Here is a 51,611-nt window from a genome sequence, read left to right on the forward strand (position 1 = left end):
AGTAACTAGTAAGTACGAACTAAAACCAAGCTGAACAGAATAGACAGTGGTCATCGTAGGCTCAGATAGAGCGACACGGCTAACAATTATAAATAATGGAATTGAACATGATGAAACAGACAAAAATCAAAGCACTTGCTCTAGCGGGTGTGATGGCATTCGGCCTAGCAGCAACGACAACGGCACAAGCTCACCCACGTTGGATTTTGCCATCTCACTTTACTGTATCTAAAGAAGGTGGTGATTGGCTAACGTTCGATGTTACTGCGTCTCACGGTACGTTTGTTTTTGATAAGCCTGCTGGCAGCGAAAATGCTCATGTCATCATGCCAGATGGCCGCAGCGAGCGTCCTAACTTCGTTATTCGTGGCAAGCGTCGTTCAATCTTCGACTTCTATTTTGAAGAAGAAGGTACACACAAAGTGGCGATCAACAACCAGCCGTCTTACTACACGCAATACAAAGCGGGTCGCCGTGACACGGTGAAGTGGATTAAAGCAAACAAAGCTGAGCGTGACTCAGTTCTGCCTGAAAAATCACGTGACGTGGTAACGCAGATCAGCTTCACTCGTGCAGAAAGCTACATCACGGTAGGTAAGCCAACGGATTCAGTGTTCAAAATTGAAGGCAAGCTTCTAGAAATGAAGCCTGTGACACACCCTTCAGATATCGTTGAAGGCGAACCTGTGACATTCCAGTTCTTCTACAACGGTGATATCCAGAAAGACGTGAAAGCGGAGATTACTCGTGAAGGTACGCTTTACCGCAACCACCAAGAGCAGATTGATGTGGTGAGTGATGAGAACGGTGAAATCACGTTTACTCCAGACGTAGCAGGTCGTTACGTAATGAAAGCGAACTACAAAGGTGAGTTGATTGACAACCCACTGGCAGACAAAGCAAGCGCGAACGTTCACCTAACGTTCGAAGCGCTGCTTCAATAGTCTGTGATATCGGGGCTAGATCCCTGATTAAGAATCAAAAAAACTTAAGGGCTCATTTGAGCCCTTTATCGCTCAGTTTACTTCTGAGAATTTGCACTGTGGCTAGGGTACGAACCATGACAATAAAAACAAAACTTAACGCTTTAATGACTCCTTGCTTAGCATTGGGACTTGGTTTCGCTGCATTACCTGCGCAAGCACACTTTCCACTGATGAGCTGCTGGTTTGAAGGTAAGACTGTTGCTTGTGAAGCGGGTTATTCGGATGGCAGCAAAGCGATTGATTACGCAGTTGAGATGTACGATTACGAAGACAACTTGATTGCAAAAGAGATGACAGATAAACGTTCTATCGTTGAATTCCCACATCCTGACACTGAGTTCTACCTTGTGTTCGATTCAGGTCATGAGTTTCCAGTTGAAGTTGATGTTGTAGAGATCAGTGAAAAATGATGATTCAAAGCGTACGTGCTGATACGGGCGGCAGAGAGGGCAAATGGGTAGGACTGATCATTGTGTTCATCCTTTGCTTTGCAACTGTCGCAATCCCATTTCATCAGGCTGAATCCCACGTTAAAGCAGTGCTTGATCATCAAATTCTAGTGACTGATGTTGAACAAGAAAACTTGGCGATGCTATCAGAGCTGCGTTTAGCGCATGAAGAAATCCGTGACCTGCGCATGGACTCAGATGGTGAATGGCCGAGTGTTGCATCACTTAAAGATGAATGGGTTGCCCCGTTTATAGAAGATCAGAGTTGGAAGCGCAAAGGTTCTCATGCTTGGGTACTGGACGAGCGTGGTTATTACTTTTCTACTCCAAGTGAACAAGCTACGCCTACCGATCATGGTTTTGCGGATTCCTTTATTTTAAATGCGAACAGCGTTTCTCCTGAAATCTGGATCTTCTTGGGCGGTGTAGCGAAACAGCCCGCTACTTTTGACCAACACACGCTAGAGTCTACGGGTTGGAAAATGGTCGTGAACGAATCAGAAATTGAACAGCATCATGAAAGCGATGCTCACTAATAATAAGAGAATTACTATGCGAATTATGACTCTGTTCATGTCGTTATTAGCGGTGTTCATGGCACCCAATGCATTGGCAAAAGAATATAAGATCGACAGCAACAAGCTGACGATTGGTATCACGCTTCAACCTTACTACAGCTACGTAAAAGCAGTAGTAGGCGACAAAGTGAACATCCTTCCTTTGGTTGATGCCGGCTTTAATCCGCATAACTACTTGCCACAACCGAACGACTTGAAGAGATTGAGCCAGATGGACGCCATCGTGGTAAACGGTATTGGTCACGATGACTTCGCGCTTAAAGTGATTTCAGCCGCGCAACGTGATGACCTAGTCGTGATCGAAGCAAACAAAGAAGTGCCTCTACTTCCTGCTCTTGGTCAGTCTGTTGGTCAAGGTGCCGTTAACCCACATACCTTTGTTGGGCTTTCGACAACAATTCAAAAGGTTTACACCATCGCGAGTGAGGTCTCTAAGCTCGACCCTGACAACGCGGCTTTTTATCGTAAGAATGCACGTAAATACGCAAAGCAATTTCGCTTTATGAAGCGCGATGCGATGTTGTCATTAGGTGAGTTAGATACTTCAGGTATGAAGGTGGCGACCACGCACAATGCGTATGGCTACATCCTTCAAGAATTTGGTGTGGATGTTGCGGCGGTGATTGAGCCTGCACACGGTGTTGAACCAAGTGCGAGCCAGTTGCAAGAAACGATCGAAAAGATCCGCGCATCGGGCATTGACGTGTTGTTCTACGAGCTAAACATGCCAAACCGTTTTGTTGACACGATTGAAGCGGAAACGGGTGTTCAGCTTTACCGTTTCTCTCACATGACGCATGGCGAATATGAAGACGACAAAGTCGAAGTTGAGATGCAGAAGAATCTCGAGACATTAATCGAAGCAATGAAATTTGCGGCGGCGAACCAAGCTAAAAGCGGGAACGCATAATGTTAGGTCCATCGATTTCAATCAATCAACTCGGTCTGCAATATGACAACAACGTCATTCTTGACGATATCTCACTAGAACTTAAAGCGGGTGAGTGCCATGTAATCATGGGGCCAAACGGCGGTGGTAAAACCTCTCTGCTACGCTCTGTTCTTGGTTTGACGCCTTTCTCTGGGCAAATCAATATTCATTGGCCAGAAAAGCCAAGTATCGGTTATGTTCCACAAAAAGCGACCTTCGAATCGAGCTTGCCTTTGACGGTCATGGATTTCGTGTTGCTTAACCAAACTCGAATTCCGCTATTTTGGCGTCGTAAGTCTAAGCAATTGGATCTTGCACTCGCACAATTAGATCGCGTTGGTATGGCTACTCGTAGCGACCGCCGCATGGGACAGTTATCGGGTGGTGAGCAGCAACGCGTGCTGTTTGCCCAAGCGCTATTAGATAACCCAAGTCTACTGGTGTTGGATGAACCAACCACGGGTATGGACGAGCAGGGCGTTCGTTATCTTGAATCGTTAATTCGTGAATGTGTTAGTGAAGGTCGTACGATCCTTGCGGTACACCACGATGTCACGGCAGTGCGTCGACTCGAAGCGAACGTACATGTTGTGAATCGATTCTTGGTTGATAGTGGCCCACACGAACAAGTCTTACACCCAAGTAAAATCGAGAGCCTGTTCCAGCACTACAGCAGTGGCTCTGCGATGACTAAATCGAAGGAGGTTGCGTAATGGATTGGTTACGACAACTAGCCATTAGTGGCGTGGAAGCGGGCTGGTTATCAGACAGTTTCATGTATGCCTTCATGGTCAATGCTTTGGTTGCAGCGTTACTACTTGGTCCTCTGTTAGGTGGTCTGGGTACTTTGGTGATTGCCAAGCGTCTGGCTTTCTTCTCAGAAGCCGTCGGCCACGCAGCGTTAACCGGTATCGCTATTGGTGTTTTGCTTGGCGAGCCACCAGAAAACCCAATTATTGGTTTGTTTAGCTTCTGTATGATCTTCGCGCTGCTTCTTCACTTTGTAAGAAACAGAACCAATGTGCCATACGATACTTTAGTTGGCGTTTTCCTTGCTTTAGCACTGGCAGTGGGTGCGGCGTTACTGATGTATGTTGCTCGTAAGATCAATATCCACATGCTTGAGAACGTACTATTTGGTTCGATTTTGACGGTAACAGACCAAGACTTAGCGATTCTCGCAGGCAGCTGCGCGATCATTATTTTGCTCTTGATACCGACGTTCAACCGTATTCTTCTAACCTGTATCAGCCCTGATATTGCCAAGGTTCGTGGTTACAACACCAGCTTTTACGATTACTTGTTTGTCATGATGATCACCTTAGTGACAATTGCGGCCGTGAAGATCGTAGGTGCAGTTCTAGTGGGTGCGTTATTGTTGATTCCAGGTGCGACCGCTCGATTGTTAACTAAACGTATGGGGAGCTTTGTTCTCTTGTCGGCATTACTCGCAACCATCGCATGTTTGGTTGGAACCGTGTTGCCTATGGAACTCAAACTGCCAGTGCCATCGGGCGCTTCAATCATCATCGTTTCTGCAACGTTTTTCCTAGCAGCAACGCTATACCGAATTGTAAGAAAGGCGTAATCATGACTTGTTTAATGAATCGTATCGCTAGCTCAGTAAAAGCAACGGCTCAAGTGAGTGTACTTGGTAGTGTATTAATGGCTGGTTCTTTGATGTCACTGAACGTGAATGCAGAAGACATCCTAACCAGTACACCTGTGACTTATGCATTGGCGACAGAGCTAACCAAAGGCACGGACATTACGACCGAATATCTACCACCTAAGCGCTACGGTATTGACCGTCTGCCGAATTGGTTTGGTACCAAGGGTGCGAGTAAAGTGCTTCAATCGGGTGAAAAGGCGACCGTTGCGGTAACGTTGTCATCGATCTGGCAAGCCGACCCTACGTTTGTATACGCAAGACAAAGCAATATCCGTTTAGTTGAGGTTGATGCCGCTCAAGCGATTACACCGCGTGCACAAGGCGTTGCTGCGCTTACATTGTCGAATGGTGATGTGTCTAAATACGCATGGTTAAACCCGACCAACTTAACACGTATGGCGGCGATTGTGGCTGACGACTTTAAGTTGTTGTGGCCTGCGCAAGCTGAAACGATTGATAGCAACTTACAACGTGTGATGTTGGATGTTCGTGAACTGATCAACAAGCAGCAAGCAGTATTGCTCGACAATGACGTAGATTCAGTATTGTTGCTTTCAGAAAGCTTGGAAGATTTCGCCTCTGGCAGCCAACTGTTTGTTGAAGAACGCATGTTCAAAGCTGAACTGGAATGGACAGAGCAGGACAAAGCCAAGCTTAAAGAGATGTTTTCGGAAGATGATGCTCTATGGTTAGTTACAGCGAAAAAGCCAAGCAACTTGATTAAATCATTGGTACCGAATGAGCGTATCTTGGTAGTGGATTCTGTTGATCGTTGGGGCAGAGCGGGAATCAACGCAAAAGCACCGTTTGCCCGTTGGGAAGTGCAGCCATTCAAAGGCTAACCAGCGCGATTAAAAATGGTAGGATCAAAAAAGCAGCCCAATTTGAGGCTGCTTTTTTGTTCTTGTCTGTTGGCTCTGAAAAGAGTGTCAGACAAGAGGACTGCGAGTATAAACTTACTCTGCAGCTTTTGTCTCTTCAGCTTCAACAGTTGCTTCTACTGAACCTTCAGCTTGCTCTTGAGCTGCTTTCGCTTGTTCTTCAGCTTCCATTTTTGCACGGTCAGCTTTAGAGATGTAGCGAGGCTTGTTGCTACTATGCAGTTTAGAATTCGCCTGTTTCTGCTTCTTTTTTAGAATTTGATTGATTTTTTTCTTACGGTTCATTGCTGCATAGCCTTGTATTTAGTTTAGGCGGTGGAGGATAATCATTTTAGCTCTAGAACTCAATATTTACATGGTATTCAGCAAGGAAAATATCACTATGCAGGCCGTCGAGACCGAACGTTTACGATTAAGAATGATCACGCCTCAAGATGCGGCGTTTATTCAACGACTATACAGCTCAGAAGATTTCCTGCGTTACATTGGTGATAAGGAAATCAACGACACTGAAAAGGCTGTCGAGTACATTGAAAACAACACTCTTAAGATGCATGAAGAGAAGGGTGTCTGTTTGTTGATGGTTGAAATCAAAGAAACTTCAACGCCAATTGGTATCTGCGGATTAATAAAAAGAGACACCTTAGCGTCGCATGATATTGGCTACGGGTTTGCTCCTGAGTTTTATGGTCAAGGCTTTGCCCAAGAAGCCGCGGAGGCGATAATTGAACAAGCTAAGCAGAATGCTGATATCGATCATTTAGTTGCCATCACTACCTCTGATAACATTCGAAGTATCACACTACTGACTAAGTTAGGCTTTGTGTTCGAGCGAGTTGAAGATGTGATAAGCGAAAGCGTTAATCTCAACCTGTACGGTTTCTCATTAGGTAATTAAAACATGTTCCAACATAACAATATTCTACAAGGTGAGCTCGCAACGGAGTACAAAACCGTTATTGCGATGGTGCACATCTATTGCAAAGATCACCACGGTGAAGTTCGTCAGAATAACGCGTTATGTGAGGAGTGTGAGCAACTGTTGCGTTACGCCGAAACACGACTGGATAGATGTCCTTATGGCGAAGCAAAACCGACCTGTAATAAGTGTCCGATTCATTGCTATAAACCAGACCCGAAAGAGCAAATGCGATTGGTGATGCGCTATGCCGGGCCAAGAATGCTACTTAAGCATCCGATATTAGCGATTCGACATCTGATTCATGAGAAACGGAAAGTGCCTGAAAAGCCGTTGCCGAATGTGTCGAACCGCCATATCCGAATGAACAAGAAGTAAGTGGCGCTTTAAAGTAATTTCTAAAGAAATGCAAAAGGTCTGATTTCTCAGACCTTTTTTATGTAGATACGTTTTATCTAAGTTTGAATATAGCCAGGTAACTGAAACTTACGCCGCTTGAGGCTCTTCGTAGGTCACCGTTAGGTTGTTGATCCAGCGTCGGCTCAAGTAACGGTGTGAACAGATGGTCAATTTCACGACTTCTTCTACCAACATTAGACCATAGATGTATTTAAAGTCCCATCCAGCGACAAACGCGCCGTAAACACATACTGGAATGCCCACCATCCACATCGCGATGAAATCCATGCGAAGGCAGAACGCATTATCACCACCAGCACGAATAATACCGTTAATGATCACCATGTTGAGCATGCGAATCACGACCGCAAAGCACATGATCATCATCGCAGGTGAAGCAAGCGGGTATAAAGCGTCTTTGGTCAGGTTTAGCCATGACAGAACGTGCTCTTTACCCATAAACAATAGCAAGCCTACAACCGCACCAAAACCAACCACGGCTTTGATGAACGTCAGACCCATACTCATAGCGTCATCAAACTCATCACGACCGAGTGAGTGACCAAGCAACACGGAACACGCTACAGAAATACCAAAGAATATCGAGTAACACAGCGACTCAAAAGGCGCGAGCATAGAGAACACAGCAAGTTCCGTTGTGCCCATGTGACCGAAGATCATTTGGTATGCCATAGTACCCATTGCCCATAACACGGCATTCATCGTTAGTGGCAAAGCAATACGACGGTAAGACAACCATAATGACGGACGATGTGGTGAGCTAGGCGTGGTTAACAACCAATGTTTACGCATGCGCATGTAGCTATACATCAAGCCGACTTGAATTGCGCGAGCGAGTGTCGTCGCTAGTGCTGCACCTGCTACGCCCATAGCGGGAATACCAAAGGCACCTTTGATTAGAACGAAGTTAAGCGCAATGTTGAGTGCAATGGTCACCGCGCCTAATAGCAGCGGGGTTACGGTGTCACCTGATGAGCGCATGCTTGCTTCTACCACGACGACAATGTGAGTCAGCAGTAGAACGGGGAAGCCATACCATAGGTAAGTCGCGCCAAGTTCAATCACGGTTTGATCGCTGGTTTGCAACATCATTAAAAACTGAGAACCAAGAGTGATGATTGCAGTAACAGGCAACAGAACTTTTAAGCCAAACACCATCGCGATAGATGATACTGTTCGCGCGCTTTTTCGGTCATTCTTTCCCCAGTATTGAGCGACTAATGTTCCATTTGCTGAGGCCAACCCTGCCATAATCATAATAGCAACGAAGTGCCATTTTGATGCAATTCCCACAGCCGCAGCTGCTTCCATACCATAATCACTGACCATTAATACGTCAGCAAGGGCAAGAATAGCGACAAGCGCACTTTGCAAAGCAACAGGCAAACCAAGTTTAACGATACGAGGTAAGATGCTCTCTGGCTTGTTATTCATAGATGAGTTAGGGTTGATGTTAGTTGTCATAAGTTCTCCGATTTATGGCAGAACTATAGTGATTTGAGCGAAGTAACAACATGTTTAAAAAACAACAAAACCTGTGCAAATCCGTCATTGATTCAATGAGACCAAAATCAACTTGGCATGATGATGTTTTTCTCGCTGAACAGTGTAAAGAACGTTTTTTGACCGTTGAAGATATTCCAGAGATGAAAAGCTTTGGGGTCTATATGGGCGGCATGGCGAAGCTATATGATGGCTACTGGGTTGAGCGCGAATCCGTTAATGTTCATACGTTGATTTTCACTATGGAAGGTGGCGGGATTCTAACAACCGCAGCATCGGTCAAAGCGATTACGCCTTATACACTCGTGGTGCTTCCTGCTGAAACCCCATTTCGTTTTGAACTCGATCCTCAATATAATTATTGGAAAATGGCGTGGATGCTGACGCCTGACACCAAGCAATGGCAGCACATAGCAAGTTTAGGACAGGGGATTGTGCCTTTTGGAGAGTGTGAGCAGATCTGGTCATTAATGAACTTGGTTTACTTTGAGATAGGCGGTAGAGCCAGTTACCGTAAGTTACTCTTGAGTGAAATTATCCGAACATTGACGGGGTTTGAGCCTAAGTCGACCAGCACCACTGCACGTGTTCAAGCGCTCTATAACGAAATTGAAAGTAGTCTGCATCAGCCATGGACAGTGGCAGGGATGGCTGAAAGAGTGTTCATCAGTGAAGAGCAACTCAATAGAGTCACCAAGACGCTATTCAACCTCTCACCACGCAGTAAATTGATTCAATTACGCATGGACAAAGCCACCAGTCTACTGAAATATCAAGATTGGTCAGTTTCTATGATTGCTAATCGCTTAGGCTACAAAGATCCTTATAACTTTTCGCATCGTTTCAAAAAGCATTTCGGTTTGTCACCCAGTCAATATCGAAAGAGCCATCGACTTCTTGGTTAGCCTTGCACGATGAAATGAGAAGTGTGGGAGAAGAAGGTTACATATAGGCATGAGTTGAAAAGGGCCCTTCGCTTAGACATAAAGTCTGAACTCGGAGCCCTAATGACACGCATCTAGTGTCTGTCTATTTAAGCTTACTCGCCTGCAATCTGTAGGTGAGAGCGCTTTAGGCTAGCAATCAACATGTAGATCGTTGTAGCAAGTAGAGACGCGAACAGGTAAGTGAACAATCCTGCTTGTGAATCCATAAAGCTGTCTGCAACGATTGGTCCCGCAACAGAACCGATGCTGTAGCAAAGTAGCATGATTTGAGTTACTGATACCAAGTAGCTTGGATCTAAGTTACGGCAGCCCAAGTTAATAGCAATTGGGTAAAGCGCGAACGTTGCCATGCCTAGTACGAATAGGCTCATACCTAACACGTAGAAATCATGATTAATGGTTAATACGCCAATGCTTGCTACGCCAAGTAGGCAGAACAGAGCCATTAGTAAAACTTGACCTACATGGTGAGACAACCAAGTCACCATTGGCTGTACAGCCATACCACCCATAATAACCAAAGCCATCAAACCGCCAATGTCTTCGTGCGCAATATTACGTTGTTCTAGCTCGACAGGCATTAAACCGTAAATAGCACCCAGTGTAAGACCTGATACGATGCAGCCGATTAACGCACTGTGGCTCAACTTGCTGATCTGTTTTAGAGATAAAGACTGAGCATCATGGATCTGTGGTGGTGTCGCTTGTCCGTACATTAAGACAATGATCGCGCCAAATAGCAGAGTGAACATTGCAATAAAAGGTACACCGCCAGTAATACCTAGGTAACCAATACCTAACTGACCAACTGCAGAACCGCCGTACAGTGAACACATGTAAATCGCTAAGCGTTTTGGACGCTGTGATTCGTCACCGCTCATTAGCCATGATTCAACAATGACGAAAATACCTGCAACCGACACACCCGCAACAAAGCGCGCAATTAGCCACACTGCTTGGTGTGGGATTAATGGCAACACAAGGATCGTTGCGATAAACACGCTCAGTGCCATTACAAACGCGCCTTTGTGGCCGATACGTGCAATCGCACGCTCAATCAATAATGTACCAGCCAGTAGACCTGCATAGAATGCACTCGCTAACCAACTCGATAGATCTTTGTCTAAGCCATACTCAGACAGCATTAATGGTAATGAACTCATTAAGTAGCCTGAAGCGATCGCGTAAAAAGACAATGCAATAACAGGAACAGTTATGCGAGTTGTTGGTTGGATGTTGTCCAATGCAGGAGCCTCTGATAGTAAAAGAAACGATGAATTTTCCGCGACTATGGGGGAGAAACTGAATTGGGTAAAACAAATAAAAATGGTCGTTAAGATAAAAGAAATTTATCGACCAACTAAACTAAAATACGGTTGCGATATTTGGTGGTTTGGCGAGATTTTATGCGGGAAAAAAGTCGTTAAGCCGTTGTTCATTGGTGGTTTAATTTAGAAAAAGATTGCAGCGTGATTGTCTTTTTATGATTTGGATTGAGTGGGATTTTAAGTGTTAGACCGTTTCTTTACGGTATTGACGTGGCGAGTTACCACTCCACTTACGAAAGGCATGACGAAAGTTAGCGCTATCAGAAAAGCCAACTCGTTCAGATATCTCTTCAATACTCATTCGAGTTGAAGAAAGGTAGTGCCGGGAAAGGTGAAAACGCACATGATCCAGTATCTTCTGATAGCTCGTATCCGCGGCTTTTAGGTGGCGGCGTAGTGTTCGAGAAGACATGCCCAGTTCTGAAGAAATGGATTCTATCGAAGGGTAACATCCTGGCCTTTCAATCAGCATCTGAGAGACTTTCTCTTTGAGGCTAGTCGGAGCACTTACTTTTGCCAACATGTCATCACACGATTTTAAACACATCTGTAAAGTGATGGGGTTGGCGGTAGGAAGAGATGAATACAAGGTGGTTGCGTCGAACTCCCATTCAAGCCGGTCACTATTGAATTCAACCGGGCAGCGGAAAATCTCTGTGTATAGATCGCCGTATTCAGGTTTTGGATAGGGGAAGCGGATCACTTGAGAAGGAAAGGGCTGCTGTAAGACCTCTTCGCACAAACTGTGTATCGCTGCGAACCAGTATTCACAACAAAAGGGCAGTAAAGAATCGAGTTCGATAAGTTGCTCTGCGCGAAAGTAACCAATGTTGTCTTCTATAGACATGGTTTTCCTGAGGACAGGGCCAGCAAGTTGCAGATACTTAAACCCGATTAAAAAGGCATCGAGTAGTGTTTCGCTGCTAAACACCGCATAACCGAGCACGCCGAAATCGCTGAACCTCGCTTGTTGGCCAACTTTAAGCCCCAATCCGTCTTCGTTGGAATTCGCTAACGCCTTACTGAACACAGCAAGCTTTTGCGCCAAAGTGATGTGTGTATCGGGTGTGTTGAGTTGGAGAGCATCGATGTTACTTCCTTCGAGCAACTCTTCGATACTGAGAACAGGCGACAGGTAACGATGCAGCAACTGAAGATCCAGAATGCCGAATGCTTGCATGTCGGGTTCGTAAACTGCGGTGTATTCCATAAGCTGCCTCTTGTTGAATATCGATATCTTAACCGAACTTTTAACATTTACGCCTGTTGCTTGTTCTCACTTTCGCAAGCTTGTTCCAAATTTTGGTTTATGTGTGCAAGGTTTTATTGGGCTAGCGCAGGCTGTGTCCGAATATCACCGGTTTTTGTCTTTTTGAAACCTGTTCGAAATGTTATCGAAATGTTGTAATTTATTGGGCTGCACATTGGAGCGTTTCAAACATTTTGCTCAATAACGACTCTTATCTACATGACACACCAATGTGCAGGCTCGTGATGACAAGAAAGAGACTTATTACAACGATTAGAACGTCTACGGTGACCGTCACAAACAGGTCTAAGCCGCACAAGGAGATCATGGATGCACAATCTTGCTGTTAATTTGGAGCGTAGCGCTTCGCTTTTTCCAACTAAAGCCGCTCTGCGTATGGGATCGGATGAAATCAGTTTTTCTCAGTTAGAACAACTTTCTGGAAACGTGGCTGCTAACTTGAAAAGACTTGGGTTGCAGAACGGAGATAAGGTAGCGTTGTCATGCCCGAACGTGACTTACTTTCCGATAGCCTATTACGGGATTCTAAAAGCGGGTTGTGTAGTCGTGCCTTTGAACGTGCTATTCAAGGCCAGAGAGATCGCTTATCACCTTAATGACTCTAACGCGAAGGCCTATTTATGTTTTGACGGCAGTGAAGAGCTTCCAATTGGTCGCTATGGTTTACAAGGTTTTGAGCAGGCAAACCACTGTGAACACTTTGTCGAGATGCCTATCCCAACAAACACAGACACTACTTTAGAAAGTAATGAGGAGCATGAATCAATCGCTGATTGGTTGGCACAACCTTTTACTCCTTTTGAGTCTGTGGCTTGTCATGGCGATGATACCGCTGTGATCCTTTATACCTCTGGCACGACGGGTCAACCAAAAGGGGCTGAGCTTTCCCACACCAACATGCAAACCAATGCGATGTCGTCACAGTATCTAATGAGATTGGAGTACAGCGACACCACAATGGCTACACTGCCTTTATTCCATAGTTTCGGTCAGACGGTGATGATGAACGCGAGTGTGCTAACAGGGTCCACCATGGTGTTGATTCCTCGTTTTGAACCGTCATTGGTTATTGAACAGATCATTAGCCATAAAGTCAGCGTGTTTGCGGGTGTTCCTACTATGTATATCGCGCTATTAAAGGCGGGAGAAGAGTCTTCTGATAGTTTAGAAAACACAAGCAAACGCTCTGAACAGGTTAAACACAGCTTGAGGTTAGGTGTTTCTGGCGGTGCTTCTATGCCGCTTGAGGTTATACGACAGTTTGAATCTCGTTTTGAATTACCAGTCTTAGAAGGTTATGGGCTCTCGGAAACGGCGCCGGTTGCGACCTTTAATCATATTGATGGCGATCGTTTATCGGGTAGTGTCGGTCAGCCTTTATGTGGCCACCTCATCAAGATTACTGATATACAAGGCAACTCTGTCGCTATGGGTGAACTCGGCGAAGTCTGCATTAAAAGCCCAAGTGTGATGAAAGGCTATTATCAAAGGCCAGAGGCGACAGCTGAATCTATTCGTGATGGTTGGTTCTTAACGGGAGATATCGGTCGCGTCGATGAGCATGGCAATTTGTTCATTGTTGACCGTGTTAAAGACATGATTATTCGTGGTGGGTACAACGTTTATCCACGTGAAGTCGAAGAAGTGTTGATGTGTCACCCCGATGTCGAAATGGTCGCGGTGGTAGGCGAGCATCATGAACATTTAGGCGAGGAGATCCACGCGCATGTGGTTCTTCACGAACATACGCAATGTGATAGTGCCGCCTTGATAGCATGGTGTCGTGAGCAACTCGCCGACTACAAATACCCGCGTAAGGTATTCATTCGTAAAGCCTTACCCATGACAGCAACCGGAAAAATCTTGAAGCGTGAGTTACACCCACTAGAAATAGCGGAGATGGCAAATGGATAGTTATGATTTTATTATTGTTGGCGGTGGTTCAGCTGGGTGTGTGATCGCTTCTCGGCTGTCGGAAGATCCTGATGTGACGGTTTGCTTGTTAGAAGCGGGTGGTAAAGACACCAGCCCATTCATTCACACACCCGTTGGCGTGGTGGCGATGATGCCAACCAAACTCAATAATTGGGCATTCGAAACGGTTGAACAGCCGGGTTTGAACGGTCGTAAAGGCTATCAGCCTAGAGGTAAGACACTTGGCGGTTCTAGCTCTATCAATGCCATGATGTACGCTCGTGGACATCGCTATGACTACGATAGATGGGAAAGCTTGGGCAATGCTGGCTGGAACTATGAATCCTGTTTGCCTTACTTTAAGAAAGCAGAAAACAACGAAGTCCACCAAGATGAGTTCCATGGCCAAGGTGGTCCTCTTAATGTGGCCAATCTTAGATCGCCAAGCCCTATGTTGGAACGTTATTTAACGGCGTGTGAATCGATAGGTGTACCTCGCAATGAGGATATTAACGGCGCTGCTCAGTTTGGGGCGATGCCGACGCAGGTAACACAGCTGAATGGTGAACGATGCAGTGCTGCCAAGGCTTACTTAACGCCAAACCTTTCACGATCGAATCTCACGGTCGTGACTAAAGCCACCACACATAAGGTTTTGTTTGAATGCAAGAAGGCGATTGGTGTTGAATATGGTTCTAGCGGAAAGCGTTATCAGATACGATGCAACAAAGAAGTGATTCTTTCCGCTGGCGCGTTTGGTTCTCCCCAATTGCTGTTACTGTCTGGTGTCGGTGCTCAAACTGAACTAGAGACACATGGAATCGAACAGGTTCATGAATTACCTGGAGTGGGCAAGAACCTTCAAGATCATATCGACTTAGTACATTCGTATAAATGCAGTGAAAAGCGTGAAACTTTTGGTATCTCGCTGCAAATGGCCTCTGAAATGACCAAAGCCTTACCACTATGGCACAAAGAACGCCGCGGTAAAATGAGCAGTAATTTTGCAGAGGGAATAGGCTTTCTCTGTTCCGAAGATCATATCGCTGTACCGGATTTAGAGTTTGTATTTGTGGTCGCTGTTGTAGATGACCATGCTAGAAAAATTCATACCAGTCATGGCTTTACCTCTCATGTCACCTTATTGCGACCGAAGAGCTACGGCACCGTAACGCTAAATAGTAATGATCCCTATGATCCGCCTAAGATCGATCCTGCGTTTTTCAGTCATCCTGAAGACATGGAGATCATGATTAAGGGCTGGAAGAAGCAGTATCAAATGTTAGAGAGTTCCGCGTTTGATGATATCCGAGGCAATGCTTTCTACCCTGTGGACGCCAGTGATGACAAGGCTATCGAGCAAGATATTCGCAATCGTGCAGACACTCAGTATCACCCGATCGGGACCTGTAAAATGGGACCTAGTAGCGATTTTTTAGCTGTGGTAGATAAAGATCTCAAAGTTTATGGATTGGATAATTTGAGAGTCATTGATGCTTCTGTGATGCCGACACTGATTGGGGCAAACACCAATGCACCAACCATTATGATTGCTGAGAAAGTCGCAGATCAAATCAAACAGCAATACGGGTTTGGCAAGCAAGAATCTAATATTCAAGCGAAAGGCGAAGCTGTAGTTTTATTCAAGAAGTTAAGTGATAACCATAAATAAAACAGTAGGTTAGATAGTCTTGATTTGGTAAGACTCTCTAACCTATTTTTGTGTGCTTACTTAGAATTAAGTAATGCTAAATCAATAGCTTAACCAATAGTATTACTTAGTTAGTGCTTGATTAAGCCACTGATCAAATTGACCTTTTGGCAGTGCACCGTTAATCGTATCAACACGTTGACCGTTCTTGAACACCATCACCGTTGGGATGCTTCTGATTTGATACATAGCCGCCAGTTGCTGTTGAGCTTCGGTATCAATTTTAACAAATCGAACATCGCCAGCGCGCTCTTTAGCGACATCGCTGAACACAGGTGCGAAACCTACACATGGGTTGCACCATGTCGCCCAAAAATCGACAACGACAGGCTGTGAACTGTTCAAAATTGATTGGAAATTCAGTGACGTACCTTCGATTGGTGCACCGTCTAGAAGTGCGTTTTTGCACTTACCACAAGTAGGGCTTTCTGAAATTCTTTCTGAAGGAACTCGGTTTACGCCACCGCAAGAAGGGCAACGTGTGTTGAATGTAGACATAACTTTCTCTTTTTATTGCGTCTCCGTGCCTAACGCGATTTACGAATCATGTACGGAACGCTTATACTGTTTAAAACAAGAATAAGATACTCAAATAAAAACAAACAATAAACAGGTAAATGATGACAAAATTTTACGCTGAAATTACGGGCTGGGGAAAGTGTCTGCCACCAGCCGTGCTATCCAATGATGATTTAAGCACTTTCATTGATACGTCTGACGAGTGGATTCGTACTCGAACTGGTATCGAAAATCGTCGTATCAGTCATGTAAATACCTCTGAGCTAGCGACCGTTGCTGCTCAACATGCAATGGCGTGTGCTGGTTTAACAGCCGAAGATATCGATCTTGTGATCGTAGCGACGTGCAGTCCAGACTCTCTTATTCCAAATACCGCGTCTAAAGTTCAACAGAACTTAGGCATCAAGAGCGCAGCAGCTTTTGACCTTAATGCAGCGTGTACAGGCTTTATCTACGGTGTTGAAACAGCAACTCGATTGATTCAAGCGGGCAACTACCGCAATGCGATCGTTGTGGGTGCAGAGCGTCTTTCATTCTTCATCGACTGGACCAAGCGTGATACTGCGGTTCTATTCGGTGATGGCGCTGGCGCTGTGGTTTTATCGCGTACTGAAGAACAAGTGGGTTTACAAGAAGCTCAAATCGGTTGTGACGCAGAGGGCCGTGACATTCTAGCAGTACCAAAATTCGGTACGTCTATGGACCGCTTTGCTGCTGATAACGGTTACTGGGATTTTGATTTCGTTGGTAAAGAGATCTTCAAGCGTGCAGTGAAAGGAATGGGCGCTGCAGCACATACAGTATTGAGTCGCACTGGCATCTCAACTGAAAACATCGATGTTGTGATTCCGCACCAAGCGAACATCCGAATTATTCAAACTCTGTGTGATATGGCGGGCATTGAACGTGAGAAAGCGTTTGTGAACATTCAAAACTATGGCAACACGTCGGCTGCGACTGTGCCAATTGCATTGTGTGAATCGTTAGAGCAAGGCTTTGTTAAACCGAACTCAAACATCCTTGTGGCGGCATTCGGTGCCGGTTTAACTTGGGGGGCAGGCCATATTAAGTGGGGTAGCCGTGTTGAGCCGTTAGGTCAATCGGACGCTAAGCTTCCAGAAGCAGATAGCTCGGCATTAGAACTTCTAGAGAGAGCCATTTTACACTGTAAAACGCGTCCTAATTCTGAGAATGAGTAGCAGCATGGCGCAAGTTCGTTTTATGACAGAAGCCGACCTCGATGGAGCGGCTTTAGTTCACCAAGCTACTTTTGTTCGACAGCAAAACTCAAAAAATTGGTTACAATGTAACTTAAATGCTGCGCCACGCTTTCTTAACTTTGTTGCTGAAAGCGATGGCGAGATTGTCGGCTACATTATTTGGGTTCAAAAGAGTGGGTTTAGGCCTGAAGCTGTTTTGGAGCTAGAACAACTTGCTGTGTTACCGAGTGCTCAGGGGCAAGGATTGGGCAAAAAGCTGATTCTAGACTCTTTGCCTCAAGTGAAGCAGAAGCTATCAGAGCAGGGCTCGACACTAAAACATGTATTAGTGACCACCAGAGCAGATAACTTTGCACAAAAGCTCTATCAGTCGACATTGGGCGCTCAAGTCGAAATCACGATTTCAAACTTTTACTCAGCCGATGAAGTGCTTATGATAGCTCGCAATGTAGGTGAACGAATCTGATCGCTGAGTTCTTAGAACCATTATTATCAGCGGCATAACTCGATTAACGTTTTATTAGGGGCTTCTGTGGCCCTTTTGTTATTTCTTAGGAAGTATTTTGAAGAAAGTTTTAGCAATTGGCTACGTTTGGCCAGAACCGAATTCATCGGCGGCTGGCAGCCATATGATGTCTCTTTTACGTCTATTTAAGAGACAAGGTTGGTCAGTTGAATTTGCAACACCCGCTCAAGAAACCGAGCACATGATTGATCTCCCTGAAGAGGGCATCACAAGCCAATCTATACAGTTAAATTGCGATAGCTTTGACGATTACATTGAAGAGCTGCAGCCCGATGTTGTGATGTTTGACCGTTTTATGATGGAAGAACAGTTTGGTTGGCGTGTCGAGAAAGTATGCCCGAATGCCTTTAAGTTACTGGATACGGAAGACTTACAGTTTCTGCGTAATGCTCGACACGAAGCGGTTAAGAAAGAAACAGATCTGACCAAAGCACACTTGTACAGTGACTTGGCTAAACGTGAAATTGCCGCGATTTTGCGCTGTGATCTTTCGTTGATCATTTCAAGTTACGAGATGGAACTGCTTCAATCTGAGTTCAATATCGATCCCAAACTGCTTCATCATCTGCCGTTCATGGTTGATCTTAATACGCTTCCTGAAAGCACGAAAAGCTTTGAAGAACGTAAGCATTTCATGACGATAGGCAACTTTAGACACGCACCGAACTGGGATGCCGTACTTCAGTTACAGAAGATTTGGCCGAAGATTCGTAAGCAGTTGCCTGATAGTGAACTTCATATTTACGGATCTTATCCGCCGCCGAAAGCAACCGCTTTGCATAATCCAAAAACCGGTTTCCATATCAAAGGTTGGGCTAAAGATGCTCAAGAAGTGATGGAAGATGCACGTGTTTGTGTTGCGCCATTACGTTTTGGCGCTGGCATTAAAGGCAAGTTACTTGATGCGATGAAGCTGCAAACTCCGAATGTAACCAGCGAGATCGGCAGTGAAGGCATGCTACCGCAAGGTGAACTGCAATGGCCGGGCGCAGTGTCAGATGATATTGATGAGTTTGTTGAACAAGCTGTCGCTCTTTATAAAGATGAAAAGAAATGGCTTAAAGCTCAAAGCCAATGTCATTCAATTCTTGAAGCGCACTATGAACAGAATCAACTGGGCGACAAATTGATCGAGCGACTGACTGCGCTAGGTTCTGAGCTTGATGCGCATCGACTGAATAATTTCTTTGGTTCAATGCTTAAGCACCATAGTATGGCGAGCACTAAGTACATGTCGCAATGGATTGCTGAGAAGAACAAGGTCAAATAGCTGTTCTTTACCAAAGACAGAATAAATCTTAAGCCCTTAGGTTAACACCTAGGGGCTTTTTTCATGCAGGGCGCTTGTTAATTCCAGACTTACAAAATGACACATACTCGCAGTACATTAGCATTGACTAATTTATATTTATTAGTAAACTCTAATTTATAGGTTGTTATGAGTTTATGATGTTTGTGGATAGGAGAGGTTTGTGCTTAGTTTGATTCCTTGGGATGCTTTTTTCGGCGGCATGTTGTTAGGCGTGTCGGCCATTGTTTTAATGTTGGGGATTGGTCGAGTTGCTGGCATTAGTGGCATTGTCAGCCGATTATTGCCAACTGGCACCAGCAACAAAGAACGTAAAGATGCGGATACAGCAAACACCGAAAAACACTGGCGTATCGCCTTTGTTGTGGGAATGGTCGCAAGTGGTTGGCTATTAATTCCGACGGGCTACCAACTTCCGCAGTTAGAAGAGATGAATCTCGCTTTAGTGATTATTGCTGGCCTTCTGGTGGGCTTTGGTACTAAAACAGCGAACGGTTGTACTAGCGGGCATGGCATTGTCGGAATGGCTCGTTTATCTAAACGTTCTATTGTTGCGACCTGTGTATTTATGGGTGTGGCAATCGTAACCGTGTTTATCAAGAATCTGACTGGCTTGGGGGCATAATGAAAAACGCTTCATTTACTATCGTTATCGGTTTGGTCGCAGGTATTCTTTTTGGCTCTGGCATGATCATCTCAGGGATGGTTGATCCTGAGAAGGTACTCGGCTTCTTAGACATTACCGGTAACTGGGACATTAGTTTGGCATTCGTCATGGGTGGCGCGCTATTGGTCTTTGCACCGTTTTATCATCTGGTCATTAAAAAGCGCGCTAAAGCCATCAATGGCGAGCCGTTAGATAGCCGTAACAATCCGTTGATAGACAGAAAGCTGATTCTTGGATCTACAGCGTTTGGCTTAGGCTGGGGGATTGCAGGCTTTTGCCCAGGCCCTGCGGTAACCAGCCTAAGTGGCGGCAACCCGACGGTGTGGGGGTTTATGATAAGCATGCTGGTGGGAATGTGGCTGGCGGATCGTATGAACAAAACGTGTTAGTAGCAAGCTTATAGCTGATTACATTGGCTTTGACGTTATCCGTTCTGAGCTGACCAAGCATAGAGGTTGACTCGCTTTCAGCACGAAAGTCAGTCAGCCTCTTTCTATATTTACTGTTTCTATTATTTTCAGTTATCTACAATCTGCTGTTATCTAAAATCTACTATTTAATAGTCGTTGAAACTGGACAGTGGTCGCTGAGTTTGTAGTCCAGAACATCTTGTGTTTCAAATACCTTCTGCTTTGCAGGAGAAGCATTTAGCGACTCACTCACCACAATATGATCAATAACAGAGCGGAACTGATGTGTGCGATAATTGTTGCGGTTAGAGCGTACCTTACAATCTGCACGGGTCTTTCGTGTCGCTAACTGCGCATCAGTATATTGTGATAACTCTTTCCACATCCAATCTCGTGAGTAAGCGAGGTTATGGTTAAAGTCGCCAAGAATGGCGTAGTCTTCGTTATTGCGCTCTCTTTGCTTTATCCACTTGTTCAGTTGCTGAGCTTGCTCTTTTAAACGAGAGCAATCGCGGTTGGACTTATACGCTCCGCTACAACCTGCCTTTAAATGCACAGACAACATGTGAATGGGTTTAAAGTTTGTTTCTACAACGATATAGCTGGCAAACCTAAGTTTACTGTTGGATGTGGTTTCAAGCGGAAAGTCAGCGTAGTCGGTGAGGGCTACTCCTTTACGAACTGCAAATCCCGTGTATTGGTTCACTTCTTTAAATTGGCGGTTGCTGTTCTTAGATAGCGCCCGGTCAGACATCAATATCTTGTATTGATCACCAGCCACACGCTGAATGGCATTTACGTTATCGACTTCTTGAAACGCAACCACGTCTGCGTCTAAGGATTGAAAATAAGTTGCGAGTTTGTCGAAATCAGCTTGATCACGTTTGTCAGAAAACTTATTCACAGCCTCGTTGGTTGATAACCATTCGATATTCCAACTGGATATGGTCAAAGGTTCAGCAAATGTCTGGCTACTGAGTAAGCAGCCTAACATTATCCAGTTTTGAAGTCGTTTCATGCCAAATATCCCTAATTTTGTCTGCCAATATTGATGAGCCGTTATCCTACAACACTTACCAAAAATTCAACTCTTTTTAGGAGTTTTTTTATTGTTACATTGTTTCTTTTCGACTTGAGAACTAGCGTAATAATATTGAATTGATCTTAGTCAGCGTTCTCTTTTTATTGATCCAAATCAATACTCAAAGTTGGTGGTTCTCGTTAAATACGCCACAATATCTAGTGTTAGTTAAACGATAAATCGCTCTATATAGTGTGTTTGTGGATAAGTCTGTGAATACCTCAAGAGTAAGGAGAAGTGGTGAAATCAATCGTAATCAAGCGTGATGGCTCAAGAGCTCCATTCAGTAGAGATCGCATCCAAGCTGCAGTGGAAGCAGCATCAGACAAAGCCGATAAGGAAATTGCTATTTATGCACTGAATGTGGCATTAGCAGTTGAGTTGAAGCTCGAAGAGTACGATGAAGTTCATATCTCTGAAATTCAAACCATGGTCGAGAACGAGCTAATGCAGGGACCATACAAGTCTCTGGCTCGTGCCTACATTGAATATCGTCATGACCGCGACATCGCCCGTGAGAAGCAAAGCGCTTTAACTCGTGAGATCGAAGGTTTGATCGAAGAAAGCAACGTTGATCTAATCAATGAAAACGCGAACAAAGATGGCAAAGTAATCCCAACTCAGCGTGACCTGCTGGCGGGTATCGTGGCTAAACACTATGCGAAAACTCACATTTTGCCACGTGATATCGTACATGCTCACGAATGTGGTGATATTCACTACCACGATCTAGACTACGCACCGTTCTTCCCAATGTTTAACTGCATGCTTATCGATCTGAAAGGCATGTTAACGCATGGCTTCAAGATGGGTAACGCGGAAATCGACACACCTAAGTCTATTTCTACGGCGACAGCGGTAACCGCGCAGATCATCGCGCAAGTGGCGAGTCACATCTACGGCGGCACAACGATTAACCGCATCGATGAGGTTCTTGAACCTTACGTTATGGCGAGCTACGAGAAGCACTTATCGCTAGCGAAAGAGTGGGACATTCATAGCCCAGAAGCTTTTGCTATCTCTCGCACAGAGAAAGAGTGTTACGACGCGTTCCAATCTCTGGAGTACGAAGTAAACACGCTGCACACCGCTAATGGTCAAACACCATTCGTGACGTTTGGTTTTGGTTTAGGTGAAAGCTGGGGCTCGAAATTGATTCAGCAATCAATCTTGAAAAACCGCATTGCAGGTTTGGGTAAGAACCGTAAAACAGCCGTGTTCCCTAAACTGGTATTTGCGATCAAAGATGGTTTGAACCACCAGAAGCAAGATCCAAACTACGACATCAAGCAATTAGCGCTAGAGTGTGCGTCTAAGCGTATGTACCCAGACATTCTTAACTACGACAAAGTAGTAGAAGTGACAGGGTCATTTAAAACTCCTATGGGTTGTCGTAGCTTCTTGAATACTTATGAAGAAAATGGTGAGTTGATTCACGAAGGCCGTAACAACTTAGGTGTTGTTAGCTTGAACTTGCCACGTATTGCGATTAACGCAAAACAAGATATGGCTAAGTTCTACGAACTGCTTGATGATAAACTCAAGCTGGCTCGTCGTGCATTAGAAACTCGTATTTCTCGTCTAGAAAACGTGAAAGCACGTGTTGCTCCAATCCTATACATGGAAGGTGCATGTGGCGTTCGCTTGAAAGCAGACGACTCTATTGCCGATATCTTCAAGAACGGCCGCGCGTCTGTTTCTCTTGGTTACATTGGTATCCACGAAGCGATGACAGCACTTTACGGTACTGACGTTCACCTGTACGACGATGGCGAAATGCGTGCTAAAGCGCTTGAGTTGGTGGAGTACATGAAGCGTGAAGTGGAATCTTGGACGAAAGAGACAGGTTACGCATTCAGCCTATACGGCACACCAAGTGAAAACCTATGTAGCCGTTTCTGCAGCATCGACACCAAAGAATTTGGTGTGATTGATGGTGTGACAGACCGTGGTTACTACACCAACAGCTTCCACTTAGATGTGCAGAAGACAGTGAACCCATACGACAAGATCGATTTCGAGATGCCTTATCCTGAAATTTCTAGCGGTGGTTTTATCTGTTACGGCGAATTCCCGAACATGCAGAAGAACATCGAAGCACTAGAAAACGTATGGGATTACAGCTACACACGTGTTCCTTACTACGGCACTAACACACCGATTGATGAGTGTTACGAATGTGGTTACAACGGTGAGTTCGACTGTACAAGTAAGGGCTTTACGTGTCCTAAATGTGGCAACCATGACTCAACCAAAGTATCGGTGACGCGCCGTGTTTGTGGTTACCTTGGTAGCCCAGATGCACGACCATTTAACTTCGGTAAGCAAGAAGAAGTTAAACGCCGCGTGAAGCATCTTTAGTAAGCTCTAAGATTATTAGCTAGCTTACTTAGAAGAGCTACGTTTCAAGAAATATGTTTGGTATCGGCGCTATGTCGATACCAATTCATTTGTTTCAACTCTCGCTACTTTTCGAGTTAAACCATTAAGCCATCACGAGTTTTCAATACTGCCTTATGAATTATCACCAATATCACCCAATCGACGTTGTAAATGGCCCTGGAACACGCTGCACTTTGTTTGTGTCGGGTTGTGTACACCAGTGTCGCGGGTGTTATAACCAATCAACGCAAAGGTTGGACTCCGGGCATTTGTTTACTCAAGAGCTGCAAGACCACATTATCGCTGATCTCAATGATCCACGAATCAAGCGTCGTGGCTTGTCGCTTTCAGGTGGTGATCCTCTTCATCCTGCAAATGTATCTGAAGTGCTTAAGCTTGTTCAGCGTGTAAAAGCAGAATGTGAAGGCAAAGACATCTGGATGTGGACGGGCTACGAGCTCGACGAACTCGACGAAAAGCAGAGGCAAGTACTTGAATATGTTGATACTTTGATTGATGGTCGTTTTGAGCAAGATAAAGCGGATCCAATGTTGGATTGGCGTGGTAGTTCAAACCAAATCATCCATCGATTTACTGATATATAACTGCTGTCGTGACTTTGCACACTCGTAAACGAAAAAGGGCTTCATCGTTAGCGCAATGCTACAAATCAGCCCTTGGGTGTGAGTTCTTTGAATCTATCGCCTGTTTATATAGGAATGTGCTCAGGCTCGTCGATTAGATTGTTGATCCATTTCTTAGAGTGAATTCGCTGGCTAGTTAAAGCGATCTTCGCTAACTCCTCCAGTAACACAATCATCAAAACCCATTCTAGCGGCCAACCCAACACCAGCGCAGTAAAGTAAGCAAGGGGAATGCCGATTGCCCATTGGCCAAACAGGTCGATGAAGATACTGTAGTTGATGTCTCCACCACTTTTCAGCACGCCACCAATACCAACCATATTGAAGACTCTTAGTATCATGCCGAGTGCCATGACTAAGGTGACGTTAACGGCTGTCTCTTTGAGCTCTAAGTGAGTAAGGCCGATCATGTATACGATCGCGGGTTTAGCAAACCAACACACCAAGGCTAATATAGCCGCAAGCCCACAGCTGACCAATACATAACCCCATGCGGTGTTCTCAACACGTTGATAGTTCTTCGCGCCGATCTCGTTGCCTAGAATGATCGAAGCGGTGACCGCAAACCCCATGAACGCCGAGATCAAGATACTTTCTACTGGCGATAACAGCGAAATGATCGCAAGCTCTCCAACACCCATTTGCCCAACTATCACGTTATAAATAAGAATCCCGCCCGCCCATGCTGTGTCATGAACCAACATAGGTATTGCTATCGTGAAGTACTTCTTTCTATGCTTCGGTAATATCGCTTCTCGCCAATTACTTAATGTCGGGAATAGATGCGCGTAGTGTTTCTTCGCCATGATAAGCAGCGCTATCGTCTGAAAGAATCGAGACACCGTGGTGCCAATAGCCGCACCAACTACGCCCAGTTCTGGAAATCCAAACAAACCAAAGATCAGCAATGCATTGAGAATCGCATTAACGATGATTGCCCAAATACTGATCTTGGTGGGTAGCTTGGCTTCGCCGACCGATCGCAGTGCGCTTTCTAAGGGCACTACGATCGCGGTACCAAAAAGGCTGGCTCCTGTTATCCAAAGGTAATCCGTTGCCAAGCGGACGTAATCAGGGTCTGAGGCCACCACAGACACGACTGATTCAGGAGCCAATGTATAAATCAACACAAAGGGGATGATGGTAAAGACAGACAATGCCCATGACTGTGCTAATGTGCGTCTAATTCCGTTGAAATCTCCCGCACCGAAATATTGCGAAGCTAGCACACTGACAGCGCCGCTAATCCCGGATACCATGATCAAGTTGAAGAAAAATATGCGGTTACCCACACCAACCGCCGCAGTTGCAGAGTCACCCAGTTGGTTAACCATAAAAATATCGACCACGCCGAGTAATGAAAACAACATGGTTTGTAGCGATACAGGCAAACCGATGTGTAAAAGCTTTTGCCAAAAATCTTTGTCTAGATGACGATATGTCGAGCGCATCGCATTTCCCCTGTGGTTAATATGCGAGAAGTTTATCGGTATTTGTTTTGGCTGTATTGTTCAGGTTCATCACAAACTTTTGCCAAATTATCTATTTTCAAAAGCTTCCTATTTGTCAAAACGACCTGTTTTCAAAATCATCTATTTCAAAACTATCGAATGACTAATGTGGCGATTTAATTGCAGACAAACCTAATGAGCGACCAGTGAAATGAGTGAGAAACACGAACGGTACGAGATCTCTGATCAGACACACCAAGAGTTTGTCGATCAAAGCCATGTATTGGCATTCGAAGAATTGGGTATCGTTCAGTGTGGGACGGCGTCGTGCCGAGATTTCTTTTCGGTACATCGGAAGAACCCACAGAAACACATGCTGCTATACACGGTTAGGGGCAATGGGTGGTTAGAAAGTGGGGCGTGTCGCTATATTCTAGAGCCGGGGTCGTGCATTACTGTGCCTGCAGGCGTTGAGAATGGCTTTGGGATTGAAGAAGAGACATGGCAAATCGCATGGATCTTTCTCTCGCCAGATAAGCAATGGGATAAAGTAGTGAGTGATGAAGTGAGTTACACGTTGTCTCCGGCCGCAGAAGTCGTCTCGTCGTGCATTCACACTCTATTGAGAAGCATTGCACTGCCTATCGATTTGGGGGGAGCGATTGCCATTCACAGCGTAGCGCAAATAGAATTCATGATTAATGCTCCCGTCCCGCAGCAACAATCTCGAAATTTGATTCGCTTGAGACGTGTGTTCAACAGCGTGCAAAAACAGCTTCATAAAGAGTGGAACGTGCATGAGCTAGCAAACCTATTTCCGTGTTCAGAGCCGCACTTCCATCGCTTGTGCCAACGTTATTATTCTCATAGCCCGATGACTCATATTATGCGTATGAGAATGGAATACGCAGCTCGTTTGTTGAAATCGAGTGATTGGTCGATTCAACATATTGGCGAGATCGTGGGTTACCCGAATGCAGCGAACTTTAGTACTCGATTTAAAGCTTGGTCGGGCATGACACCAAGGCAATTCAAACAAGGCATTTAGCTGAGAATCAACAAGGTACTTCTTAAACAAGCTACTGCTCTTTTGATAAAGCACTAAAAGTGTTCGAAATTTACGCTGTTTTGTGACGTAAAATGACCAATCTCTGTTTACTTATTCTAACTAAGCGCTTCTATTAAAAAATGTTTCTGATTTGTCTACGATAATGTTAACGTGAAACTCATTACTTGAATTTCAAAGGGTTGTGACTTTCATGTTTTCACATCTACCAAAACCAACTTTAGATCCAATTCTATCTCTTTCTGTTGCTTACCGCGGCGATACTCGTACTGATAAAGTCGACTTAGGCATTGGCGTTTACAAAAACGATCAAGGCGAAACTCCGATCATGAAAGCCGTTTCTATGGCTCAAGATATCGTTGTTGAAACGCAGAAAACCAAAGCTTACGTTGGCCTAGCAGGCTGTGAAGAGTTCAACCAGAGCATGGTTGATCTGCTGCTTAAAGGGACTTCTGCAATGGATCGCGTTGCTGCGATTCAAACACCGGGTGCAAGTGGTGCACTTCGCATGTTGGGTGACTTAATGAAAGTTTCTCAACCAGACACCACGGTTTGGATTTCAAACCCAAGCTACGTTAACCACAAACCGGTGATGGAAGCGGCAGGCTTAAAAGTTCGATATTACAATTACTTCAGTCCTGAAACGAAGCAAGTTGATACTGCAAGAATGTTGGATGACCTTTCAAAAGCGGGTCCATCAGATGTGGTACTACTGCACGGTTGCTGTCATAACCCAACGGGTGCGGATATCGACTTTGAGGCGTGGCAGGAAATTACCAAACTATCGCAGAAAAATGGCTTCTTGCCGTTCGTTGATATTGCTTACCAAGGCTTTGGTGATGGCTTAGAAGAAGACGCAAAAGGTCTTCAACACATGGCTAACAACGTCGAAGAGATGTTGATTACGACATCTTGCTCGAAGAACTTCGGTTTATACCGTGAAAGAACGGGTGCCGCTATCGTGATTGGCAAAAACAGCGAACACGTTGGCAATGCTAAAGGTAAGCTTCTAACGCTTGCTCGTTCAACTTACACAATGCCGCCAGATCATGGTGCAGCTTTGGTTAAAACAATTCTTCAGAATCAAGAGCTAACCTCGATTTGGAAGCAAGAATTGAGTGAAATGCAGCAACGTTTGTTAAATCTGCGCCAAAGTTTATGTGATGAATTGCGAAATACTTATAACACGTCACAATTTGACTTCATTGAAAGCCATAAAGGCATGTTTAGTGTACTAGGCTTTAAAGAAACTCAAATGAATCAATTACGTGAAGAATATGGAGTCTATGGTGTTGGTGATGGACGCATCAATATCGCAGGCCTTTCCGAATCTCATATTCCTTATGTAGCAAAAGCGATAGCAAACGTTTCAAAATAGAAGGTGACTGAATGTATAATTGGAAAGCGATTGTAGTTTTAATGCTAAGTGGTGGCCTGTTTGCTTGTTCGGCTACAACTCAAGCTCCTGTTGAGCCAGAGCAAAAGCCTCAAATCGAACAACCTGTTGTGGATGACTCTTCAAAAACTGACGCAACAGAAGGCGAGAAAGTAACGGAACCTACTGAGAAGCCTGAAGAAGTAAAACCAACTGAGCCGGAAGTAAAACCTGCACCTGTTGAAAAACCAGTAGAGAAGGTTAGAAAAACAAGTGACGGCAAACTGATTCTTGGTGAAGAAGAGTGGGTGTTTGTTCCTGGTTTAAAAGAAGCGTTTAAAGCACGTGTCGATACCGGTGCAACAACCTCTTCAATCAGTGCAGTTGATATTGTTGATTTTGAACGTGACGGCAAAGACTGGGTTAAGTTCAAGATTGAACACGACGGAATTACAACTCAAGAGATCAGCTTACCAGTAGAACGCTGGGTTAAGATCAAGCAATCAAGCGCAGAAGGCACACAACGACGCGCTGTGGTTGTAGCTTCGATTCAAATTGGCGATCTAAAAGACAAAACTGAATTTACGCTAGCCGACCGAACGCATCTTTCTTTCCCACTTCTGTTGGGTAGAAGCTTCTTTAGAGATGTTGCGGTTGTCGACGTGAGCAAAAAATACGTTCAGAAGAAAATTACTAAATAACAAGTTCTGCTCGTCATCAAAGCTTTTCGTTTTGAAGAGCTATAGTTTCAAAGGTGACGAGCTTAAAAGACTTTTAGTGTTGATAAATGAAATCCCTACCAGTTCTGCTGGTGGGGATTTTTTTATTTACACCCCATAACGTATGAAAAGCATCTAAATGGTCTATGTTTACTATTCGTTTACTGTTTAGCCTCGACAACGTGATCGAGATCTCTATATAATCCGCGCTTCGATTTTTGTTTAATCCATACTTTCGTACTTCTTATTTAGGTTCTTGAAATAGCCTAATAATTATCTGTCAGTACACGCTTAGGAATTAGTTCTTTGATATCTACCGCGAACATCACAATGCAATTTGGCGCAGAGCCGCTGTTTGAAAACATCTCTGCTAAATTTGGTAACGGCAACCGTTATGGTTTGATCGGCGCTAATGGTTGCGGCAAATCAACGTTCATGAAAATCCTAAGTGGCGCATTAACGCCAAGCTCGGGCAACGTTTCTATCACTCCAGGAGAAAAACTGGGTGTGCTAAGCCAAGATCAGTTCGCTTTCGAACAGTACAGCGTTATCGACGTTGTGATCATGGGCGACAGAAAACTTTGGGAAGTAAAACAAGAACGTGACCGCATTTACTCTTTGCCAGAAATGAGCGAAGACGACGGCATGAAAGTCGCAGAACTTGAAAGTGAATTCGCGGAAATGGATGGCTACACAGCAGAAAGCCGTGCTGGCGACATCCTAATTCAAGCGGGTATTGAAGAAGAGTTCCATTTCGGCTTGATGCAGCAAGTAGCTCCAGGTTGGAAACTGCGTGTGCTATTGGCACAAGCTCTGTTTGCAAACCCAGATATCCTGCTTCTTGATGAACCAACCAACAACTTGGACATTCACACGATCAACTGGCTTGCTGAAGAGCTAAACCAGCGTAAATGTACAATGATCATCATTTCGCACGATAGACACTTCCTGAACTCTGTGTGTACACACATGGCAGACATCGACTACGGTGAGCTACGTGTCTACCCTGGTAACTACGAGTACTTCCTAGAAGCATCTGGCTTGATTCGTGAACAGCTTTTAGCAAGCAACGCTAAGAAAGCGGCTGAAATCAGCGAGCTTCAAGATTTCGTAAACCGTTTTGGTGCTAACGCATCTAAAGCAAAACAAGCAAGCTCTCGTGCCAAGAAAATGGATAAGATCACGCTTGATGAAGTGAAATCATCGAGCCGTATGAGCCCATCTATTGATTTTGGCGAAGGTAAGAAACTACACCGTCAAGCGCTTGAACTTCAAGACCTTGGTCACGGCTTCGATGGCGAAACATTGTTTGCCGGTGGTAACTTGCTGCTTGAAGCGGGTACTCGTCTTGCGGTTATCGGTGAGAACGGTGTAGGTAAAACCACGCTGCTACGTTGCCTAGTTCAAGAGCTAGAGCAAAACGAAGGTATCGTAAAATGGTCTGAAAACGCATCTGTAGGCTACTGCCCACAAGATAGTACGTCTGACTTTGATAACGACCTGAGCATCTTCGATTGGATCTCACAATGGCGCACAGTGAAGCACGATGACCTTATGGTACGTGGCATTCTAGGTCGCCTATTGTTTACTGCTGACGATGCGAACAAAAAAGCGCGTAACTGTTCTGGTGGTGAGAAGAACCGTCTGTTATTCGGCAAGCTAATGATGCAAGACATCAACGTGCTTGTAATGGACGAACCAACCAACCACATGGACATGGAAGCAATCCAAGCCCTGAACGACGCGTTGAAGGTTTACACTGGCACGCTTATCTTCGTAAGCCATGACCGAGAGTTCGTTTCTTCATTAGCAACACACATCATCGATGTAAAAGATCAACAGCTAGTGAGCTTCCAAGGTACTTATGAAGAGTACTTAGATCACCAGAAAAAGATGCTGATGGTTAGCTTATAAAGCAAGTCGCTGGCTCAGGTCGTGAACGACTAAAAGCCAGCGAAACTAACAAACAAAAAAGCCCCGAACATTAATATGTTCGGGGCTTTTCTATGTAATACGTTTAGCTATTTATTACTCAGTAATTGAAATCTAGATTAGAATCCGAATCGAGCCGACATTAAGATTTGGTGGCCATATGTGCCGTTATTGCGCATATCAAGACCAACAGACAGTTGATCAGTTGAATGGAAACGAGCACCGATACCCAAAATTGAACGAGTGTCATCGTTGTCGATCAGTTGACCAAGGCGTGCGTTAACTTCAACGTTTGCCATTAACCAAGCTCTCAAGCCAAGGTTAATTTCTGTTTTGATGTGGTTATCGTCATTCCGTTCAATGTTGTGCAGTAACATTTGGCCAGTAACGTCAGCAAATTGACTGATTGGGCCGTTGAATCCCATACCTACCGCTGCATCCCAATCACTTTCAAATTCTGAATCGATACGAGCAACAAAATGAGAGTTCTGAGTGAACATTGTTGTGACTTCACCACCGAAAGTACTTGGGCTAGTACCCATGCGCAGCTCGAATGTGTTGTAGTTAAAGTTGTTTGCAGACGCAGAGAATGAACACAGTGCAGCGAGTCCTAAAAGGACAGTCTTATTCGTGCAACCTAGCATGGTGACTCCATATAAATTGTATTTTGCGGCAGTATAATACAAAAAAGCCTGCAATATGCAGGCCAATTATTTGAAGTCGGTATTTTTATATTAATCGCTTATAGAACCTGGATGTGGTCCACTTCGATTTCAGGTGTCTTACCACCTTCATATTCACCGAAGATACGAACTTTTGTATCAGCGGTCAGTGGTTGTGCTAGGCGGATATCATCATCAAGTTCGATTTGAATTTCACTCTGGCCATCAGAGAAGACAAACGTGTCATTCTTAAGTTGACGAACGATCTTGCCATCCACAATTGCTTCTTGCTCTGCGAACATGCTTGTGTCGGCAAGTAGTGTCGCAACAGAAACGGTTTCAATTGGGCCAGTATAAGCAATAGCGCTTTCGTGCTTGCTGTTGACATTATTATTGCTGTTGTGGTCACTAGCCATTGCGAAAGTAGGAGCAAGGATAATAGTAGATGCGATAGCTAATACAGTTTTTTTCATGGTGAATCCCTTAATGTTGTTTTTAGTAGAAACGTTTTTCTGAATTTGAAACGTTTCTTTTCGTTAGTACGTTTTTTGTTGAAGCGCCTGTTATCGTTCACAAGCTTGGTTTCGATGGAGCTATTAAACAACACTGGGGTTGAATCCAGAGTGAGTAACACATTCATTTTCCATTCATTTTATTGAGCATCTACTCGGCAATGACGTTAAGATGGTCGCAGAGAAATATTGCCCACAGCTATAAATTGAAAATTAAGAAATTAAGGATTTAAGTACAAATGCGAGCACCATTAAGTGCCCTTATGGTTCAAGGGACAACGTCAGATGCCGGAAAAAGTGTTTTGGTGGCAGGTTTATGCCGTGTTTTGGCAAGGAAAGGAATCAAAGTGGCACCTTTTAAGCCACAAAACATGGCGTTGAACAGTGCTGTGACAAAAGATGGTGGCGAAATTGGCCGTGCTCAAGCGGTTCAGGCGCAAGCTTGTAATATAGAGCCAACCGTTCACATGAACCCTGTATTGCTAAAGCCCAACTCAGATACCGGCGCGCAAGTGATTTTGCAAGGCCGAGCGCTGAGCAACATGGAAGCGACGGGTTATCATGATTACAAGAAAGTGGCGATGGATACAGTTATCGATTCGTTTGACCGACTTTCTGAAGAATATGAAAGCGTGATGATTGAAGGTGCGGGGAGCCCAGCCGAAATCAATCTTCGTGAAAATGATATCGCTAACATGGGATTTGCTGAGAAAGCGGACATCCCTGTGATCATCGTTGCTGATATTGACCGTGGTGGCGTTTTTGCGCATCTCTACGGGACATTAGCTCTATTGTCTGAATCTGAACAAGCTCGTGTAAAAGGCTTTGTGATAAATCGTTTTAGAGGCGATATCGCACTGCTTCAATCTGGCCTAGATTGGCTAGAGGAAAAAACCGGCAAGCCAGTCATTGGTGTTTTGCCATATCTGCATGGTTTTAACTTAGAAGCGGAAGATGCCATTACCTCTGCTCAAGAGTCTTACGGAGAAGCTAAGCTTAAGGTGGCGGTGCCAGTGCTAACCCGAATCAGCAACCATACAGACTTTGACGCGTTAAGATTGAATCCTTCGATTGATTTACGTTATGTCGGTAAAGGCGAACGTGTAAACAATGCTGATTTAATTATCTTGCCGGGTACAAAGTCGGTAAGAGCAGATTTGGATTACCTAAAAGAACAAGGCTGGGATAAAGATATTCAACGCCACCTGCGCTTAGGCGGCAAAGTGATGGGTATCTGCGGTGGCTACCAAATGTTAGGTAACATCATCCACGATCCTGATGGCGTTGAAGGGGAACCCGGCAGCAGCGAAGGGTTAGGGTATCTGGATACTGAAACGACCCTTACACAGCAGAAAACCTTAACCAACGTACGCGGCACCATGACGCTGGATGGCAAAACAGCACAAGTAAAAGGGTATGAAATCCACGTAGGTAGGACTGATGTCAAAGAAACAGCCTTACCGGTTCAGTTAGAATCTGGCAGCCTAGATGGCGCTGTGAATCAAGATAACTCGATTTTTGGTACTTACTTGCATGGCGTATTCGACAACAGTGATGCGTTGTCGCTTATTTGCGAATGGGCAGGAGCCAACGATGTGACCGCGATTGACCACGAACAACTTAAAGAGCTGGGTATTAATCGAATCGCTGATGCCATCGAAGAGTACTTAAATCTTGATCTGCTTTGGCCAGAGTTAACAGCTTAAGCCGCCATTTAGAAGTTAGCTAAAGAACTTAAACGAACAATAGATAAGTGATAACAATGAAAAAGCGAGTCTTCCTTTTAACCATGGCTTTAACTTCGGCATTGAGTTCTAGTCATCTTTTTGCTGCGGAAAAGCTACGAGTTTACGCTGCATCGTCGATGACCAATGCGGTTAATCTGTTGGTTGAAGAGTTTGAGAAAGACCATTCTGTCGATGTGATTCCTGTGTACGCGAGTACATCGTCTTTGGTGCGACAAATCGAAAGAGGAGCACCAGCAGACATTTTTATCTCGGCAAATGAGAAATGGATGACGCATTTAGTCGATCGTAAATTGGTTTATAGTGACAATGTCACAAACCTATGTGAAAACGAACTGGTGCTGATTGCTCCTAAAGAGACATCGGTAACGTTAGACCTATCAAAAGGTGAACAATGGGCTAAACTGCTTACTAATGAAAGGCTTGCAGTGGGTAACACCATGTCGGTTCCTGCTGGTATCTATGCAAAAGAAGCGTTAGAAACGTTAGGTGTATGGGACGATGTGAAAACTCGATTGGCACCAAGTAACAATGTTCGTATGGCCTTAGCCTTAGTCGAGCGCAGTGAAGCTAAGCTTGGCATTGTCTACAAAACGGATGCGTTGCTTTCTAAAGAAGTAAACCTAGTGTCGACCTTCCCATCAGATCTGCACACACCAATACGTTACCCTGTAGCGAAGTTGAGTGATAAAGTTGTGGCAGAAGAGTTCTATACTTTCCTAAAGAGCGAAAAAGCGAAAGACACCTTGAACAGTTTTGGATTTGAAGTGCGTTAAATGATGTATTTATCGGAATACGAATACCAAGCCTTAATGCTGAGCTTAAAAGTCGCTGGGTTTGCAATCTTATGGCTTATCCCTATCGGTATTGGCTTAGCATGGCTACTTGCTAAGAAACAATTTGTAGGTAAGAGCATTGTTGAGAGTATTGTCCATTTACCTTTGGTACTTCCACCTGTGGTTATTGGCTATTTACTGCTAGTGATGATGGGCAGGCAAGGTATCATAGGTTCGTGGCTCAATGACGTGTTTGGTATTGTATTCAGCTTTAGCTGGAAGGGCGCGGCACTCGCTTGTGTGGTTGTGGCGTTGCCGCTGATGGTTCGCTCTATTAGATTGAGCCTAGAAACCGTAGACAGTAAGCTTGAAGAGGCGGCTGCTACATTAGGCGCTTCACCTCTTCGTGTGTTTTTCACGATCACTTTACCCTTGATGATCCCAGGGGTCATTACCGGCACCATGCTTTCATTCGCAAGAAGCCTAGGGGAGTTTGGCGCGACCATCAGCTTCGTTTCAAATATTCCCGGTGAAACTCAAACCATTCCTTTGGCTATGTATACCTTTATTGAAACCCCTGGCGCTGAAATGGAAGCCGCGCGTTTGTGTGTCATTTCTATTGTGATAGCGCTGGGTTCATTGATGCTATCTGAGTGGCTCAACAAAAAGTCAGCACAACGCTTGGGAGGCAATGCATGAGTGCTTTGATCCTCCAATATCAACAACAACTTGGTGAAACGTTCTTTGATATCGACTTGGAATTACCAAGTAGCGGCATTACGGCAATTTTTGGTCGTTCTGGCGCGGGTAAAACCTCACTTATCAATGCAATCAGTGGCCTTAAACAGCCCGATAAAGGTCTGATCAGCGTATCTGGAACCACACTGTTCGATAGTGAAAATGGCATTAATTTGCCGACTCACAAACGCAACGTCGGTTATGTGTTTCAAGAGTCGCGATTGTTTCCACATATGAAGGTGGCAGCGAACCTTAAATACGGTATGAAAAGCGTCGATCAAGCGCACTTTGAGCAAATAGTCTCGCTGTTGTCTTTGGGTTCATTGCTTGACCGATACCCAGCTCGTTTGTCTGGCGGTGAGAAGCAACGTGTGGCGATTGGCCGCGCTTTGTTATCAAAGCCGAGCATTTTGTTGATGGATGAGCCTTTAGCGTCTCTCGACTTGCCTCGTAAGCGCGAAGTGATGCCATTTCTGGAAAACTTATCCGAAACCGTCCAAATACCGATCATCTATGTCACCCATAGCCTCAATGAAATTTTACGCTTGGCAAATCACCTTGTGATTATTGACCAAGGCAAAGTGATTTCGTCGGGTGTGACGGAAGAGGTTTGGGCATCGAGAGCCATGCAACCTTGGCAATCTTTCTCAGAGCAAAGCTCGTTGTTTGAAGCGACATTAGCGGAACACAATGACGATTATGCGCTGTCTCGCCTGATGCTAGGAAAGTCGACGTCGTTATGGGTTCAGAAAGTATCGAGTGAGCTTGGTACGACAGTGAGGCTGCAAGTTAGGGCAAATGATGTCTCTATCACGCTAGAACGGCCGAAAGGGACTTCTATACGTAACATCCTTCCTGTCACCATTAAAAGCGTAGAGACGCACCAACAAGGCACAAATAAGCAGAGTGTCCAGGTCGAGCTAGAGTTAGAGTCTGGGTGCTACCTATGGGCAACCATTACATTGTGGGCGCTGGATGAGTTAAATCTAGAAATCGGGCAGCGTGTTTACGCTCAAATTAAAGGTGTGAGTGTCGCTCAAAGAGATATCGCGGTAACGCATTAAACCTGACAAGGTCAGTTTTTCGATATTGCCGCGATACTGCCTGTTATAGGTTCTGAAAATTCGGTCTTGATTCCATGAATGGATACATGCGTCATTTTTATACGGTATAACTGCCAGTTTTGCGCCACACTATATGAGTGTTAAAGCATATGATTTGTCGAATCATATGAACATTAGCAACAAGAACATACAGACGTAACGATCGACGAACAGAAAATAGCGGATATAAAAAAGCCGCGTGTTTAAAGAAACATGCGGCTTAATTCTAAGTAGTACTGTTAGCGCTTAGCCTAGTTTAGGCGACTAGCGACTTACTTAGTAAAAACTTCTTTGAAATCACGCTTCAAGATTGCATCACGACGAGCTTTCTTGATTTGTTTAACCATGTCTTTTACACAGTTGTGTAGAACTTGGTCTAGCAGTTGAGCACGGTACTCTTCTTTTTCTTCGTCAGACATGTCTTCTGGAAGTTTAAGAGTAGGGAACTCTTCCATCACGTTAACACCAGCGAAAGCTTGGCTAACTGAGATTAGAGCGTGGAACTGCTCGAAGTTGTCTAAAACATTTTGTGCGCTTGCTGGAAGACTATCCCAAGCTTCGCGTACTGCTTCTTCAGACACTTCGTGAATAGAAGTAACCATAAAGTGCATCTCTTTTGGTACGCCATCAAATTCGATAACTTGACGAAGTTCTGGTGAGATGGTGGTTAAATCGATTTCTTGTTGTTCGTTGTTTGTAGCGTCTGACATAGTATTTCTCTTTAAAAAGAAACAATGCTAAAAAGATCTGTAAAAAAGTCAATATAATATAGAGATTAGGGCATGATTTAAGCCCAAATTTGAGCTACTTTGAATATTCAACACTAGATAAAGGTGATGTGATGATAGAAAAGGGATCTTCAATGCGCATATTGCTGGTTGATGACGTTCAACTAGACAGGATGCAACTTGCTATCCGACTCAAGCAACTGGGTCATATTGTAGAAGCTGTCGGTAGCGGAAAAGAAGCCCTGAGTGTTTATTCTGATTTTGATCCTGAACTCGTGTTACTTGATATCAGCATGCCTGATATGGATGGTTTTGAAGTGGCGAATGAGGTTCGAAGCCGATTCCCAGAATGGGTTCCCATCATCTTTCTTAGTGGTCACGAAGAACCTGAGATGATCGCAAAAGCGATTGACGCTGGTGGCGATGATTACCTGATCAAGCCAGTAAACAAGGTTGTTTTGAATTCTAAGCTGATTGCGATGCAACGTATCGCGCACATGAGACGAGAGCTAAAACAAAGCACAGCCAAACTCGAAGAACTGAACATCCTTCTGCAGCAACAAGCCAACGAAGATGGCCTGACCAAATTGTATAACCGTCGATATATGGATACTAAGCTTGAAGAGAGCATAGCGTGGCACGGAAGACGTAATATATCCATGACAGTCATACTTCTAGATGTAGACTTCTTTAAGCCTTACAACGATAATTATGGTCATATTCAAGGGGATAAGTGCTTACAAGGGCTTGCTAATACCTTGAAACAGCTGTTTGTTCGTGCGGGAGAGTTTGTCGGTCGTTATGGCGGTGAAGAGTTTGTTCTGATTCTTAGCGACACAGACAGTGAAGGCGCTAAGGTACACGCGACTCGAGTTAAAGAGGCATTGCATGAGATGAACTACGCTCATGAACACTCAACGGTATCGGATAGAGTGACAGCGTCACAAGGTGTGTTGTCATTTGTGCCAGAAGGTGGCGAATCTATTGCGTCTATTTACGAAAAGGTCGATCAAGCGCTTTATCAAGCGAAGCAAAGTGGTAGAAATACCTTTGTACAACGTAACATTTTGGAGCTTGCGCGTTAGTTGGCGAGCTCTTTTAGATATTTGAATTTATACTTCTAATAGCGTTTGAGCTAGGAAGTGCTTTAAGTGATAAAAGAAATGCCACATTCGAAGTCATTTTCTATGACTAACACATCTTGGACGCTTGCGGTTCCTCTATTTTTTACCGCTTTGGCGACCACTGTTAATGCCAATACGCTATCTGATCTTTTTCGAAAGGATCTAGAGCAGAGCTTTGCCACCAGTGTATTGCTCAACGACACCGATGTTTTCACTTTTGGTATCAATAACTTTGACCCCAATAAAGTGTTTAGTTTGGACAATGAAGACATCGGTTCGAATGATTCGGTAAGTCGTCGCCAAAACATCACCTCCCTGAGTTTGCCTTACACATTTGAATTACCAAGTTACATCGAAGACAACCATCAAGAGGTGACGCTACGCTTGTCTGCATTGCGAATCGAGAACGATGTCGAGTACGCGGCAGCAAACAGAAACGATTTTCAAAAAGAGTCGGTAGTGTCTGGCTACGTCGAATTCGCGAATGTGTCCCAGCTAGACGAATATTGGAGCTTCAGCTCTGCAATCGGTAACCACATCTCTTACTACCGCAATGATTATGAATATCGCGCTTCGTTGCTAAAGCCTATTCAAGACCAACTGGATGGCGTATATCTCAATACTGATGCTTGGGCTTACATCATCGAGCCTAAAATCAAGCTGATGTACGAAGATAAGAATGACTGGGGAAAGTATAAATTGAGCACCAGTTGGCATTACTTTAATGGCATCGGCTGGGGCGAGGCGAATAATGGCAATGTCGGTCATCCTGAAGGGTGGTATATCGCCAATGAAGCAAAGGTTTTCTATGATCTCGTACGTTGGGATAAGAACATCACATCGATGTACTCGAGTATAAGACGAATTGATATTGGTGGTGACACGGTGGCCTCTATGGGCACCACATCTTACTACGAGGGCAGTGTTGGCTGGCTGCTTAACCCAAACCTGTTTAATGAGTGGGTCGATAACGTGGGAATAGGTTTTACGATTAACTACGGAAGTAGCTTAAAAGGTGGTAGCTTGGTTATATTCTTCAACCAAGATTAAGCTCTCTTTTTCCACTTGAGCTATACGGCCTCAAATCAATGAGGCTCGTTGAACTTGGAAGTGATAGTTATTGAAGCAGTTCGCTATTAATGGCTTAAGCTATTTAGATCTCTAGTACTTAATATCTTTAGCTTTTAACCATCGTTAACGGTCAATACATAATTTGTTTCGACCGGTTTCTTTCGCTTTATACAGCGCTTGGTCAGCAAGCTTCAATACCTCTTCAGGATGTCTGGTGGTTGTACTATCAGACAATCCGATACTCACCGTCACATTCACCACTTCCGATGGTTTACCGTTCTTGCCACGCTTTTTCATACCCACTTCATGATCGTCGGGGCGCTCATGGCTATTCCGAATCGTCATGTCGTAGTTTTGAACTTCGGAAATCAGAGCTTGAAGGTGCTCTTTAACTTGTTCCGAATGTTTGCCTTTGAAGATAATCGTGAACTCTTCTCCACCATAGCGATAAGCTTTAGCGCCGCCTGTGGTTTCCCTCAGAATACGCGCCACCAGTTTTAACACATCGTCGCCAATGTCATGGCCGTAGGTGTCGTTGAATTGCTTAAAGTGATCGATATCGACCATCGCCATCGAATACTTACTCCCCAAGTGCTTCATATCGACTTCTAAGGCGTGTCGACCGGGAATGTTAGTCAGTTGGTCGTTAAAGGCCATATCATGACTAGCAGACATCACATAGACGATGATCAGTGTGCCTGACAGCGAGAACATGGTGCTCGAGATGTACTGAATATCGAAGAAGATGAACGTACAAGAAGAAAGCAGGATAGCGCTATAAACCACAACATCGATAGAGCGGTTATACACCAACACGAGAATGGCAGTAAGGCCAAGTAAGCAAAGGCTATACAACACCAAAACAAAAGGCAGTTTGGAGAAGTCTCTGACAATAAATAGAAGACCATCACTCCATGATTCAAAACCGCCGGCATGGAAGTGAGAGACGATCAATTGTGCCCACACCATAAACAGAACAAGAACGATGGCGTAGAGCAGCATCGACTTTGAGTTTACGCCGTTATCAGGAAAGGCATAAACAAGTAAGCAAGTGACAGGTACTAATGCCGCAAGTAACGAGAGCTCTAATAGCGTTGTGCCAGTATTGAGAGGCGTTTGTAAGCGAACTTGGATGATCAGATAAGCGACAAGCATGGTCACCGATACCATCGCCATTCGACCTTGTCTGAACGTATGGCATAGCAGAACCGCAACGCTCAATAAAATGTAAGGGAGGTTGCTAGCAAACCCTAAATTTGAGTCCGTCACGAGAATGACGTTGTCCATACCAACGAGCAAAATTGTTAACAGGACTAAAGGGAAGCACAATCGAAACATGCTCGACGTTACAAAAGATGATGCCATTTATGTGGTGAGCCTAACTATATTGATGATCTTATTATTTAATACTATGCGTAGGATACGGTTAAACAAGCGATTGCCAAGCTTTTTGCCTAAATTAGAGCAAAAACATAGTCATAGGTCGCTATTGGTGCAATCATTTTTATATGTATTTTGAGTTGCTATTAACCTTAGAACGAACTACACAGTATATATGAGAAATTAATTAGTCGTTATAGATACTTAACAAAATCTGCTCTGCTGCTCTTACGTTGGCGCTGTCACTTAAAGGGCTTGATGATCAGTTATCATTGAGTGACCTTTTCATTAAGCGACGAAGAACTGTAATGAAGTCAGAGTAAGATTAAATAATGCCTAAGTTTCAACTATGGACAGTAAAACCTATAACTGAGTTATAGAAAGCTATTAGGAATTGCATGGTTTCAAGTGACTTTAGAAACGACTGCGACTAGAAAAACCGCTACAAATGGAGGTGTGGTATGCAAATTAGTGTTGATGTACATAACTATATGGAAACTCTGGTCGGTCATGTATTGGCTACCGAGGAATATGTGTCTAGTTATACCAACGAACAGTTGGCCGATCTCGCGTGCTTGGCTTTGGGCCAGCTAAAACCTATCTATATTCGTTTTGATATCGATTTTCTGTCAGCATTGCCAGAAGACAAATTGGTGCTCTATAAACGCAATAGTGAGATCGCGGTCAAAAATGCAGAAAGTATGATTATTGACGATCGAAGACGTGAACGTGACGACAATGTGCCTGTTATATTTAGTCAACACAATTTTGACGATGACGTAGAATTGCAATGGTATGAAAAGCCGTTGTTGAACCGTAAACAGTCATGATAGTTTAGGGTGAATACGGTCATTTAAGGAGTAAAAAAACGTGGGATTCTTTTCTAGATTATTTGGTGGCAAAGAAAAAACCGAACAAAAAGTAGAGATTGAGCCAGTCGAATATAAGGGTTTCAATATCTATCAAGATGCCATTGCAGAATCTGGTCAATACCGTGTTGCTGGGCGAATCGAGAAAGAATTCGATGGTGAAATCAAAACTCACCGTTTTATTCGTTCAGATGTTGTTTCAAACAAACAAGATGCCGATGAATTGATGCTCAAAAAATCGCAGATGTTCATCGACCAAATGGGCGACAATATATTTAGCTAGCCAATTAGGGTTAGAATTGATGTTGGTCATAATTTAGAGAGCTTTCAGTGTATATGCTGAAAGCTCTTTTTAGTTTTAGGGACAAAGAACAGCTAGTAGGTTGTTATTAAAAGGATTATTTGCAAGTGGTTTGACCTCTTCGTTCGAGACGGTCGTCATTTATCCAAATGAAGCGCTCAAACTCCATCCAAATCGTTATAAGTAATAACTTTTCCTGTTCTTTGAACAAAACGCTTGAAGTATTAGTTGTCGTTAGATACAAACGAATAAGTCATTCGTGCCAATAGTCAAGGAATAGCTATGCAAATTGGTGTACCAAGAGAAACGCTCGCTGGTGAAACGCGAGTCGCTGCTTCGCCGAAATCGGTAGAACAGCTTCTAAAATTAGGATTTGAAGTTTGTGTTGAATCACAAGCAGGTGCGTTAGCAAGTTTTGAAGATGCAGCTTATGAACAAGCTGGAGCAAAAGTTGTCACCGCAGATGAAGCTTGGAAATCCGATATTATCTTTAAAGTTAACGCTCCGATCGTTGACGAGTCTAAAAATGAAATCGATCTTCTTAAAGATGGCGCAACATTGGTCAGCTTTATTTGGCCTGCCCAAAATCCAGAATTAATGGAACAATTGTCCAGTCGTAATATCAACGTGATGGCGATGGATTCTGTACCACGAATTTCAAGAGCTCAGGCGTTAGATGCATTGAGTTCTATGGCAAACATCGCGGGTTATCGTGCTGTTGTTGAAGCGGCGCATGAGTTTGGTCGATTCTTCACGGGTCAGATTACGGCTGCGGGTAAAGTTCCGCCAGCAAAAGTACTGGTTGCAGGTGCTGGTGTTGCTGGCCTAGCGGCAATCGGCGCTGCGGGTAGCTTAGGTGCAATCGTTCGTTCATTCGATGTTCGTCCTGAAGTTAAAGAACAAGTTGAGTCGATGGGTGCTGAATTCTTGGAAGTGGATTTCAAGGAAGATACCAGTGCTGGTGACGGCTACGCAAAAGAGATGTCTGAAGCATTCAATAAGAAAGCGGAAGAGCTTTATGCAGCTCAAGCAAAAGACGTTGATATCATCATTACAACGGCGCTGATTCCAGGTCGCCCGGCTCCGAAGCTGATTACCAAAGAGATGGTAGACAGCATGAGTGCAGGTAGTGTGATTGTAGACCTTGCGGCGGCCAATGGCGGTAACTGTGAATACACGGTTGCGGATCAAGTCATTACAACGGCTAATGGTGTGAAGGTGGTTGGTTACACTGATATGGTTGGTCGACTGCCGACTCAATCATCTCAACTGTATGCAACGAACCTAGTTAACCTTCTGAAACTGCTTTGCAAAGAGAAAGATGGCAACATCAAAATCGACTTTGAAGATGTTGTTCTGCGTGGTGTTACTGTGGTTAAAGAGGGCGAGGTCACTTGGCCAGCTCCACCAATTCAAGTTTCAGCTCAACCACAACAAGTTAAGCCAAAAGCGGCCAAACCAGAGCCTAAAGTTGAAGAACCTGTTTCTCCAATTAAGAAAGTGGCGGGTATGGCGGTAGCTGTTGGTACATTCGCTTGGGTAGCTTCGGTTGCTCCAGCTGCGTTCTTATCTCACTTTACCGTTTTTGTTCTCGCTTGTGTGGTGGGTTATTACGTAGTTTGGAATGTAAGCCATTCTCTGCATACGCCTTTGATGTCCGTGACTAACGCGATTTCAGGCATCATTGTAGTAGGTGCACTGTTACAGATCGGACAAGGAAGTGGCGTCGTCACGTTCTTATCATTTATTGCCGTATTAATTGCAAGTATCAATATCTTTGGTGGCTTTACCGTGACCAAACGTATGCTTGAAATGTTCCGTAAAGACTAAGGAGTAACAGATGTCTGAAGGATTAGTACAAGCAGCTTATATTGTTGCTGCTGTATTTTTTATTATGAGCTTGGCTGGGTTATCGAAACAGGAATCTGCGCGTGCAGGTAACTATTACGGTATCACGGGTATGGCAATTGCGTTGATCGCGACGATCTTTGGTCCTCACTCTGCAGGTATTGTATGGATCATCATTGCTATGGTGATCGGTGGTGGTATTGGTATCCACTACGCAAGAAAAGTAGAAATGACTGAAATGCCAGAGCTGGTTGCAATTCTGCACAGCTTCGTAGGTATGGCGGCAGTACTTGTAGGTTATAACAGCTACATCGATCCACCTGCTACTGTTTCTATCAACCCTGCAGATATTCATGCAGAGCACGTGATCCACCTAGTGGAAGTGTTCGTTGGCGTGTTTATCGGTGCGGTGACGTTCACGGGTTCTATTGTTGCGTTTGGTAAGCTTCGCGGCGTGATCTCTTCGTCTGCATTGAACATCCCTCATAAGCACAAGTGGAATCTAGCGGCTATCGTAGTTTCTACACTGCTGATGATCATGTTCGTTAAAGCAGACGGCAGCATGTTCGCACTAATGGTGATGACACTTATCGCATTCGCATTCGGTTACCACCTAGTGGCATCGATTGGCGGTGCAGATATGCCAGTAGTTGTCTCTATGCTGAACTCGTACTCTGGTTGGGCAGCAGCAGCGGCAGGTTTCATGCTTGCAAACGATCTGCTTATCGTAACTGGTGCATTGGTTGGTTCGTCGGGTGCGATTCTGTCTTACATTATGTGTAAGGCGATGAACCGCTCTTTCATCAGCGTTATTGCTGGTGGATTCGGCCAAGAAGTGGTTGTGTCTGATGGCGATGAAGAGCAAGGTGAACACCGCGAAACATCAGCTGAAGATGTGGCTGATATGCTGAAAAACTCTAAGTCAGTAATCATCACTCCTGGATACGGCATGGCAGTAGCTCAAGCACAATACCCAGTGCATGAAATCACTGAGAAGCTACGAGCGCAGGGCATTAATGTTCGATTTGGTATCCACCCAGTTGCTGGTAGGTTACCGGGTCACATGAACGTACTGCTTGCTGAAGCGAAAGTGCCTTACGATATCGTTCTAGAAATGGACGAAATCAACGATGACTTCGATGAGACAGATACTGTATTGGTAATTGGTGCGAATGACACCGTAAACCCTGCAGCACTTGAAGATCCAAACAGCCCAATTGCTGGTATGCCAGTACTTGAAGTTTGGAACGCTCAGAATGTTATCGTATTCAAGCGTTCGATGAACACAGGTTACGCCGGTGTGCAAAACCCACTGTTCTTCAAAGAGAACACGCAGATGCTGTTTGGCGACGCTAAAAAGAGTTGTCTAAGTATCTTAGAACATCTATAGAGATCACCTCTAAACAATATGTAACAACTCGATAAGGAGCTCATTTGAGCTCCTTTTTTTATCTTACGAAAGCGACTCTATGTGTGATCTCAGTTGATACGAAGTTGACGAAGCCTGATGCAAAACTTGTCGCAATTGAGGTTTGGCTTGCCAATCAGCCTACTAGTACGTATGTACAATGTGGCCGTAATATATTGGCCTTTATCTCTGTAGCTCGCCATTCTCAAAGTTTTTCATGCGGTTAAAAATTTATCTTTGATAGCGAATGGTATATATTTGGTTGATCTATATGAATTTGCGTTGGTTTGTGATCATCAAAAGAACATTTACTCTTCTTATCGCTACGTTGTCTGTGTCTGCAAACGCATTTGCTGACTCTTTACCTGAGCGTATCGATAATTTCACCAAACTCTTTGATCATGAAACGGCAATCGAATCTTACGATATTCGAGTGCTACAGGCTGATTATCCAACACGTTTGATCATGCCGTCTTCTATGCTGCCACAAACAGCAGAGTACCCGTTAAAAGACATTCAGCGCTTGTACCAGTTATCAAAAACCTGTAGTGGTAAACTGCCGTTAAGCCCTTTGATTACTGAGCCTTTAGTTTTTACTCGTGCAATGTGTAAAGGCACCAAGCTTTCTGACCGTTGGTTTAGCCGTAGTGGTTTGATTCACCCTGGCGGCGGTTCTTATGCGGCACGATACGTTGAGAAGTACCCAGAAAAATTCGACTCTCTGAAGCGCTTTATGCATATTCAAGAGCGACCAAACACCGAACACGATGAACTACTGTCTCGCTTGCAACAAATGGATAGCGAAGCAACCACCGCGCTGTTAGCGGGTGCCAGTATGTTTGTTGAGCTTGATGAGATGTGGGTAAAACGCGGCGACAGATATTACCTGTATAAAAAATCAGTCTGGAACGAAAATGCCACGCTTGCTGGGTTATCGTTTAGCTTGTCTTCAGAAGGTAAAAGCTGTTTTGTCCAGCGTGGTAATGTGTGTTGGGAAATAGAAGATCATTCAGAGCTTCTGCAAGTCGCCATGTTTATCTTGGTTATTGCCAACATCATGCTTGTCTTAGGTTGGGCGATTTACCGCTGGAACAGCAAGAAACAAGAGATGAAGAGTCGCATGCTGGTTCTTCAAATCCTAACGCACGAATTAAGAACGCCGATTGCGAGTTTGTCATTGACGGTGGAAGGGTTCAGGCGTGAGTTCGAACACTTACCAGAATCGGTATATGATGAGTTCCGTAGGCTGTGTGAAGATACACGCCGTTTAAGACAGTTGGCGGAAGCAAGTAAAGATTACCTGCAATCAGATAATCAACCGCTCGCAACAGAGTGGGTGCCAAGTGTTGAAGAGTGGCTCCAATACAAAGTTGAAGAAGACTTTGCGCCGGGGATTGAACTCCGTGTAAACAAAGATATAGCTGCAAAAGTGAACGTATATTGGTTGGGAACGTGCATCGATAACCTAATCAGAAATGCCGTGAAATACGGTGTGGCTCCAGTAATTCTAGAACTGAATACTTCTGACAAGAAGCTGACATTCAAAGTTATAGATAATGGAGACTTGTCTCGCAAAGATTGGGGGCAACTAAGAAAGCCATTCGTAAGTAAGAGTGGACTCGGTTTAGGTCTGACGATAGTGGAATCTATGGTTGGAAAAATGGGCGGTCACATGACGCTTATCGGCCCCCCAACAACATTTATTTTGGAGATACCTTGTGAAACAGACATTGCTTCTCGTTGAAGATGATAAAAATTTAGCTGACGGTTTATTAGTTAGCCTTGAGCAAGCTGGATATGAATGTTTGCATGCAGAACTGATCTCTGAAGTTGAAGGCTACTGGGAACAAGCGGATCTAGTGATTCTAGACCGTCAACTTCCTGATGGCGACTCAGTAGATTCACTTCCAGGTTGGAAGAAAAAGAAAGATATCCCAGTTATTTTGCTGACGGCTCTCGTGACAGTAAAAGACAAAGTAGCGGGCCTAGATTCAGGTGCAAACGACTACTTAACAAAGCCATTCGCAGAGGCTGAGCTATTTGCTCGAATTCGTGCTCAACTTCGCCTGCCAGATTCTGAAGAACAAGATGCATCAAAAGTTATCGCTCAGAATCTTGTTATCGATAAAGCGACACGTGAAGTGTTTTTCAATGAACAGGAAGTAACGTTAACGCGCACTGAATTTGACCTTCTACTGTTCTTGGCAAGTAACCTTGGACGTGTGTTTACACGTGATGAACTGCTTGACCATGTATGGGGTTACAACCATTTCCCAACAACACGTACGGTAGACACGCACGTTCTGCAACTAAGACAGAAACTGCCGGGTCTAGAAATTGAAACGCTGCGTGGCGTTGGTTACAAGATGAAAGCGTAATGAGAATAGCCTTACTTCCACTATTAATGTTTTCTTGCGTAGCGAATACCGCGCAAGCAACGGATTGGTTTAAGAGCAGCGATGCTCTGACTCAAGTTCATAAACATCTGCTAGATAATGATTTACCTCAGATGTTTGACTCATTAGTGGAAGTTTGGCAAATCAACTCGTCTCAATCACGAGAAGATCACCTCAATGAACTGTTCGATCAAGCATTGAACAAAGATTGTGGTAAAACTCTCACCAGAAAAACACTCCCAGATTGGATTAGTTCAGTCGTCGTTAAAAGACACATCATTCAAAGCCCTGGCCGAGATACCTTTCGTGTATCGATTAATGTTGAATCCGAAAACAACATTCAAGACATTACCTTCGAGAAGTGGGTCGATAAGATCGTTTCTTCGGACAGTGAGTTAACCAAAGACAGTGAAGTGGTTAACAACGCATCGGTGAGTCTATACCGCAAGCGTTACAATTTAGCCTCTCAACTTGAATCCGGTTTATACCGTTTAAGCGTTAAAGGTGATGGCGGAAAGTCTTGGAGCACTTGGGTTGTTTTGGGTGAAGTTGCCATGCGTCAACAAGTTCGCTGGGCATCAAAAGACACGTGGCGAATCGATAAAAAAGAACTACTCAATCCTTATTGTCCACTCCCTAAGCTCGAAATCGGTTTGTACGATTACGTTGATGAACACTATGAACAGGTCTGGGGCAAGAGCTACGAATCTGATTATCCAATGAACCTTACTGGTGAAGAACTTCCTAATGATCGCTATGTTTTAGCGGTTTCAATGGTGCATTCACGCTGGCAAGGCGACATAGCGATAGAACAAGCACAAACTATCAGTAAAACTTATGATATTTCTAGCGAAGAAGAGTTAAAGTAATTTAAAATTGTGCCGTTAACTATATAAGGGATCTAACAAAGATAAACGGCATGAAAAAAACTACAAAACTACTCGCAGCGTCAATTGCATTCGCCAGTCTTCCTCTTTCAGCAGCAAACTACGCCATTGAAGCGCGTGGTGATGCGATGGGTGGTGTTGGTGTTGTTTCAGCAAACTTCCTAACTGCTCCATTCTATAACCCAGCACTTGTTGCCATTTATCGTCGTAATGATGACATGGGAATGATCACGCCAAGTTTCGGCGGTAATTATAATGACCCTAATAACTTAGTTGATGATATCGATAATTTAGTTGACAGCATTGAGTCAGGTACTGTGACTGGTTCTGATCTAGATGCTCTTAATGGTGATAGCCTGAATGTTGATTTAGGTGGTGTTGTAGCATTCGCTCTACCAAATCAGTATATTGCAGCAAACGTATTTGCAAAAGCATACACTGAATCATTTGTAACCCCTGATACATCTAGTGACGCTGCTAATAGTGACTTGGTTAATGCTGAGTTAACTGCTGTTAAAGCTGTTTCTATTGGCATTATGGAAGCTGGTATATCATTAGCAAAATATCAAACGTTCATGGGACAACATTTGTCGTTTGGTATTTCTCCAAAACTCCAAAGAATCTATACGTATAACTACATTGCCTCGGCACAAAACTACGATCTAAGTGATGTTCGAGAAAACGACACCGCGGAAACTACATTTAATATTGATGCAGGTGCGCTTTGGTTTTACGGCCCATTTAGAGTGGGTTTTTCTGCAACGAATATTATAGACCGTGAGATTGAAACTAAATCCGTTAGCCAACAGCTAACAAGCAGCACAGGGGCTACAAGAACAGTAACATCGAGTCATTCTTATAACCTGGGGCCTGTCTACACTGTTGGTGCGGGGATCGTTTCTGATTACTTTACGTTGAGTGTTGATTATGATTTGAATGAAGCAGAGAAGTTTACTTCGTTCGAAGACAACGAACAGATGATTCGTGTTGGTACTGAAGTCGACCTGTTACGTCAGCTTAAGCTAAGGGGAGGGTATTACAAGAACCTGGCTTACTCTGATTCAGAAGGAACAGTGACAGCTGGTGTTGGTATCTCGCCATTGAACTTGTTTCAGCTAGATCTAAGTGCTAACTACACGAATGAAAATGCAATGGGTGCATCCATCAATTTCCTTGCTAGTTACTAACAGTCCTTATATAGTTCTGCTCCTAAATAAAGGAGCAGAGCATGCTAAACGACTTACCAACCCTTTCTCACGAAGAACAACAGAAAGCTGTTGAACGAATTCAAGAAATGATGACTCAGGGCATCAGCACAGCACAAGCGATTAAAATCGTTGCTGAGCAAATTCGTGAAGAAATGAGTAATAAAGAAGAGTAGGGCATCAGCCCTTCTTTTTTAACCCTTAGTGCACTATAACTAAATATATTACCCTCTAGTATATTATCTCGTACATACCAACTCTTTAGCTACCCTGAATTCCCGACCTATCCAAAACCATTAAATTCCTTTTATTCAGTAAGTTATGTCGGATTGTTCCACTTTTCAGGCATTTATTGGCTTTGGGTTGTAATTAAATTACAGTAAGTTCTGAAAGTGGAACAATCGCCACTTTAGGTGTCAGTATCTGTGTCACCGCATCTAAGTGGCTAAATATATGGTGTTTTTACGGCTAGTGACGTTGTGACTTGTATTTTGAACGGATGAGAATCCATGAATGTTCAGAAGCAGACAAATGATGATTTCATCGAAGAACAGAGTGAGACAATCCACAGCGGTAATGTTCAAAACCGATATCGCGAATGGCTTACCACCGCTTAGAGCAAGCTTCGTTGCCACATATGTGCTTTACAGAATAAGTATTTAAAAAGCTTACGAGGCGTAAGGTGTTGTGTAGAAGTCGATTAAGGAATGCGGCGCGTATCAATTTGAGAATGCTAAATTGATGTGTTTTCTATTAAGCGATAGAACTTGTTAGAAATAGGGTCGCTTTGAGCGCTGTAGTTGTCGTCGTGGTTACGTATGTAGAATCGAAACCTTGGCTCCTCTTGACCTTCATATTCTATATTGATGGTGACCGAATCGAACGTTGAGAGATCGAGCCCTTTATTTTGGGTCGATATAACGAACTCAATTTCACAGAAGGGTAAGCTATAGGTTTGTTCAAAGTCACACTGTAACTCAATTTCATCTTCTGACTTATGTAATGAGCCTACGGTGCCACCATCGTGGTCTCTGTCCGTATTTACGCGCGTAGGCTATCTGTCAGGTGTGATGATGTAGTTCTTATCCATGAGCGTATTAAAAGAGGTCAACGACACTAGCGTGATTGCTAGGCAAAAATACGCGCCCAGCGACAGATATATGCCTAAATAGCGTTGTTTTTGTTCGGTATTTATACGAAAGGTAACGTTTTTAAGGGGATAATAATTTAACTGTGTAAATATACAGTTGTTATTTGGGTTCTTTATTTTGTGTTCCATAGGACCAAGCTTTACCTGTACAGCTAGCTACAGTGTCACTTTACTTATTGATTACATGTGTCGATAAACATTATAAGCTTTCTAATCTCAGGCGGTAACACCATTGCGACTTCAAAGCAGGCATATCAGTTAGAGAAAACAAGTAAAGAAAAACTAAGCGCAATGGGTTTAAAGTAACTCTTAGGTTTATTACCAAAGCTACCTAAGTCCAATTGAACGTAATTTCAGGGCAAACCGTGATTATGGGTCTCCCAAGTATCGGTGTTGTGTACCAGCAATAAGTGTAATGAATCTATGCAAACTGAACACAAAGTACTAACTCTAGAGAGAATCGTTAAGAAGGTTTGAAAAATCTGTGTGCGGGTCTACATAAGACACACGAACTTTATTAGTTGATGGATTTAAACGAGAGCTAAGCATGTGCAGTTGATAAGAAACATTGGTCGCGTGTGTGAAATCTGGAATAAAAACAACAGCAATGCTTACAAGAATTGCACACAGCGCAGCGAACCGTTAGTGCAAACAGAGAAGTGGCATATAAGTTAAACCAGACGGACAAAGTTTCGCGTCAATTAGATTTTCTGAATGAAGATTGAATTTTGTAGACGCTGGCCGTACATATAATTATTAGATTTCAAATGCGATAAGAAAACTCTGAACGGCGCAACAAGCGTGAGAGTCGGTTGGAACAAGGATTTTAAGGACAAAAGATGAGAATACTACCTTTAGAATTAACTACACGTATTATTAACTGCGTATTATGGTTATG

The 51,611-nt window shown here is 44.0% G+C and carries 50 protein-coding genes and 1 pseudogene; 39 read left to right on the forward strand and 12 right to left on the reverse strand.

Annotation, left to right across the window (positions count from 1 at the left end; translation table 11 throughout):
• Positions 1 to 107: 107 nt before the first annotated feature.
• The 7 genes from AB4138_RS05700 (at position 108) to AB4138_RS05730 (ending at position 5,458) form a co-directional block, all read left to right on the forward strand.
• A complete protein-coding gene (locus AB4138_RS05700; RefSeq protein ID WP_102333608.1) occupies positions 108 to 944 on the forward strand; it encodes a DUF4198 domain-containing protein in 837 nt (278 codons plus the stop codon).
• A 116-nt stretch (positions 945 to 1,060) separates the two neighbouring features.
• On the forward strand, positions 1,061 to 1,396 hold the full coding sequence (locus AB4138_RS05705) for a hypothetical protein (RefSeq protein ID WP_017062543.1): 336 nt from the start codon (positions 1,061 to 1,063) through the stop codon (positions 1,394 to 1,396).
• Positions 1,393 to 1,971 carry a DUF6162 family protein gene (locus tag AB4138_RS05710; RefSeq protein WP_029235608.1) on the forward strand — a complete coding sequence of 193 codons (579 nt, stop codon included), beginning with the start codon at positions 1,393 to 1,395 and terminating at the stop codon, positions 1,969 to 1,971. Before AB4138_RS05705 ends, AB4138_RS05710 begins: the two co-directional genes overlap by 4 nt.
• A 16-nt stretch (positions 1,972 to 1,987) precedes the next feature.
• Positions 1,988 to 2,923: a metal ABC transporter solute-binding protein, Zn/Mn family gene (locus tag AB4138_RS05715; RefSeq protein WP_104216034.1), complete on the forward strand. Its 936-nt coding sequence runs from the start codon at positions 1,988 to 1,990 to the stop codon at positions 2,921 to 2,923.
• The gene (locus AB4138_RS05720) at positions 2,923 to 3,657 is read left to right on the forward strand and encodes a metal ABC transporter ATP-binding protein (protein WP_017070975.1); all 735 of its coding nucleotides are present in this window, start codon (positions 2,923 to 2,925) and stop codon (positions 3,655 to 3,657) included. The genes AB4138_RS05715 and AB4138_RS05720 overlap by 1 nt, the downstream gene beginning before the upstream one ends.
• Positions 3,657 to 4,532 (forward strand): metal ABC transporter permease, encoded by an 876-nt coding sequence (locus AB4138_RS05725; RefSeq protein WP_065206162.1) that lies wholly within the window; start codon positions 3,657 to 3,659, stop codon positions 4,530 to 4,532. The genes AB4138_RS05720 and AB4138_RS05725 overlap by 1 nt, the downstream gene beginning before the upstream one ends.
• 2 nt (positions 4,533 to 4,534) lie before the next feature.
• The gene (locus tag AB4138_RS05730) at positions 4,535 to 5,458 is read left to right on the forward strand and encodes an ABC transporter substrate-binding protein (RefSeq protein WP_017064558.1); all 924 of its coding nucleotides are present in this window, start codon (positions 4,535 to 4,537) and stop codon (positions 5,456 to 5,458) included.
• Between the two features lie 114 nt (positions 5,459 to 5,572).
• Here AB4138_RS05730 and AB4138_RS05735 read toward each other — a convergent pair whose 3' ends face one another.
• The gene (locus tag AB4138_RS05735) at positions 5,573 to 5,782 is read right to left on the reverse strand and encodes a DUF2986 domain-containing protein (protein WP_017060973.1); all 210 of its coding nucleotides are present in this window, start codon (positions 5,780 to 5,782) and stop codon (positions 5,573 to 5,575) included.
• 97 nt (positions 5,783 to 5,879) lie between these two features.
• On the opposite strand from AB4138_RS05735, the gene AB4138_RS05740 reads away from it, so the two are divergent.
• Together AB4138_RS05740 and AB4138_RS05745 are read left to right on the forward strand one after the other, a co-directional pair.
• Positions 5,880 to 6,395, forward strand: coding sequence for a GNAT family N-acetyltransferase (locus AB4138_RS05740; protein WP_372305245.1), 516 nt, complete (start codon positions 5,880 to 5,882; stop codon positions 6,393 to 6,395).
• Positions 6,396 to 6,398: 3 nt separating this feature from the next.
• Positions 6,399 to 6,794, forward strand: a complete 396-nt coding sequence (locus tag AB4138_RS05745) for a nitrous oxide-stimulated promoter family protein (RefSeq protein WP_017060975.1) — start codon at positions 6,399 to 6,401, stop codon at positions 6,792 to 6,794.
• Positions 6,795 to 6,902: 108 nt separating this feature from the next.
• On the opposite strand, the gene AB4138_RS05750 is transcribed toward AB4138_RS05745, so the two are convergent.
• Entirely contained in the window at positions 6,903 to 8,300 is a 1,398-nt protein-coding gene (locus tag AB4138_RS05750) for an MATE family efflux transporter (RefSeq protein WP_372164747.1), read from the reverse strand.
• A 50-nt stretch (positions 8,301 to 8,350) separates the two neighbouring features.
• Here AB4138_RS05750 and AB4138_RS05755 point away from each other — a divergent pair, with 50 nt between their 5' ends.
• Complete coding sequence (locus AB4138_RS05755; RefSeq protein ID WP_372147640.1) at positions 8,351 to 9,244, forward strand: helix-turn-helix transcriptional regulator; 894 nt, start codon at positions 8,351 to 8,353, stop codon at positions 9,242 to 9,244.
• 134 nt (positions 9,245 to 9,378) lie between these two features.
• On the opposite strand, the gene AB4138_RS05760 is transcribed toward AB4138_RS05755, so the two are convergent.
• A complete protein-coding gene (locus tag AB4138_RS05760; protein ID WP_372305248.1) occupies positions 9,379 to 10,530 on the reverse strand; it encodes an MFS transporter in 1,152 nt (383 codons plus the stop codon).
• Here AB4138_RS05760 and AB4138_RS05765 point away from each other — a divergent pair.
• Positions 10,502 to 10,741, forward strand: coding sequence for a hypothetical protein (locus AB4138_RS05765; protein ID WP_372305283.1), 240 nt, complete (start codon positions 10,502 to 10,504; stop codon positions 10,739 to 10,741). The genes AB4138_RS05760 and AB4138_RS05765 overlap by 29 nt on opposite strands.
• Positions 10,742 to 10,798: 57 nt before the next feature.
• Here AB4138_RS05765 and AB4138_RS05770 read toward each other — a convergent pair whose 3' ends face one another.
• Positions 10,799 to 11,824, reverse strand: coding sequence for an AraC family transcriptional regulator (locus AB4138_RS05770; RefSeq protein ID WP_372305251.1), 1,026 nt, complete (start codon positions 11,822 to 11,824; stop codon positions 10,799 to 10,801).
• A gap of 369 nt (positions 11,825 to 12,193) precedes the next feature.
• Between AB4138_RS05770 and AB4138_RS05775 the strand changes: the two genes are divergently transcribed.
• Both AB4138_RS05775 and AB4138_RS05780 read left to right on the forward strand, forming a co-directional pair.
• The gene (locus tag AB4138_RS05775; RefSeq protein WP_017060127.1) at positions 12,194 to 13,798 is read left to right on the forward strand and encodes a long-chain fatty acid--CoA ligase; all 1,605 of its coding nucleotides are present in this window, start codon (positions 12,194 to 12,196) and stop codon (positions 13,796 to 13,798) included.
• Positions 13,791 to 15,470 (forward strand): GMC family oxidoreductase, encoded by a 1,680-nt coding sequence (locus tag AB4138_RS05780; protein WP_372305255.1) that lies wholly within the window; start codon positions 13,791 to 13,793, stop codon positions 15,468 to 15,470. Before AB4138_RS05775 ends, AB4138_RS05780 begins: the two co-directional genes overlap by 8 nt.
• A gap of 102 nt (positions 15,471 to 15,572) precedes the next feature.
• On the opposite strand, the gene trxC is transcribed toward AB4138_RS05780, so the two are convergent.
• The gene (trxC, locus tag AB4138_RS05785; protein WP_017060125.1) at positions 15,573 to 16,007 is read right to left on the reverse strand and encodes a thioredoxin TrxC; all 435 of its coding nucleotides are present in this window, start codon (positions 16,005 to 16,007) and stop codon (positions 15,573 to 15,575) included.
• A 122-nt stretch (positions 16,008 to 16,129) separates the two neighbouring features.
• On the opposite strand from trxC, the gene AB4138_RS05790 reads away from it, so the two are divergent.
• The 5 genes from AB4138_RS05790 to AB4138_RS05810 all read left to right on the forward strand — a co-directional run bounded on the left by AB4138_RS05790 (position 16,130) and on the right by AB4138_RS05810 (position 20,139).
• Positions 16,130 to 17,227 (forward strand): ketoacyl-ACP synthase III, encoded by a 1,098-nt coding sequence (locus tag AB4138_RS05790; protein ID WP_102333615.1) that lies wholly within the window; start codon positions 16,130 to 16,132, stop codon positions 17,225 to 17,227.
• Positions 17,228 to 17,249: 22 nt separating this feature from the next.
• Positions 17,250 to 17,714: a GNAT family N-acetyltransferase gene (locus AB4138_RS05795; RefSeq protein WP_372305280.1), complete on the forward strand. Its 465-nt coding sequence runs from the start codon at positions 17,250 to 17,252 to the stop codon at positions 17,712 to 17,714.
• 97 nt (positions 17,715 to 17,811) lie between these two features.
• Entirely contained in the window at positions 17,812 to 19,044 is a 1,233-nt protein-coding gene (locus tag AB4138_RS05800) for a glycosyltransferase (protein WP_372305258.1), read from the forward strand.
• Positions 19,045 to 19,246: 202 nt separating this feature from the next.
• Complete coding sequence (locus AB4138_RS05805; protein ID WP_010429747.1) at positions 19,247 to 19,708, forward strand: YeeE/YedE family protein; 462 nt, start codon at positions 19,247 to 19,249, stop codon at positions 19,706 to 19,708.
• A complete protein-coding gene (locus AB4138_RS05810) occupies positions 19,708 to 20,139 on the forward strand; it encodes a DUF6691 family protein (protein WP_372305261.1) in 432 nt (143 codons plus the stop codon). The genes AB4138_RS05805 and AB4138_RS05810 overlap by 1 nt, the downstream gene beginning before the upstream one ends.
• A 163-nt stretch (positions 20,140 to 20,302) precedes the next feature.
• Here AB4138_RS05810 and AB4138_RS05815 read toward each other — a convergent pair whose 3' ends face one another.
• Complete coding sequence (locus AB4138_RS05815; protein ID WP_017064569.1) at positions 20,303 to 21,178, reverse strand: endonuclease/exonuclease/phosphatase family protein; 876 nt, start codon at positions 21,176 to 21,178, stop codon at positions 20,303 to 20,305.
• A 303-nt stretch (positions 21,179 to 21,481) separates the two neighbouring features.
• Here AB4138_RS05815 and nrdD point away from each other — a divergent pair, with 303 nt between their 5' ends.
• Together nrdD and nrdG are read left to right on the forward strand one after the other, a co-directional pair.
• On the forward strand, positions 21,482 to 23,602 hold the full coding sequence (gene nrdD / locus AB4138_RS05820; protein ID WP_372305264.1) for an anaerobic ribonucleoside-triphosphate reductase: 2,121 nt from the start codon (positions 21,482 to 21,484) through the stop codon (positions 23,600 to 23,602).
• Positions 23,603 to 23,757: 155 nt separating this feature from the next.
• Positions 23,758 to 24,228: an anaerobic ribonucleoside-triphosphate reductase-activating protein gene (gene nrdG / locus AB4138_RS05825; RefSeq protein WP_017069098.1), complete on the forward strand. Its 471-nt coding sequence runs from the start codon at positions 23,758 to 23,760 to the stop codon at positions 24,226 to 24,228.
• A 104-nt stretch (positions 24,229 to 24,332) separates the two neighbouring features.
• Here the strand turns inward: nrdG and AB4138_RS05830 are convergent, their stop codons facing one another.
• Entirely contained in the window at positions 24,333 to 25,718 is a 1,386-nt protein-coding gene (locus AB4138_RS05830; protein ID WP_372305267.1) for an MATE family efflux transporter, read from the reverse strand.
• Positions 25,719 to 25,929: 211 nt separating this feature from the next.
• Between AB4138_RS05830 and AB4138_RS05835 the strand changes: the two genes are divergently transcribed.
• The 4 genes from AB4138_RS05835 (at position 25,930) to AB4138_RS05850 (ending at position 30,792) form a co-directional block, all read left to right on the forward strand.
• On the forward strand, positions 25,930 to 26,766 hold the full coding sequence (locus AB4138_RS05835; protein ID WP_372305270.1) for an AraC family transcriptional regulator: 837 nt from the start codon (positions 25,930 to 25,932) through the stop codon (positions 26,764 to 26,766).
• 211 nt (positions 26,767 to 26,977) lie between these two features.
• Positions 26,978 to 28,162, forward strand: coding sequence for an amino acid aminotransferase (locus tag AB4138_RS05840; protein WP_017060118.1), 1,185 nt, complete (start codon positions 26,978 to 26,980; stop codon positions 28,160 to 28,162).
• 11 nt (positions 28,163 to 28,173) lie between these two features.
• Positions 28,174 to 28,860: a RimK/LysX family protein gene (locus AB4138_RS05845; protein WP_372305272.1), complete on the forward strand. Its 687-nt coding sequence runs from the start codon at positions 28,174 to 28,176 to the stop codon at positions 28,858 to 28,860.
• Positions 28,861 to 29,184: 324 nt separating this feature from the next.
• Positions 29,185 to 30,792 carry an ABC-F family ATPase gene (locus AB4138_RS05850; RefSeq protein WP_080582218.1) on the forward strand — a complete coding sequence of 536 codons (1,608 nt, stop codon included), beginning with the start codon at positions 29,185 to 29,187 and terminating at the stop codon, positions 30,790 to 30,792.
• A 137-nt stretch (positions 30,793 to 30,929) separates the two neighbouring features.
• Here AB4138_RS05850 and AB4138_RS05855 read toward each other — a convergent pair whose 3' ends face one another.
• Positions 30,930 to 31,454, reverse strand: coding sequence for a hypothetical protein (locus AB4138_RS05855; protein WP_017060115.1), 525 nt, complete (start codon positions 31,452 to 31,454; stop codon positions 30,930 to 30,932).
• A 98-nt stretch (positions 31,455 to 31,552) separates the two neighbouring features.
• The gene (locus tag AB4138_RS05860) at positions 31,553 to 31,945 is read right to left on the reverse strand and encodes a YgiW/YdeI family stress tolerance OB fold protein (protein ID WP_017064574.1); all 393 of its coding nucleotides are present in this window, start codon (positions 31,943 to 31,945) and stop codon (positions 31,553 to 31,555) included.
• A gap of 278 nt (positions 31,946 to 32,223) precedes the next feature.
• Here AB4138_RS05860 and AB4138_RS05865 point away from each other — a divergent pair, with 278 nt between their 5' ends.
• Genes AB4138_RS05865 through modC form a run of 4 tightly spaced genes read left to right on the forward strand, consistent with a single transcriptional unit; the run spans position 32,224 to position 36,307 of the window.
• Complete coding sequence (locus tag AB4138_RS05865; RefSeq protein WP_017069093.1) at positions 32,224 to 33,690, forward strand: cobyric acid synthase; 1,467 nt, start codon at positions 32,224 to 32,226, stop codon at positions 33,688 to 33,690.
• Between the two features lie 56 nt (positions 33,691 to 33,746).
• Positions 33,747 to 34,505 carry a molybdate ABC transporter substrate-binding protein gene (modA, locus tag AB4138_RS05870; protein ID WP_017060111.1) on the forward strand — a complete coding sequence of 253 codons (759 nt, stop codon included), beginning with the start codon at positions 33,747 to 33,749 and terminating at the stop codon, positions 34,503 to 34,505.
• Positions 34,506 to 35,204, forward strand: a complete 699-nt coding sequence (gene modB / locus AB4138_RS05875; protein WP_017060110.1) for a molybdate ABC transporter permease subunit — start codon at positions 34,506 to 34,508, stop codon at positions 35,202 to 35,204. It begins immediately after the preceding gene.
• Positions 35,201 to 36,307 carry a molybdenum ABC transporter ATP-binding protein ModC gene (gene modC / locus AB4138_RS05880; protein ID WP_372126415.1) on the forward strand — a complete coding sequence of 369 codons (1,107 nt, stop codon included), beginning with the start codon at positions 35,201 to 35,203 and terminating at the stop codon, positions 36,305 to 36,307. The genes modB and modC overlap by 4 nt, the downstream gene beginning before the upstream one ends.
• A gap of 311 nt (positions 36,308 to 36,618) precedes the next feature.
• Here the strand turns inward: modC and AB4138_RS05885 are convergent, their stop codons facing one another.
• Positions 36,619 to 37,056, reverse strand: a complete 438-nt coding sequence (locus AB4138_RS05885; protein ID WP_017060108.1) for a DUF3069 domain-containing protein — start codon at positions 37,054 to 37,056, stop codon at positions 36,619 to 36,621.
• Positions 37,057 to 37,187: 131 nt separating this feature from the next.
• On the opposite strand from AB4138_RS05885, the gene AB4138_RS05890 reads away from it, so the two are divergent.
• Positions 37,188 to 38,159, forward strand: coding sequence for a diguanylate cyclase (locus AB4138_RS05890; RefSeq protein ID WP_170791831.1), 972 nt, complete (start codon positions 37,188 to 37,190; stop codon positions 38,157 to 38,159).
• Positions 38,160 to 38,237: 78 nt separating this feature from the next.
• Positions 38,238 to 39,248 carry a Solitary outer membrane autotransporter beta-barrel domain gene (locus tag AB4138_RS05895; RefSeq protein WP_029235232.1) on the forward strand — a complete coding sequence of 337 codons (1,011 nt, stop codon included), beginning with the start codon at positions 38,238 to 38,240 and terminating at the stop codon, positions 39,246 to 39,248.
• A gap of 144 nt (positions 39,249 to 39,392) precedes the next feature.
• Here the strand turns inward: AB4138_RS05895 and AB4138_RS05900 are convergent, their stop codons facing one another.
• Positions 39,393 to 40,634, reverse strand: a complete 1,242-nt coding sequence (locus AB4138_RS05900; protein ID WP_372305274.1) for a GGDEF domain-containing protein — start codon at positions 40,632 to 40,634, stop codon at positions 39,393 to 39,395.
• 476 nt (positions 40,635 to 41,110) lie between these two features.
• Between AB4138_RS05900 and AB4138_RS05905 the strand changes: the two genes are divergently transcribed.
• From AB4138_RS05905 to AB4138_RS05945, 9 genes are all read left to right on the forward strand, one after another.
• Entirely contained in the window at positions 41,111 to 41,479 is a 369-nt protein-coding gene (locus tag AB4138_RS05905) for a late competence development ComFB family protein (RefSeq protein WP_017060104.1), read from the forward strand.
• 40 nt (positions 41,480 to 41,519) lie between these two features.
• Positions 41,520 to 41,801, forward strand: a complete 282-nt coding sequence (locus tag AB4138_RS05910) for an HlyU family transcriptional regulator (protein WP_004731023.1) — start codon at positions 41,520 to 41,522, stop codon at positions 41,799 to 41,801.
• A gap of 300 nt (positions 41,802 to 42,101) precedes the next feature.
• Entirely contained in the window at positions 42,102 to 43,649 is a 1,548-nt protein-coding gene (gene pntA, locus AB4138_RS05915) for a Re/Si-specific NAD(P)(+) transhydrogenase subunit alpha (RefSeq protein ID WP_372305277.1), read from the forward strand.
• A 10-nt stretch (positions 43,650 to 43,659) separates the two neighbouring features.
• Positions 43,660 to 45,057, forward strand: a complete 1,398-nt coding sequence (pntB, locus tag AB4138_RS05920; protein ID WP_017069087.1) for a Re/Si-specific NAD(P)(+) transhydrogenase subunit beta — start codon at positions 43,660 to 43,662, stop codon at positions 45,055 to 45,057.
• Between the two features lie 289 nt (positions 45,058 to 45,346).
• Positions 45,347 to 46,819: a sensor histidine kinase VxrA gene (gene vxrA, locus AB4138_RS05925; RefSeq protein WP_372114590.1), complete on the forward strand. Its 1,473-nt coding sequence runs from the start codon at positions 45,347 to 45,349 to the stop codon at positions 46,817 to 46,819.
• Positions 46,794 to 47,453 (forward strand): response regulator transcription factor VxrB, encoded by a 660-nt coding sequence (gene vxrB / locus AB4138_RS05930; RefSeq protein ID WP_017060099.1) that lies wholly within the window; start codon positions 46,794 to 46,796, stop codon positions 47,451 to 47,453. Before vxrA ends, vxrB begins: the two co-directional genes overlap by 26 nt.
• Positions 47,453 to 48,340 (forward strand): DUF2861 family protein, encoded by an 888-nt coding sequence (locus tag AB4138_RS05935; RefSeq protein ID WP_029235234.1) that lies wholly within the window; start codon positions 47,453 to 47,455, stop codon positions 48,338 to 48,340. Before vxrB ends, AB4138_RS05935 begins: the two co-directional genes overlap by 1 nt.
• A gap of 50 nt (positions 48,341 to 48,390) precedes the next feature.
• Positions 48,391 to 49,545 carry a conjugal transfer protein TraF gene (locus tag AB4138_RS05940; protein ID WP_017069084.1) on the forward strand — a complete coding sequence of 385 codons (1,155 nt, stop codon included), beginning with the start codon at positions 48,391 to 48,393 and terminating at the stop codon, positions 49,543 to 49,545.
• A gap of 41 nt (positions 49,546 to 49,586) precedes the next feature.
• Positions 49,587 to 49,739, forward strand: a complete 153-nt coding sequence (locus AB4138_RS05945) for a YoaH family protein (RefSeq protein WP_004731009.1) — start codon at positions 49,587 to 49,589, stop codon at positions 49,737 to 49,739.
• A gap of 578 nt (positions 49,740 to 50,317) precedes the next feature.
• Here AB4138_RS05945 and AB4138_RS05950 read toward each other — a convergent pair.
• Positions 50,318 to 50,758 (reverse strand): annotated as a pseudogene (locus tag AB4138_RS05950) (GGDEF domain-containing protein); the annotation flags it as partial.
• Positions 50,759 to 51,611: the final 853 nt, after the last annotated feature.

Source organism: Vibrio sp. 10N.286.52.C3 (genome assembly GCF_041468865.1).
Classification (GTDB): Bacteria; Pseudomonadota; Gammaproteobacteria; order Enterobacterales; family Vibrionaceae; genus Vibrio; species Vibrio crassostreae_C.

Excerpts from the sequence above, each read along its gene's own strand:
- AB4138_RS05700 (WP_102333608.1), top strand. The coding sequence starts at position 108 with ATGATGAAACAGACAAAAATCAAAGCACTTGCTCTAGCGGGTGTGATG.
- AB4138_RS05705 (WP_017062543.1), top strand. The coding sequence starts at position 1,061 with ATGACAATAAAAACAAAACTTAACGCTTTAATGACTCCTTGCTTAGCA.
- AB4138_RS05710 (WP_029235608.1), top strand. The coding sequence starts at position 1,393 with ATGATGATTCAAAGCGTACGTGCTGATACGGGCGGCAGAGAGGGCAAA.
- AB4138_RS05715 (WP_104216034.1), top strand. The coding sequence starts at position 1,988 with ATGCGAATTATGACTCTGTTCATGTCGTTATTAGCGGTGTTCATGGCA.
- AB4138_RS05720 (WP_017070975.1), top strand. The coding sequence starts at position 2,923 with ATGTTAGGTCCATCGATTTCAATCAATCAACTCGGTCTGCAATATGAC.
- AB4138_RS05725 (WP_065206162.1), top strand. The coding sequence starts at position 3,657 with ATGGATTGGTTACGACAACTAGCCATTAGTGGCGTGGAAGCGGGCTGG.
- AB4138_RS05730 (WP_017064558.1), top strand. The coding sequence starts at position 4,535 with ATGACTTGTTTAATGAATCGTATCGCTAGCTCAGTAAAAGCAACGGCT.
- AB4138_RS05735 (WP_017060973.1), bottom strand. The coding sequence starts at position 5,782 with ATGAACCGTAAGAAAAAAATCAATCAAATTCTAAAAAAGAAGCAGAAA.
- AB4138_RS05740 (WP_372305245.1), top strand. The coding sequence starts at position 5,880 with ATGCAGGCCGTCGAGACCGAACGTTTACGATTAAGAATGATCACGCCT.
- AB4138_RS05745 (WP_017060975.1), top strand. The coding sequence starts at position 6,399 with ATGTTCCAACATAACAATATTCTACAAGGTGAGCTCGCAACGGAGTAC.
- AB4138_RS05750 (WP_372164747.1), bottom strand. The coding sequence starts at position 8,300 with ATGACAACTAACATCAACCCTAACTCATCTATGAATAACAAGCCAGAG.
- AB4138_RS05755 (WP_372147640.1), top strand. The coding sequence starts at position 8,351 with ATGTTTAAAAAACAACAAAACCTGTGCAAATCCGTCATTGATTCAATG.
- AB4138_RS05765 (WP_372305283.1), top strand. The coding sequence starts at position 10,502 with ATGCGAGTTGTTGGTTGGATGTTGTCCAATGCAGGAGCCTCTGATAGT.
- AB4138_RS05770 (WP_372305251.1), bottom strand. The coding sequence starts at position 11,824 with ATGGAATACACCGCAGTTTACGAACCCGACATGCAAGCATTCGGCATT.
- AB4138_RS05775 (WP_017060127.1), top strand. The coding sequence starts at position 12,194 with ATGCACAATCTTGCTGTTAATTTGGAGCGTAGCGCTTCGCTTTTTCCA.
- AB4138_RS05780 (WP_372305255.1), top strand. The coding sequence starts at position 13,791 with ATGGATAGTTATGATTTTATTATTGTTGGCGGTGGTTCAGCTGGGTGT.
- trxC (WP_017060125.1), bottom strand. The coding sequence starts at position 16,007 with ATGTCTACATTCAACACACGTTGCCCTTCTTGCGGTGGCGTAAACCGA.
- AB4138_RS05790 (WP_102333615.1), top strand. The coding sequence starts at position 16,130 with ATGACAAAATTTTACGCTGAAATTACGGGCTGGGGAAAGTGTCTGCCA.
- AB4138_RS05795 (WP_372305280.1), top strand. The coding sequence starts at position 17,250 with ATGACAGAAGCCGACCTCGATGGAGCGGCTTTAGTTCACCAAGCTACT.
- AB4138_RS05810 (WP_372305261.1), top strand. The coding sequence starts at position 19,708 with ATGAAAAACGCTTCATTTACTATCGTTATCGGTTTGGTCGCAGGTATT.
- AB4138_RS05815 (WP_017064569.1), bottom strand. The coding sequence starts at position 21,178 with ATGAAACGACTTCAAAACTGGATAATGTTAGGCTGCTTACTCAGTAGC.
- nrdG (WP_017069098.1), top strand. The coding sequence starts at position 23,758 with ATGAATTATCACCAATATCACCCAATCGACGTTGTAAATGGCCCTGGA.
- AB4138_RS05830 (WP_372305267.1), bottom strand. The coding sequence starts at position 25,718 with ATGCGCTCGACATATCGTCATCTAGACAAAGATTTTTGGCAAAAGCTT.
- AB4138_RS05835 (WP_372305270.1), top strand. The coding sequence starts at position 25,930 with ATGAGTGAGAAACACGAACGGTACGAGATCTCTGATCAGACACACCAA.
- AB4138_RS05840 (WP_017060118.1), top strand. The coding sequence starts at position 26,978 with ATGTTTTCACATCTACCAAAACCAACTTTAGATCCAATTCTATCTCTT.
- AB4138_RS05845 (WP_372305272.1), top strand. The coding sequence starts at position 28,174 with ATGTATAATTGGAAAGCGATTGTAGTTTTAATGCTAAGTGGTGGCCTG.
- AB4138_RS05855 (WP_017060115.1), bottom strand. The coding sequence starts at position 31,454 with ATGCTAGGTTGCACGAATAAGACTGTCCTTTTAGGACTCGCTGCACTG.
- AB4138_RS05860 (WP_017064574.1), bottom strand. The coding sequence starts at position 31,945 with ATGAAAAAAACTGTATTAGCTATCGCATCTACTATTATCCTTGCTCCT.
- AB4138_RS05865 (WP_017069093.1), top strand. The coding sequence starts at position 32,224 with ATGCGAGCACCATTAAGTGCCCTTATGGTTCAAGGGACAACGTCAGAT.
- modA (WP_017060111.1), top strand. The coding sequence starts at position 33,747 with ATGAAAAAGCGAGTCTTCCTTTTAACCATGGCTTTAACTTCGGCATTG.
- modB (WP_017060110.1), top strand. The coding sequence starts at position 34,506 with ATGATGTATTTATCGGAATACGAATACCAAGCCTTAATGCTGAGCTTA.
- modC (WP_372126415.1), top strand. The coding sequence starts at position 35,201 with ATGAGTGCTTTGATCCTCCAATATCAACAACAACTTGGTGAAACGTTC.
- AB4138_RS05885 (WP_017060108.1), bottom strand. The coding sequence starts at position 37,056 with ATGTCAGACGCTACAAACAACGAACAACAAGAAATCGATTTAACCACC.
- AB4138_RS05890 (WP_170791831.1), top strand. The coding sequence starts at position 37,188 with ATGATAGAAAAGGGATCTTCAATGCGCATATTGCTGGTTGATGACGTT.
- AB4138_RS05895 (WP_029235232.1), top strand. The coding sequence starts at position 38,238 with ATGCCACATTCGAAGTCATTTTCTATGACTAACACATCTTGGACGCTT.
- AB4138_RS05900 (WP_372305274.1), bottom strand. The coding sequence starts at position 40,634 with ATGGCATCATCTTTTGTAACGTCGAGCATGTTTCGATTGTGCTTCCCT.
- AB4138_RS05905 (WP_017060104.1), top strand. The coding sequence starts at position 41,111 with ATGCAAATTAGTGTTGATGTACATAACTATATGGAAACTCTGGTCGGT.
- pntA (WP_372305277.1), top strand. The coding sequence starts at position 42,102 with ATGCAAATTGGTGTACCAAGAGAAACGCTCGCTGGTGAAACGCGAGTC.
- pntB (WP_017069087.1), top strand. The coding sequence starts at position 43,660 with ATGTCTGAAGGATTAGTACAAGCAGCTTATATTGTTGCTGCTGTATTT.
- vxrA (WP_372114590.1), top strand. The coding sequence starts at position 45,347 with ATGAATTTGCGTTGGTTTGTGATCATCAAAAGAACATTTACTCTTCTT.
- AB4138_RS05935 (WP_029235234.1), top strand. The coding sequence starts at position 47,453 with ATGAGAATAGCCTTACTTCCACTATTAATGTTTTCTTGCGTAGCGAAT.
- AB4138_RS05940 (WP_017069084.1), top strand. The coding sequence starts at position 48,391 with ATGAAAAAAACTACAAAACTACTCGCAGCGTCAATTGCATTCGCCAGT.
- AB4138_RS05945 (WP_004731009.1), top strand. The coding sequence starts at position 49,587 with ATGCTAAACGACTTACCAACCCTTTCTCACGAAGAACAACAGAAAGCT.